A 57,671-nucleotide genomic window follows, 5' to 3' on the forward strand; every position below is an offset into this window, starting at 1 on the left:
GACTGGTCGGAGCCGTTCCCCGACCTGCTGCCCCCTTCGCAGCGCGCGGCGCGCGCCGAGGCGAACTCGGAGGGGGCCGACCTCGGCGGCGGGACGCTCCACGGACGGTTCTTCGCCCGCGCCCAGGCCGAGCCGGATGCCCCGGCGCTGCGGTGGGGAGCCGACGGCGAGGCGACCTACGGGGAGCTTGCCGGCCGCGCCCTGCGCATCGCCGGGGGGCTCGCCGCCGCCGGCGTGGGCGAGGGCGACCGCGTGGCCGTCAGGCTCCCGAAGGGGCCCGGCCAGGTGGCAGCCGTGCTGGGCGTGCTGGCCGCCGGGGCGGCGTACGTCCCCGTCGGCGTCTCCCAGCCCGAGGCCCGCGCGGCGCTCATCCTCGAACAGGCGGGCGCGTCCCTGTGCGTCGACTCCACCGAGCTGGCCCGCCTCGAGGCGGCCGACCCCCTCCCCGCGCCCGCCGGCCCCTCCGAGCGCGCGCTGGCCTACGTGATCTACACGTCCGGCTCCACCGGGGTGCCGAAGGGGGTGGCGGTGAGCCACGCCGCCGCGTGGAACACCATCGCCGATGTCGTGCGCCGATGGGGCATGGGGCCGGGAGATGCGGTCCTGGGCGTGTCGGCCCTTGACTTCGACCTCTCCGTGTTCGACATCTTCGGGGCCCTCTCGTTCGGAGCCGCCGTCGTGCTGCCCGACGAGGAGGAGCGCCGCGACGCATCGGCGTGGCGCGAGCTCGTCTCGTCCCGGGGCGTGACGGTGTGGAACTCGGCCCCCGCCCTGCTGGACGTGATGCTCGACGACGGCCCCGGGGCCGCGGCCGGTCTGCGGTTGGCCCTCGTCTCCGGCGACTGGGTGCCGCTGGGTCTGCGCTCGAAGCTGCCCGAGGGGGTGCTGCTCGTGGCCATGGGCGGCGCGACCGAGGCCGGCATATGGTCGAACTACTTCGAGGTCGGGGAGGTCGATCCGTCGTGGAGCTCGATCCCCTACGGCAGACCCCTCTCCAACCAGTCCTTCCGCGTCGTGGGCGAGGACGGCCTCGACTGCCCCGACTGGGTGCCCGGCGAGCTGTGGATCGGCGGGGGGAGCCTGGCCGACGGGTATCTGGGCGATCCGGGGAAGACGGCCGCCTCCTTCGTCGAGGACGGGGGGCGCTGGTACCGGACGGGGGACATGGGCCGCTACTGGCCCGGAGCCGTCTTGGAGTTCCTCGGTCGCAAGGATTCCCAGCAGCAGGTGAAGATACGCGGCCACAGGGTGGAGCTGGGCGAGGTCGAGGCCGCCGTGGCCGGATGCCCCGGGGTGAAGGGGGCCGTGGCCGTCGTGGCCGGCGAGCGCGAGCGCTCGGTGGTGCATGCGTTCGTGGTCGCCGACGAGGGGGCTGACGTGGATCCGGCCGGGGTGCTGTCCCGCGTGGCCGGGCTCCTTCCCTCCTACTTCGTCCCCCATGACGTGACGGTCCTAGACGAGTGGCCCTTGAGCGCGAACGGGAAGGTCGATCGAAAGGCCTTGGCCGGCATGGCCCCCGAAGCGGCCCCGTCCGCATCCTCCCTGTCCGAACCGGCCACCGAAGCGGAGCGCGCCGTGGCGTCGGTGTGGGAGGAGCTGCTCGATGCGGGGCCCGTCGGAAGGGAGTCGAACTTCTTCGAGCTGGGCGGCGACAGCCTCATGGCCATGAGAATGACGAGCGCTTTGGAAAAGCGTCTTGGATTCAAAATTGGACTTCAAGAATTTATATCCGATCCGACTGTAGCCGGAATCTGCCAAAAGATAGATACGACATGCGGGGACACATATGAGGAGGGAACCCTATGATGGACGAGATCCGATGCCTTCTTGAAGAGATGGCAGATGCGGGAATACGTTTATGGGTCGAGGACGGAAAGCTAAAATTCAGAGCGCCATCTGGAGCCATGACGGTAGAAAGGGCTAACCTGATAAAGAAGAACAGGGATGCTGTAATCGCAGCCCTCAACGAACCTCGCCCGATAAAGCGCGAGCCCGAGAAAAGGTACGATCCTTATCCTCTTACAGACATACAGCAAGCTTATCAGCTTGGCAAGAGCGAAGCTTATCCCTACGGCGGAGTGGGATGCCAAGGGTACATGGAGATTAGCTTGGGAGGCGTTGAATTCGAGCGATTGAACAACGCATGGCGAAAAGTGGTGGCTCGGCATGACGTACTTCACTCGGTCATTTCTGAAGACGGTTATCAGCAGGTGCTGGAAGAATATGATGTGGGATTGATTGAATTCGTCGAAGCCGAATCGCGAAGCTTAGAAGAGGTCGCTTCCGAATGTCGTAGAACCATGGATCACAAGGATTATGCAACCTCGGTCCATCCGTACGAACTGAAAGTGAGTACTGATGGGATTAAGTCAATCCTCCACATATCAGTCAACTTGGCTCTTTGTGACTTTTTGAGCATTACCATAATCCTCAATGATCTGGCTCGGGCATATGACGGCGAGCAACTAGATAGCAGCGACGAGATTTCCTTCAGAGATTTTGTCATGGATGCAAAAACCCGAGGAGTTTCCAGCCCTTCTCTAAAAGCAGATGAGGAATACTGGTCGGCACGCATTGACGAATTGCCTCCCGCCCCTATGCTTCCCATGGGGCCGAATCCTGACGTGCGAACGGGAGTTAGATTCATTAGGCACCAGATGAGCCTTACCGATAACGAATGGGCAGAATTCCGTCGCACAAGCGCAGAGAAAGGGGTTACCCCCACAGCTGCATTGGTCGCTGCATTCTCGGACACTTTGGCGCTGTGGGCGGAATCATCGGATTTCACGATCAATATGACAATGTTGAACAGGGGGGACGACATTCCTGGAATCATGCGTACGGTCGGTGATTTCACAATGTCAAGCCTATTGGGATTGATTCGTGACGAGCGCGCGCCCTTCTTCTCCCGCGCTCGTGCAGCGCAATCACAGCTATGGTCGGAACTTGAACATAGAAGCTTCTCCGGAGTCTCCGTGCTGAGAGAGATCGCGCGACGACGTGGACGTGCGGGCGGTGGGGCGCTCATGCCGTTCGTTTTCACGAGCAGCATCGGCCTACGCGGAGGATCGTCCTTGAGTGAAACAAGCCTCTTTCGTGGCTCTCGAGTCATCGGCGGACTTTCACAAACCCCCCAAGTATGGCTTGACTGCCAAGCGATGGAGTGGAATGGGTCTCTTGTAATCAATTGGGATGAGCGCGCTGGAGTCTTCCCTGACGGTCTGGTTTCAGATGCCTTTTCATCCTTCGAACAGACCCTTAGAAGTCTTGCCTCGAGCAAAGCGACATGGGAAGAGACACGAATAGTCCATTTACCTCAAAAGCAGAAACTTGTTCGTATCGCAGCAAACGACACCGGCAAAGAAATAGTGTCGAGTACCCTCCACTCAGACTTTATGAAGACAGCCCTCTCTCATCCAGAGCTCCCCGCCGTGCGATTGGGAGATGAGTTTGTGACATATGCGGAGCTGAGGGCGCTTTCCCTCAAAGTGGCCCATAAGTTAAAGCGAGGAGTTCGGACTGCGATCATTCTTGAGAAGAGCATTGCACAAGTAGTTGCGGTGATCGGCTGCAGCCTTGCCGGCGCTCCCTTTATTCCTCTATCCCCTGACCATCCTCGATCAAGAGTCGACACCGTTATGGGCAATGCGGAAGTGGGCGCGGTTCTCGCCAAAGCTGAAACCCTCGAAAGGCTTGACTTGGCCGGCAAAGAAGAGGCTATGGATATCGACCTTATCCTAAGCGATGACATTTCCGCTAACTTCGAGGATCGGACTTTGCCATCTGACGAAGCCTACGTGATCTACACGTCCGGCTCCACCGGGGTGCCGAAGGGGGTGGCGGTGAGCCACGCCGCCGCGTGGAACACCATCGCCGACATAAATTCTCGATTCAACGTTAGGCAGAGCGACAAGATCATCGGATTGGCCGAGCTAACCTTCGACCTAGCTATATATGATATATTTGGAATCCTTTCCGTCGGAGGAGAGCTTATCTTCCCCGAACCCTCATCACTTAATGATCCGTCGAGCTGGTGCGACGTAGTTGTTAAACGCAAGGTAACGATATGGAATTCTGTCCCCCAGCAGATGCAAATGCTTTCTTACTACCTTGATACGGCTCCGGATGTCCCCTCTCTTTCCTTGAGGCTCGCTCTCTTGTCTGGCGACTGGATACCCGTCTCTCTACCCAACGATATCGCAGATAAAATCCCTCACTTGAAAATGGTGAGCCTCGGCGGTGCCACCGAGGGAGGAATCTGGTCGATCTTCCACGAAATCAATCCATCGGATTCGGAAAAGGCAAGCATTCCCTACGGAAAGCCTCTTGCCAACCAGGAGTTTGATATCGTAGGACGCGAACTTGAATCGCTGCCTCTTCTCGTTCCGGGTGAAATCATCATTAGCGGAAAGAGCCTTGCTTCGGGCTACCTCAATGACCCTGTTCGAACATCCGAGAGTTTTATAATGCGGGATGGAGTGAAATGCTATCGAACCGGCGACATGGGCAAATACCTGGAAAACGGCGACATCGAGTTTCTCGGGCGTGCAGATCAGCAGATTAAAGTACGGGGTTACCGCGTCGAGCTAGGCGAAGTGGAAGCCGCTTTAGAAAAGGCACCGGGAGTGGACAAGGCTGTCGCATTTGCTGCCGACAACGATAAAACCGACAAGCATCTTCTCGCCGCAGTCATCGCCGAAAAGGTCAATCCCGACAAGGCAGAATCCTTGTTCAAGAGATCTACGGTCGCCATGAAAGAATGTATGAGAGATCGCTTCAGCAAAATGGCTGTCAACGAAGTTGCAGAGTATTGCCGCAAAGTTGACGAGGTCTGCTTGTCGGCCATGATGAATTTGATAGCAGATGCCGTTAGCAAAGATGGCTTCTCAATGGATGACATGATGCATGGACTCAATGCCAAAGAGAGGAACAGAAGGCTCCTAGAGAGATGGGCGAAGTCTCTCGTCGACATGAAAGCGCTCAATGCAAAGGGCGACTCGTTTTGCTTCTCGGACGATTATAAGAGAGGCGACATTGAAGCTTTATGGCAACAGCTCGAATCCTTGGAACTGAAAGTCGAGTACAGCAAAGGGCTTTTGTCGTTTTTGCACACATGCATAGATTCCTTATCCGGCCTCGTGTCGGGGAAAGTGGATCATTTATCCATACTTTTTCCCGAAGGTGGTTTTGATGTAGCCGCTTCAACCTACAGGGACAACCTAGCCTCCAAAACTCTCAACTCCACACTAGTTAGCATGGTTTCGGAATTTGCGCGCATCAAGGGTGGGTTGAGAGTTCTTGAGGTCGGGGCCGGTACGGGAGGCAGCAGCGACTCGCTCATCGATGCGCTTGAGGGAACGGGGAGCACATATCTTTTTACTGACATCTCTGAATTCTTCCTCTCTGAAGCCCGAAATCGCTACGAAGGTAAAAACTGGATTGGCTACGCCATCTACGATGTCAATAAGGATGCCAGAACTCAGGGACTTGCAGACAACTCATTTGATCTCATCGTAGGCGCAAACGTACTCCATAATTGCATCGATGTCCTTGCAGGGCTGGGGCAAATCAAATCCCTTCTTTCTCCGGGAGGCATTTTGGCCTTTATTGAGGCCACGCGCGAGAGCTTTCCCCTTATGGTCAGCATGGATTTCCAAGATGCCCTCGGGATGGAGTACTCGGATTTGCGTGCAGGAACCAGCAAGGTATTCCTTAACCTCGACGAATGGAGCGGAATCCTCGCAAAAGCAGGTTTTGGCTTGACGGACTGCTCTCCTACGAACGAAGAACCGGATCTCTTTGGCCAGCACCTGATAGTCGCACAAGCAAAGGCTGATATAGCCGCGCTTTCGGTCGATGATGTGGTATCAGCCGCACAAGAAACCCTTCCCTCATACATGATTCCTGAAGCCATTGGGATAATCGACACCCTTCCCCTTTCGAGAAACGGAAAGGTTGACAGAGCCGAGCTTAAACGCCTACCACTGCTCGGAAGAACGCAGTCGAAAACTGCGGGCATCGGAGATGAGAGAGACAGCTACCGTAGCGATTTGGAAGCACGCCTAGCTGTAGAGTTTTCTGAAGTACTCGGAGCAGATAGCGTCAGGAGGGATGATGACTTCTTTGAGCTTGGAGGCGATTCGCTTTTGGCCACCAAACTCGCAGCCCAGATAAAGAAGAACGTAGACGAAGCGGCTGAGCTTGAATGGGAGTGGCTTTTGAGAAAGATGATGGAAAGCCCAACGGTCAGCTCACTCGCACTCGCGCTCTCCAGTACAGAAGAAGCAGAAAAGGCCGCGCCCAAAGGGCAGATGGCGCCTGTTGTCGTATTGAAAGACGGAAACGGAGATGGCGTCGTTAACGTATTGGTGCATGACGGAACAGGCACTCTTGACCCATACCGCGACCTTATTAGCGCTTCGGGTGACAAACTCATCATCGGTGTGCAAATGCCCGACATGCAAAAAGCCTTGGATTATGACACCCGATCTCTTATAGAAACCCTCGGAAGAGAGTATGCCGACCGCCTCTCGGAATGGAATGGATGCAGCTTTAGGATAGTGGGATACTGCATGGGAGGTTTGATCGCAACAGAGATTGCAAGAAACCTGATGGAGCAGGGAGAAACCGTTGCCGATCTCTTTGTCATCAGCTCATATGGGTTCCCGTTCAAAATCACCGAAGACGTAATGATTGAGTATGCTTTTGCTCGCGTACTTAATGCCCCAACTGAAGACCTCGGGTATCCGAAAGACGACGAAGCCTTCGCCAACGCAATCGCTGATGCCCAGATCCGACACCCCGGAGTATTGGATCTTCTCGATGGTGAAGGCCCTGTTGTCGAAAAACTGAAGAAGATTGCCTCCCTAGATTCGAACGAGCGCATGCGTAGGATACTTTCAACCGTGACCGCCGATAGCAACGTCGTAGAAAGATTGACCCAAATTTACAGGACGTTCAAACATAATTTGATTGCAGTAATGGAATACGAATCAAAACCCTATCTTGGCCCTATCCACTTTTTGCGAGACAGTGGAAGAATGGGGCTATTCAAGAACATCGGTGGTGATGAAACGGTTTTCTGGAACAGCGTCGCCCTCATGGGGATAGACACCCAAGATATAGAAGGAGATCACTTTACCTGCATATCCGGAGAACACGCAAAAGATGTCGCAAAGAGAGTGGGGCTTCGATGATCGGAGTGCTTGGGTCGAGCGGGCATGTTGGATCACTGCTTGCCGACATGCTGAAAGCTAAGGGGTACGAGCTTCGCCTCGGTTCTCGCTCGGCCGGATTCATCGTCAACATGACAGACCCTAGTTCTTTGTCAAGATTTCTCGATGGATGCGATGCGGTGGTCAACTGCGCTGGCCCCGCGTATCTACTGAGCGAACCAGCAGCAAGAACCGCCATAAGCTCAGGCGTTGCATACTTTGACGTTGCCGGCTGCGAAAACCTGTGCAAAACCCTAGCTGACGAATCGGCGGAAACACCGGTTGTATTTTCTGCAGGAATGGTGCCGGGGCTCTCGGGTCTTCTACTAAAGATGGCTATTTCCGCAAACAAAGGACAGGATATTGTTGGCTTTGCCGGGGGAGTCCAAGATATCTCTCTGGGTGCTGCGGCGGATCTAGTTTTGAGCATGTCCGATACGTCGGGATATGGCAACAATGGCTCCATGTGGCGTAGCGGCGCAGTCCGCGAACTTGACCACGATCCAACCCCCGCCCCCTCTTGCTTTCCCGAAGGGTCGTTTTGCAGAGCCTTTTTGTCAGAAGAGGCGAGAGTCATAGCCGAGAAGGAGGCACTTCCAAGACTTGAATGGTATAACGTATTTGTAGGTGATCTGTTTTGCAAGGCTCTTGTCGACGCACAGTTGTCGAAAACCCAGAGCCTCGAAGAAGCAAGCAAGAAAATCAGCATAGCCGCATCCATCGATGCTATGGGTAGACAGGCATTTTATACGTTGGCTGCAACTTCTGGAGAAATGGCCTACATTGTTAAATCGGCCGACAGCTATGAGCTAACTGCAGCAGTGGCATGCTATGCCATAGAGAGTTTCCTTGCTGGGAGCATCCCCAATGGCGTATACAACTTGCCCGATCTGCTTGATCCAGAACTGGCGATATACGGAATTCTATCTTTGTCTAAGAGTGCTCGAATCGAAATTGCACCGTCAAAGTCTTTGTTTGAAGTCGAGGAAGGCGAGTTATGAAAGCCGTGGTTGTGGGGAGCACGTTCGGAAGCGTATATGCCGAGGGCATTAAGATTGCCGACGATGTAGAGCTGGCTGGTATTGTAGGCAGGGGGAGCAAGAGAAGCGCCGCCTTGGCTGCATCATACGGAGTTCCTCTGTATCAAGGGGCTAATGCCGTTCCGGCAAACATAGATCTTGCTTGTGTCGTGGTAAGATCAGCCATGGTTGGAGGAGATGGAGTTGAAATATCTCGCTCCTTCCTCGAGAAGGGCATTCACGTAATCCAAGAGCAGCCCATGCATAGCAGCGAGGTTCTTGAGCTGACCAGATGCGCTGCAGAACATGATTGCAAATTCATGCTTAACGGTTTCTATCCATATCTCGATTCGGTTAAGCGCTTCATTGATGCCGCAGCTTCCCTTCGCAAGGAACACGAATTGCTAAGCATAGATGTGACTACATGCGTACAAGTAGCATACCCTTTTGTAGAGGTGGTTGGGAAAGTGGCCGGAAGCTTGCATCCTTTCAGATTGGAGAAGATAGCAGATGCCGGTCCTTTTGACATCCTAGTCGGAGAAGTAGGAGGAGTTCCCCTTTCCGTTCGATTCCAAAACGAAATGGATTCCAGTGACCCAGACAATAATGCCATAGCCCTGATGCGGATGGATGTTTGCTCGGATAAAGGCATTCTGTCCCTATGCGACGTTTACGGAGATGTTCTTTGGACGCCACGGTTTCATGTCGGAAAGGCAGCAGCCGACAGCTCGAATCTCTCAACCGTCGAAAGCGCAAGTATTAACGTTCTTCATAGGAGAGCAGAGGCATATAATTCTATCCTCGCTGAACAGTGGCCGAAGGGGATTGCCAATATGCTCTCGGAGAGACTTGGAGAGCGCAACTCCCTTGCCACAACCCAATTCCAGATTTCCGCATGCCTAGCCTGGCAAGAGTTTACTTCGGCCTTAGGTGCCCCAAGCGAATTGAGGCAACGTCGTTAATGGTAGTCGAGCGAACAGCGTCATTTGGAAAGCTTCATTTAAAAGGCATTGTTGCTTCGGTAGGTTTGACCGCTGGGCTTCTCGTTTTGATATTTCCATTGCCGGAGTTGGAAAGCCCAGCACGTATTCAGCTTGCTCTCACTCTCGGTGCTTTATCGTTTTGGGCAAGCGGAGTGATGCCGGCCCCAATTACGGGCATGCTGTATATGGGGCTACTGCTCATCACGAACTCCTCTGATCCGCTAACAGTTTTTTCTGGCTGGACGAACGAAGGAGGCGGTCTATGGCTGGTGCTTTGCGCGTTTCTCATAGCTTCTGGAGTTGAAAGGTCTGGACTTGCTAGAAGAGCAGCTCTGAGTATTTGCGCATCCGGTCAAGTCAAAGGTTTTCAATCGCTCATTGCAGCGATAGCCGTCATAGAGCTGTTGTTCGCACTGATCATTCCAAGCGCCTTTGCAAGAACATTCGTCATATTGGCAGTTGCAAAAGAAGTGTGCAAAGAAAATAGCGTATCTGAGACGGATGCCGCTGTAATCAATTTTGCATGTTTTGCGCTTGCAGTTCCCACGACACTTATCTTTTTGACTTCGGAACCAGCCCTCAATACACTCGTTGTTGAATATTCCGAATTAGGGTTGAGCTGGGTTGGCTGGTTCAGCACTATAGGCATTCCCAACATCATCTACTTATTTTTAGTGACAGTTCTGTTTATAAGAGTGTTTAAGCCGTCTGGAAAGGTCTTTGTAGATGGGGTAAAAAGCCGCGCTTCGTTAGAAGACCTTGGCAGATTGAGCCCTAAAGAAAAGAAGATGGCTTTGTGGCTCTCTCTGATGATTGCATTCTGGTTGCTTTACCCTTTCATGGGAATAGGTATAGCGTGGGGAACTATGCTTCTCACATCGCTTATGTTCCTACCTCGAATCGGAGTACTTGACGCAAAAGCTTTTGCAGACGTTCCCGTGGGAACTCTTGTATTCCTCACCTGTGCGTTGTCGATCGGATCTGTAGGCGAAGCCACAGGTATGAGCCAGTGGATTGCCGATACGGCGCTCCCAGCTTCTTTACCAAGCGATATTCTGTCAACCGTCATTTTTATATCAGCAATATCATTGGCCATCCATACTTTGATAGGATCAGTGTTGGCCACCGCTGTCGTTATTTTTCCCATACTGATATCGTTCGGCGATGTAGCGGGATTGGGCGTAAGCGATGCGGGCGCTGTTCTGATCGCATACCAAATGATTGCCAGCCAGTTTTTTCTTTCGATGCATCAGGCACCGATTGCCTCTGGCATGGAGCTTGCTGGGTACGGCGAAAAGACCGTAATGAAGCTTGGCGCTCCCATGACTTGCCTTGCGCTTGTTCAGCAGGTACTCGTGACTGGCTGGCTTTTTCTTGCAGACGTTTTGTAGGATCGCTCCTAGGAGGACAAGCGTGAACAATTGGATAGTCGATCTCAATCAGAAAGAGCAAGCGAGAGGAACAGCTTTGGTATTTGTGCCCCATGCGGGCGGAGGACCCAATGCATTCAGATCTGTCGCACGCGAGATTCGCAGGAAACTTCCTGTCTACGCTATTTGCTATCCAGGTCATGAAAATAGAATATCGGAGCCTCTCGTAGACGATTTCTCGTTTGTAGCAGAGGGAATCGCCAAAGCAGCGTCCGCATATTTTGAAGATCGACCTTTTGCCTATTTCGGACACAGCATGGGGGCCTCCCTTGCCCATGAAGCAGCTCGAATCGCAGCGCTGGATAAACTGCATGGCCCTTCGCATTTGATAGTATCAAGCCGAGAAGCTCCTTCGAGCATCAGAGAGGCCCACGTCCACCTCTATGACGATGCCGAATTTAGGGAAGAATTGCTTCGCGTAGGCGGAATATCTCCCGAGGTGCTCGAGATAGACGAACTCTGCGATATATTTTTGCCGATCATTCGGAACGACTACAAACTGATAGAAGAGTACGTTCCTACAGAAAATTATGAGATGGGCATCGACTGTCCCGTTACGGCTTTCTTAGGGAAGGACGATCCGGAAGCTCTGGAGAATGAAATGAGGGATTGGGCAAACGTTACGACAGGCTTCTTCGAGATGAGGCATTTCCAAGGAGGGCATTTTTACTTCATGGACGATGTTTCCCAAGTCGCCACTGCTCTAGTCGAAACGCTGCACAACAACAGACAATCCAGCGTCTAGATCGCCACACTAACCCTCGAAAGGCACGGCGATTTCCTCCTCGCAGGTGTAGCGCGCCACTCTTTCCGCATGGGTGACAACGACAAGCGCCAAGCCCTCGTCTCGTTTCAGCTGGTTCAACGTATCGAGGATGTCCTTTTGAGTGGTGGGGTCGAGGGCGGAGGTCGATTCGTCGCAAACAAGCACCTTGGGCTCATGGGCGAGGGCCCGGGCGATGGCAACGCGCTGGGCCTGTCCACCCGAAAGCGAGCGGGGGTGCTGGCGTTTGATCTCGTCGGGCAAACGCACCAAGGCCAAAAGCTCCGAGACCCGCTCCCTCACCTCTTTCCTCGACCAGCGAGGATGCACCCGCCTGACGGCGCGAGAAAGCTGGGTGTCCACGCAAAGCGCGGGATTGAGGCTTGTCGCAGGATCCTGCGGCACCATCTGCACGGCGGCAAGCTCGGTTTGCGACCGATCCTTGAACGAGCGCGCGAGAACATGCATATCCCCATCGCCCAAATCGAGCGCCACAGAACCTCTTTCCGCAGGGCGCTCTCCCGTGATGGCCCTGACAATCGTACTCTTGCCCGACCCCGAAGGCCCGAAAAGGGAAAGCCCCCGGCCATGATTGATCGAAAACGCGGCATTCCTCGTTGCAACCTTGCCGTCGGGCGTCACGACATCGAAGCTTGATGCTGAAAACACAGGGGCACCGGCGGATGAATCCATTTCATCGCCGGGACGCCGTTCAAGCCGCTGGGCGTCAACGAGTTTGCGGGCGTAATCGGTTCCAGGGTTGTTCATCAGCTCGGAATGCGAAACCGTTTCGAGAACGCAGCCCTCTTTGAGGACGGTGACGGATTCGGCGAACTTGCCGGCCACATCAAGGTCGTGGGTGATGGCGACAACGCTCATTCCCGATTCGGCGCAGATTCCCTTGATGGTGGCCACGACCTCATCGGCGGTGGCTCCGTCGAGGCCGGCAGTGGGCTCGTCGAGTATAAGCACGCGAGGTTTCGACGCGATGGCCTTGGCGATGGCCACACGTCGACGCTGCCCTCCGGAAAGCGAGCGCGGCCTCCGGTCGAGCAGCCCTTTGACACCCGAGAGGCCCACCCTGCCAAGCAAGCCGAGCGCGTCCTCGTCGTCCATCGGGACGGATTCTGACAGCAGCGCGCGCACCGTCATGTGGGGCGTGAGCGAGAGAGCGGGATCCTGCGACAGCCACGATACCGTTTCCGCCCGGTAGCGCCTCAGCGATGAGCCTTTGAGAGAAAGCACGTTCGCCCCGTCGACGAAGATCGTTCCGGCCTCGTGGACGAGGCCGCTGCGGATGCGTCCCATGAGCGCGAGGGCGAGCGTGGTTTTGCCCGACCCCGATTCTCCGACGAGAGCGCGGTTTTCTCCGGCCAAAATCTCTATCGACAGATCGTCGATAACGCGTTTACCCCCGAGAGTTGCAATCGAAAGGCCCGCTATCTCGACAATCGCGTCCGATCCGTTCGTCACAGGTTGCTCCTTTTCCCTATTCGATCAAGCAGAAGATTGCCCGATATGGTGATGCAGGCAATCGCGATAGTGGGAGCAAGCGCGGCCCACGGGTTCAGGCTGATGCCCGTGACGCCCGTCTGTATCATGGTTCCCCAGTCGGAGCCCGTTCCGAGGGGGTCGAACCCGAGAAAAGCGGCCGTCGCAACAAGATAGACGGAGTTGATGAACCTCATGCCCACCGTGGTTGCCAAGGGAACCGCCAAGTTCGGAAGCACCTCGCGCACAGCCGTCTTCGCCGCCGAATCGCCGGAAAGGCGCGCCGCCGTCACATAAGGCGATGCGGCCACGGGACGGACGAGCGAGCGCGTGTACCGAGCTATGTAGGGTGCCGACACCGCCGTGGTCACCACGATCATCGTCCCCACTCCCGAACCAAGCCCGAACACAAGAACCATGACTACGAGTATCGAAGGAATGACCAGCAGCAGATCGAGCAGGTACGATAACACATCGGCGAACCTGCCCTTCGCACTCACGGCGAACCCGAGAGCCACGCCCACGGCAGCGGCGACGGCGGTGGAAACAGCGGCAACGGCGATAAGGTGCGCGCCGCCGTGCATGAGGCGCGCCAAAACATCGCGGCCAAGCCCGTCGGTGCCCAAAGGATGCTCGGCGCTCGGAGGCATGAACGCGGCCCCCACGGTGCTTGTCCCGTCTGCCGGGGAAAGCGATCCGGCGAGCGCAAGAGCGAGAAAAGCGATGAAGAAGACGAGAAGCACAAGATCGGGCCAAGAGAGCAGCTTCTCGCTAATGCTACGCTTCGATCTCACGGGACCGCCTCCTTCCCAACCCGTCGGCAATCCAGAAAGCCGCAAGCGACACCGCTATGACAACCGCCGAGCAAGCCATGAGCAAATCGGGCTCGCGGTTGAGCACGGCGTTGACAAGAAGCGTGCCCAAGCCGGGAAAGCTGAAAAGGGATTCAATGATGACCGTGCCGCCAATAAGATAAGGTACGACCGAAGCCGCCGACTGCGCAACGGGGGCGACGATTCCGGGCAAGAGGTTTTTGACGATCACCCTTCTTTCCGGCAGACCAGAAAGTCGGGCCGATTCGACATGAAGCGTTTGGTTCTCCCGCTCGACCACGGCGCGCACCGGGCGCACAAGGGTGCAAGCCCCGATGAGGGATATGGCGACGATGGGAAGCACCATGATGATGGGCTTGTCGAACATCGAGCCACTCCCAACGGGAAGAAGCGATACGGCGGGAAACCACCCGAGCTGCGTCGCGAACACCAAGATGAGAAAGAATCCGACAACGAACTCGGGTGTTCCCACAACAGCAAGCGCAAGCGTACTCACAATCTTGTCTGCCGCCTTGCCGCCATGAAGACCCGCGAAAATGCCACCAGCCGTGCCGACCACAATCACCAAAACAAGCGAGATCGCAAAAATCACTCCAGTTCGCGCAAGAGGGCCGACCATAGCGTCGGCTACGGGTAATCCCGACGCAAGAACGGTTCCGAAGTCGCCCTGCAGCGCATGAGCGCACCAGAGAACGAAACGATAGAGTACCGGCTTGTCGAGGCCGTATTGCTGCGTGAGCTCGGCCACACGCTCGGGAGTCGCCTGTAATCCGAGACGCTGCGTGGCGGCATCGCCGGGCAGAGCCTCAAGGGCGAGGAACACGAGCAGACACGTGAAGATCAGCGAGATCGCGAAGAGGAGAATACGGGAGAGTATCCGCAGTGCGCGGTGCCCTCCCGTACGGTCGGCGTTCGGTGACATGCCCTTCGTCCGATTCGCTAAGCGGAGAGGGTTGCCTTGGCGAACAGAGGCACCGAGAGCGTGATGTCTATGCCGTCGAGGCCATCTACCTGCCCGCTCAGATCGGCGCAGTATCCCCAAACGATATCGCCGCCCTCGGCCCAGAGACGCTCCTGTGCTTGGTTGAGGAGTTCCGCCCGGTCGGCCTCATCCACTGCCGAGGTTGCTTGGGCCAAGAGGGAATCGTACTCGTCATCCTTCCACTGGCTGAAGTTGTACGGCGAGCTGCCACCGGTGTACATGACGGCCGAAGCGATATACGGGCGATTGATGAGATAGGTTGCGAAAATCTGCGCTCCGTAGATGTTGTTCATGTCGGAGAACAGCGTCGTCGGATCGATCTCCTTCACCGACACCGTGATGCCCGCCTTCTCCAGCTGGGCTTTGAGCATCTCTGCAGAATCGTTGACGCCGGTGGTGGTTTCGGCGGTCGTGATCTCGAGCTCGGTCACGCCCTTTTCTTCGAGCACCTTCTTGGCGGTGTCGAAGTCGTAAGCACGCTGCTCGAGGGAATCATTGTAGCCCGGCATACCCTGGCCAAGCACATCATTGCCAACCACACCCGCAGAGCGGAAGATGGTGTCGTTCATGGTCTGGCGGTCGACGATAAGCTTGAGGGCCTCGCGTACCTCGGGATCATCGAAAGGCGCGGCGGACGCGTTGAGGCAGAAGCGGAAAGAACTCGAATTCTCGATGCCGCCGTTCAAAACGTTGAAGCCGGACTGGCCTTCGAGCGTGGCCGCGTTCGTCGTCGAGATTTGGTGGGCGAAGTCGACCTCGCCGCTCGTGAGCGCCGTGTACCTCGTCTCGGGATCGGTGATGGGGACGATCTCAACCGTGTCGATGGCCGGAGCGCCTCCCCAGTAATCGGCGTTCTTCTCAAGCACGGCTCCAGTGTCGGGAGAGAAGGAAACGAGCTTGAAGGGCCCGCTGCCGATGTCGCCAGAGAAATCGTCGCCGGCGCTGCCCGCCGGGAACACGAAGGTGACGGCGGAAACGACCTCGTCCCAGAAGGTGGCTTGCGGCGAGAGAAGCTGGAGCGTGAACGTGCGCTCGTCCACAACCGAGCTGCCCTCCCAATCGACGTTCGCGTAGAACGACGAGTACATGGGTGAGGTGCCGGCGTACTGGAGGCTGTAGAGCGCATCTTCAGCCGTGACGGTCTCGCCGTCATGATACTTCACACCGTCCTTAAGGGTGACGGTCCAAGCGCTCGCATCCTCGTTGGGTTCGATGCTTTCGGCAAGCGAGTTCTCCACCACGCCGTTGCGCAGGAGGATAAGCGAGTCGTACACGTTGAGCGCAATCGCCAACGGAAGAAGCGTGCTGAAGGTGGCTGGATCCAACGTGTCCGTCGAGCTGCCCATCATGGCAACCCGCAACGTCTTGGGCGTCTCATCCGACTGAGAAGCGCCCTCGCCGGAATCACTGGTGCCCGACGAGCAGCCAGCAAGCAGCGACCCCGTGCCCATGGCGATGGCGAAGCCTCCCATCAGCTTCACGCAGTCACGGCGAGAAAGAACCCCTTTCCCCAGCATTGTTTCATCTTGTGACATATCCGCTCCAATCATTTTTTCATATCATCCCGTACATCAGCATCTATTCCTTTATATTTAGATAGACACTGTCCAATTAGAACAAGGACATTATAAAGATAAAAGGTTTCTATGTCTAACTTTTTTGTTGGTGGCTTTCGATTGAAACCTGCACAACCGTTCTTTTAAAGCCGTGTTTTACAAATCAGTTTTAGTTTGATTAACAGAAAAACTGGTTTGATACCCGGCTCGGCAATATGTCGTAAGCGAGTAGTAGAGAAGTGTATTTGAAGCGACGAAGGGGGTCTCCTGATATCCTCAGAATCAAATCGGTCTCTCCAGCCCACTAGCTCCCTGCACGCGCTTTTTTGCTTGCAGGTGGCAAAGATTTTTTAGCCATGTGGTCAGAAAGGCACGCTTTGCAAATAGCTTGCGATTACGCCCTCTTCTTTTTCTGATGGAGACAGTGAAAAGCATGCATCCCGGGAGCAATTCGGTTTGAGAGCAAAACAACGCAGGCGCCAAAAGGAGGTTGGCTTGAGGGAGTTCGACCTTGAAGACTAAATCCCCCAGGGCTTATTGCGCTGGCAGCGCCAACCGAGGTAGGTGCCCAGCCGTGAAGGAGGATGCCATTACTCAAAAAGTAACGGAGTGTTGCTATCGACTAAGAGACCGCCTCTTCAAGAAGACGATGGGGAAAGCTTATGGCACTCCAGCGTCAATCGAACACGATAGCAGCGGGTCAGAAAGAGAGACAGCACCATTTTCTCTGCTTTCTGCGAAGTACGTCTTGAAGCTTGGCATTTCAAAAAGCGAGTTCTGCAGACGTACTTTGCTGTCGGAGAAAACTTACGAGCGAATCAAATATGGTCAACTTGCAGATCGTCCTAAACCAGAAACAGTGATGCAATTTTGCGTAGGCCTCGGACTCTCTTTGGAAGAATCCGAGAATCTTTTCAATGCGGCGGGTTATTACCTTGGAGGGTGTAAGCTTCATGAGGCATACAGAGAGTTGCTGTCCATGAACGACAGCCTAACCATCTACGAGTGCAACGATGTTTTGCGTCATTTGGAGCTGCCTTTATTGGCAAGATGGATAGAGATTTCTTAGAAAGAGCACGCCCCATACCCCATAATGAAAGGGCTTCCGACGCCGTAGGCGCTTCTCCTGCACGCATCGTCCGAATTGCCTTCGATGGTGCGCACGGTGGAGCCGTCGCACGACTCCACGATGCCCACGTGGTCGGAGACGCCGTCTCCGTCCCAGTCGAAGAACACGATGTCCCCAGGCGCCGGCGCGCTGCCTCCCGGCAGCCAGCGGCCTGCGGCCTTGAACCACTGCACGCCCGTGGGGCAGTAGGAGAACTTGGGCACCGCGCCCGAATCGATGTACCCGCACTCGTTCGCACACCAGCTCACGAAGCACGCGCACCATTCCACGCGGCTCTCGAACCCGTACCATGACCAGTACGGCCTGCCGCCCACGTTGCCCAGCTGGCTCGAGGCGATCTCCACGATGTCGGCGGCGCCGCCCGCGATCCCGTGGAGTACGGCCCGCCATGCGGCGTCGTGGCGCTCGTCCAGAAGCTCGCGCAGCGTTTCGAGTTGCCCCGCGTCGAACCCGTAGGCCGACGCCATCTGCTCCGCCGTCTTGGCCGAGAGCGTGACGCGCAGCACCTTGGCGGGCGGGGCGTCTTCGCCGTCGGAATCGCTCGGCTCGGCTTCCTCTATCTCGGTTTCTATGGAGTTCATGTCCCAGAACACGGCGCGCAGCGCGCCCTGCCGCGCGGCGTCGAGCGTCAGAACGTCGAGCGGGTTCTCGGCGTCTGCCGCCAGCTTGACCGCGAACACGGCGAGGGTTTCCTTCCACGGGCTCTTGCCGCCCGAAACCGAAACCTCGTCGCATTCCGCCGACGCCTTGGCCTCCTCCACCTTGGCGGCGTGCTCGGCGTCTATCTCCGCCACCACCTCGCGGAGCGGGGGGTTGCCGTCGCCTATGTCGCCGCCCATGAGGAAGATGCCGAACGCCGAGGTGGCGACGAACGCCGCGAGGCATGTCACCACGACCACTGCGGCAGCGGACGACCCAAGACCGGTGAGCGCCGCAGTTGCCGCCCGCGCCTGGAGCGCGGCCATGCGCGCGAACCGGCCCGCGCTGCTTGCCGCCCGCCGCGCGGCGGCGTTCGCGCCCTTCGCCGTAGCTTTGCGGGATGCCCGGGCCGCGCGTGCGCGCGACGCCGCCTGCGCCCTCGTGCGCATGGCTTCTCGGGCGCGCGCGTTCGCCGGCCGGGGCGCCCTCGGCGAAGGGCTCGATGCTTCGCGGCTTGACCCGCAGGATGCCGCGCAACCCCTCGGCGTGCGACGTTCGCCGCGCTCTGCGGACGGGAAGGTCGTGCGCGCGCGTTCCTTGGGGACATTGCGCCGCCGGATTGCGCGGGCGACCCGCGCACCGTTCGCTGTGGCCGCGAAGCCCTCGTGCGCCGTTCGCTCCGATTCGCCGCGCGCCGCCGCCCAGCCGCCTTCGGCTTCATCGCCCCTTCGTTCGCGTGTGTGTGCGGGGTTTGCCGCCTTCGCCGTTTCGCCGACGCGCAGCGCTGCGGGCCGCGCCGCCTTTTGGAGAAGCGCCGCGCGGTCGAGGGTCTTCACGTTCCTGGCGACGACGCGCTCCTTGATGTCGCTCGGCAAGGCGGCCTCCTTTCTGCTTCGTCACTCCCCGGGCTTAGTGGTCATGAGGCGGTAGAGCTCGGTGTCCCTCGGGAAGCGGTTGGCGAACGGCACGATGGCGCCGCCGTAGCGCAGGAGGCCGCAGCCCGCCTCGGCGTTGGTGATGTAGCCCATCTGCTCTCGGCTGATGTTGAGGAGTTCGCCCAGTTTCCCGCGGTCGGCGGCCGCCTGGTTGAGCATGACGATGAGCTCGGAGTTGGAGAGCATCGTGGAGGCCAAGACCGAATCGAGCAGGTACTCCACGTTCTGCGTGATGGCCGTGGGGTAGGCGTTGCGCTTGCGGAAGCGGCGCCACGCGCTGTTGAAGAACGCGCCGGAGTACTCGTTCTCGAACACCACGTGGAACTCGTCTATGAAGATGTGCGTGCGCCTGCCCGCGCGCCAGTTGTCCGTCACGCGGTTGAGCATCGCGTCGGTGATGACGAGCAGCCCCATGGTCTTGAGCTGGCGGCCCAGGTCCATGATGTCGTAGACGAGGAGCCTGTTGCGGGTGTCCACGTTGGTTGGGTGCGCGAACGCGTCCAGCGTGCCCGAGGTGAACAGCTCCAGCGAAAGCGCCAGGTCACGCGCCTGCGGCTCGGGCTGGGCGAGCAGTTTGTCGCGCAGGTGGGCGAGCGTGGGCGCCTCGCCGCCGCGCAGGTAGTCGGCGTACACCGCCGAGGTGCAGCGGTCCACGACCGACTTGGCCTGCGGCCCCAGTCCCCGGCGGTCGAGCTGCTCGAACAGTGACAGCACGAACTCGCTCTTGTCGGCCACGGGGTTGCCTCCCTCGCCGTAGCCCTCCACCATGTCCATGGCGTTGATGTGGTGGGGGCTGCCCGCCGCGATGCGCACCACCTCGCCGCCCAGTGCCTCGGCGAGCGAGGCGTACTCGCGCTCGGGGTCGCATATCACTATGTCGTCGTCGGTCGAGAGCGCAAGCATAGCTATGAGCTCCTTGGTCGAGAAGCTCTTGCCCGAGCCCGGCACGCCCAGCACGAACGCGTTGGGGTTCAGGAGCCGCGACTTGTCGCACAGGATGAGGTTGCGCGATATGGCGTTCTCGCCGAAGTACATGCCGCCCTCCTCCATGATCTCCTGCACGCGGAACGGCATGAGCACGGCGAGGCTCTCGGTGGTGAGCGTGCGCATCGCCTCGATGCGACGCACGCCTATGGGCAGCGCGGTTGACAGCCCGTCGAGCTGCTGGAAGCGCAGGACCGAGAGGCGGCACAGGTGCTTGCGCGCGCACGAGAGCAGCGCCTCGGTGTCGGCGTCGAGCTCCTCGGGCGTGTCGGCAAAGTGGACGAGCGTCACCGTGGCGAACATCATGCGCTGGTCGCGCGACATGAGGTCGTCCAGGAACTCGCGGCTCTCCTTGCGCTGCTGCTCCATGTCGTAGGGCACGGCCACGTTATAGTTCATGTTGGCGTTCTGCCGGCGCGTCCAGTTGGTGATGTTCGTCTCCACACCGAGCAGTCGCCGCTCCACCTCGCGCACCGCCTCGTCAGTGGGCACGGGGACGACGTCTATGGAAAGCGCCATCGCGCGCCTCGCGTCGGTAAGCTCGGCCAGAAAGCCGTCCTTGATGTAGGACGCGTAGTCGGTCAGGTACAGGGCGCGCGCCCAGCGGCCGCCCACCCGCAGGCGGTCGGCCTCAATGCCCGCGCCCTCGGGCGCAACGGCGTCCTTGAACGAGTGCCCCCGGCGCATCGAGGCGCGCACGTCGATGGGCAGGTCGTCGGCGCCGCCCCGGTAGAAGCCCCTCAGAAGCCGCAGCTTGCCCTCTGCGTCGAGCTCCTCGCAGTGCGCCCCGAGGCGCGCGAGGTGCGCGGCCGTCTCCGCCGACGCGCGGTTGAAGTAGGAGCGGGCCTCCTGGATGCTTCTCCCTCCCACGGCGATGGTAAGGTATATCTCGCGCACCATGGAATTCGCCCCCGTGGCCTTCTCTATGAGCATGGCGTTGTACTCCTCGCGGTAGCGGTCGAGCCCGTCGCCCTTGGGCGGTATGAGGATGCGCCGCCCGAGGGCTTCGGCGTCGAGCCTGCGCACCGCCACGGTGACCTTGGCCCGCGCGTCGGAGTCGAAAGAGTTGAGCAGGTCCGAGTAGCCCAGGAACATGGCCTCCTTATCCTCCTTTGACGCCGCCGCGTAGTTCACGTCGCTCACGCGCCAGGTCTTCGCGTACTCGCCGTCGTCGGTGAGGCACACGCCGTCGGGCCAGATGCGGCGCACGGGCACGGCGTCCTCGGCGGTTTTCGGCGGGACGAACCGCGTGCCGCCTTTGCGCCGCCTAGCTGCGAGTGCGGCCATGATGCCCTCCTTTCTCGCGGCGGATGCCCTTCGCGCGATGCGGCGTGCAGACGGCCTCGTAGTACAGGTTCTGCGGGCGCGCGGGCAGTTCCTTGGGGGTCAAAAGCGCGTATTTGGCCCACGCCCACGCCGCGCGTTCGACCGCCATGCCGTGCCAGGTGACGAACCCCAGCGCGGCGAACGGGGCCGCTCCCGCGATGCACGCCCAGGAGAGCTCGTCCAGTCTCAGGAAGGGCGACAGCCCGAAGTAGAGCCCCACGGCGGCGACGCAGGCGAGCAGCGCGAAGACGCACTGCCGAAGCGACATGCCGAAGAACACCCCCTCGGTATACTCGCGTATCTCTCGGTTGACCTTCACTTCCACTTCTTGCTCCTCTCTGCCTGCGCGGCGAAGCGGGCGCGTAAAGCGCCCCGCGCGCGGCGCGGGCAATGTGTTCGTTCGGTTGTTTCGGGAAAGGGGAGGGGCGTCAAAGCCCCATCATCTCGCGCACCACGCGGTCGGCCATCTTGACCATGCCCGTGAGCACCAGCATGTTGAAGGCAAGCTCTCCCACGTACGACCACACCTGCGTGACCACGGGAGCCTCGGCATCCACCACCGGCGGCGCCGATGCGAACAGCGAGAATATGACGCATGCGAGCAGGATGACCGCACCCTCGAGGCACACGGCCCCGTAGCTTTTGAGGAACGCCTTGCCGACCGACTGACTCGGCTCGCCCGCGAAGGTGGACAGGGGTATGGGCGCGAGCGCGGTGTACATGTATATCTTGAAGAACCTGCCGTACACCGCCAGTATCATGATGAACGAGAGCACCGTGACGAGCAGCCCGCCGAGCAACGTCACCGCCCACAGGGGTATGGCGTCGAGGAAGCCCACGTCCTCGATGGCCTCCACCATCTCGCCAGGCAGCGCGGCGGGCGCGGCCGACGCAAAGCCCGCAGCATCCATCATGTCGCCGATGAGCCCCTGCACCACGTCGAGGAACGCCATCATGAGCTCAAGCCCGTAGACGACGGCGGCGTGCGCCAGCACGAACCGCACGAACAGCTTCAACACCACCTCCGGGCGCTTGGCCTCGGCGAACGAGCCGCAGGTCTTCACGAGGCCCGACAGGAAGAACAGCACGAGGAGCGCGAGCGCCACCGCCTGCACGGCGCCGTGGATGGAGAGCACCGCGTCCCATATCCCGCCGCCCCGGAAGTCGGCGGGCGACGCCGTGAGCAACCCCACGATCTCGCCCATCTTCTCGTTCCACGTGTCGAGCGCTCCCTGGAGGTTGCTGACCACCCAGTTGTCCGAATCCAACGGCCCGCCTCCTTTCGGGGCCCGCGCGACGGGCCTATCCGACGATGATATCCAAGATTTCCTTCGCGAACGTGATGACCACGCCGCCCGCCAGGGTCAGGAAGCCGTTGGCGCGCTGGGACGGGTCGTGGCTCTTGAGCGACATGCCCACCTGCACCACGCCGAAGCCGAGCAGGATGAGCCCGACGCTCCTGATGAGCCCGAAGATGAACGTGGAGAGGTTGTCCACCGCCGCTATCGGGTCGGTCGCCGCGAACGCGGCGGGCGGCTCCAGCGCCAAGGCCGAAGCGGCGCAGACGGCGATTGCCGCCATGAGCCGCGCGCGGGCTGCGGGGCGGGCCTTCTTCCCCTCAGTGGTCTTTCTCATGCGTTGGTTCTCCTTTCCCGCCCGCCGCCTCCGCCGCGAGCGCTGCCTCGGCCTCCTCCCCGTCGAGCACGACGCAGCCCGCAGGCGCGGCCTGCGCGCTCGCGGGGGCAACGCCTTCGTAGGGCGCCACGGCGGCGCTTGCCAGCGGGCAGGCGCCGTGCTCGTAGGGCGGCGCGCCGCCCTCGGGGGTGAGCCGCGCGGCGGGATGCCGCGCTATGTCGAGCTTTAAGTCGATGATGGGGCGCTCGCCGCGCACGAAGAGCAGCGCGCGGGAGTTGTCGAGCATGCGCACCTCGTCGGGCGTCATGAGCTCGCGCCCCGAGATCTGCTGGTTGGTGGACCAGCTGCCGCCCCTCCCGGTGGTCCTGCCGTGCGTGTCGAGGTCGATGGTCTCCTTGCCCAGAAGCTCGCTGACGTACTTGTGGGTGGATTGCTCGTTGCCGCCCAGGTACAGGAACTCGTCGCAGTTGCCGACGATGGACTCCCACTGCTTGTCGAACAGCGCCCGCAGCTGCGCCATGTTCTGGATGATGATCGACGCGGACACCCCGCGCCCGCGCATGGTGGAGAGTATCTTCTCAAAATCATTGGGTAAGCTCACGTTGGCGAACTCATCCATGAGGAAGTGCACGTGCACGGGCAGCTGCCCGCCGTGTTTTCCGTCCGCGAGCGCGAAAAGCTGCTGGAACAGCTGCGTGTAGAGGACGGACACCAGGAAGTTGAAACTGGTGTCGTTGTCGGGTATGACTGCGAACAGGGCCACCTTGCGCTCCCCGAGCGACGGCAGGTCGAGCTCGTCTGTGGCGGTGAGCGACGCCAGGGCGTCGAGGTTGAACTTCTCCAGCCTGGAGGCGAGCGTCACCTGGATGGATTTGAGCGTCTTGGCCGAGCCGGAGCGGTAGCTGCGGTAGTATTTGAGCGCGATGTGGCCAGGGTCCCTCATCTCCAGCCGGTCGAACAGCTCGTCGAGCACCGAGGCGTAATCGTCGTCGTCCTCGCGCACCTCGCCGGCGCGCAGCATCTCCATGAGGGTGGCGTAGTTGCGCTCCTCGGGCGGTGCCTCGTGCACGAGGTAAAGCAGAAGCGCCAGGTGCAGCATCCCGGCGGCCGTGTCCCAGAAAGGATCCTGGCTCTGCGCGCCCTTGGGAGTCGTCGCCTTGAACAGGTTGGTGTTGAGCCGCTGCGCGTCCGCGTCCGACTCGATGTAGGAAAGCGGGTTGTAGCAGTGGGACCTCTCCATGCGCACGAGGTCGAGCACGCGCACCTCGTAGCCCCTCGATTCGAGCAGCCCGCCCACGGCGCGCACGATCTCGCCCTTCGGGTCGAGCACCACCATCGATGTGTTGGCCTGGCAGGCGTTGGGCAGGCTGAACCCGCGCGTTTTGCCTGCGCCCGAGCCGCCCACCACGAGCGTGTTCATCGAGCGCCTGTGGGCGTGGGTGTCGTAGCTCATGCGAAAATTGCGCGTGAGCAGCTTGTCGCCTGCGGGGTCGCGCCCCCGGTAGCGGTGGCAGATGCGGCGGGCGTCACCCCACCGGGCGCTGCCGTGCTCCTCGCCGGGGCGCAGGTTGCGCCGGGTGAGCAGCCACGCCGCCGCGCAGGCGGCATACAGGACCAGGAACAGCAGCGCCCATCGCGCGCCGCCCGCCGTGGGCTTCGTCGAAAAGGGATCCGAGAACGCCGCGATGAGCGAGGCGAGCGACCCCCCGCCGTCCAAGGCGGGGGCGGCGACGAACCCCGCCCACGCCGCCAGCGGCGCGGCGAGCGCGGCGGCTGCCGCCTCGCCAGCCGTCGGGGGCCTCATCTGCCCTCCGACCTGTCGCGCCGCCTTTCGGGCGGGGCCATGCGCTCCGACACGTCGCGCGCGGCCTTGCCGATCTCGCCCAAGGCGTCCCTCACCTCGCGCGCGCTCGCTTCCGGTGGCGCGGGCGCGGCGACGGCTCCCGAACATTCGAGTCCCAGGCGGCGGGCGGCTATGCCCGCCGCGAGGTCGGCCTTCGCGGCGTGCGTCTCCCTGTCGTAGGCATCGAGGCCGAGCGCCATGCTGGCATGCGCCGCCTCGACTATCAGCGCCGAGAGCAGCTGCGGCTCATCGAGCCCTCGCTGCACCCGTATGGCCCCCGAGGCGTGATCGTACTCGGCGGGGACGCCGCCGAGGTCGTCAACCGGCTCTATTCTCGTCGGCGAGCGAGCGACCAGCGCCGCGAGCGCGGCGTGAGGGTCCACTCTGCGCGGCAGGCATGGCCGCGCGGTGGTCTGCGACACGTCGAACACCTTGCGCACGTCGTACAAGACGCCGATGCTGCCGTCGTCGCGCACGTACTCCTTGACGGGTTCGATGATGGGGATCGCCTTCTGCCCGCGCCTCACCGACGCTCCCTGCCTGCGCCAATGCTCAGCCGTGCCGACGCGCGTCGCGTTCGGTATGCGGTCGGCTATGAGCAGGATGTTCGTGGCGGAATGGTGGGGCAGCTGCGCCGCCACCCGCATGTACGTCTCCAGCGCCGCTGGATCCGAATTCGCGCGCAGCGCGGCGGCGTCGGCGCGGTCGAATGCCTCTTGGCGCTCGCTCTGCTTCCGCTCCGCCCACGCTTGCTTGTCGAACTCGCCTTCCGGCGCGAATTCCCGGCTACTGCGTTCTTCCATCATCCGGTAGATATCTTGCATGCTCTACCTTCCTTTCTCCAGGGCGCGCGCCATGGGCTTGCGAGTCGCATGCGCTTCGCCGCTCATTTCGCGTGCCGCCGATATGGCGCGCATCTCCGCGCGCACGGACAGCCTGCCGCAGCGCTTGCGCGCTGCCTCACCATCCTTTTCTGAGAGCCGTTTTCTCGCGGATGTAGGCCCTGACGGACGGCTTTCCGCCGGGGCTTGCGCTAAAGGGGAGGCGTCGCTGTCGCCCGGCGATGCCAGCAAATCATCGAGGAGCGCCGCAGCTTGTTCGGGTGCGCGCGGCGCCTGCGCGGCGTGCGCGCGCCCATCGTGCCGATTCCCCTCGCGCGGCTCGGGCGCTTCGCGGGCGTCGTCTCTCATGCGGCACAGGCCGAGCCTCTCCGCGATGCGGTTCACCTTGCTCGCGTCCTCGGTCCGCACCAGAAGATCGACGGATTCGCCGTCCTTCTGCTTCACGACGGCGTATGCGATGCCGTAGCGTCGGGCCTCCTTCGCGAACCCTTTCAGATCGTCAAAGCGGATGGGGAACACGCGCAGCTCACGGCCCGATTTGAGCATCGCCGAAAGCCGCGCCCTGCCCTTGGTTTTCTCGTTGCTCGCCGCGGCCGCCAGCAGCATGGCGGCCGCGTTCTTCGCGCCGGCGCCCGTGATGCGCAGCGCCACCTCGGTTCCCTCGAGCGTCATCCTCACGATCTGCTCAGCAGCCTCGCTCGATGCGTCCATGACCTTCCACCTGCCTTTCCTCTCTGTTCGCTTCGGCGCCCTCGATCTGCGCGATGCGGGCCGGCAGCTCGGCGCTTCTTGCCCGGATGCGCGCGCAGGCGCGCGCCTCGCGCCTTGCGCCCCGCAGCTCCGACGCTATCTCGGCGATGCGGGGGTTTGGGGGCGCGGGGGATCCCGCCGCCTTGGAGCGCCTCGCCTCGTTGCGCAGCGCGCGGCGTTCGGCCTGCAGCGCCTCGGACTTGTCGGCCAAGGCTCTTTCGTATGCCGCCAGCTGGGATCGCGTCTCTATCCCCTCGCGCGCGAGCAGCGCGAGCTCCCCCGATATGGCTTCGAGTTCGCGCAGATCCTCGCGCAGCAGGAAATGCGCCCGCCCGCCTGGCGCCCTCTGCCTCTTCGCGCCGTTGAGCAGCGCCATGTACCTGCGGTACAGGCTCACGAGCGTGCCCTTCGGCACGGGCGGGCGCTCCTTGGGAGCGGGCCTCGGCCTGCCGAGGGGCAGGCGCTGGCGGCTGTTGGCGAGGATGCGCGCGCCGATGCCCTCCTGCGAGTACGCGTCCCCGAAATTGCGGCGCAGGCGCACGAAACGCTCCTTGCCGGGCGGGCGCACCGATATGTCCTTGCCCACCTTCACGTCGTAGCCCATCGCGCGCAGGTTCGCGTGGAACTGGCGCATGCTCGCCGCACGCCCTACGGCCTCGTCCACGTCGGCCTTCACGAGCGAGCGCCACGTGGGGCGCCCCTCGCGCTCGGCGCGCCATTCGGCGTGGTGGCGCGCGCCGCCGCGCCCGGGGCTCTCCACCACCGAAAGACCATGCTCCCGGCACAGTTCGTCGGACGCTTCGCGCATCGCGCGGTAGCAGGCGGCGTCTCGGTGGAAGCGCCTGCCGTCGGCGAAGGACACAGAGTTGACCACGAAGTGGTTGTGGAGGTGGGCCTTGTCCAGATGGGTGGCCACCACAACCTCGAAGCGGCCGCCCCACAGCTCTTGGGCGAGGGCGACGCCCACCTCGTGGGCCGTGGCGGGGTCGGTCTCGCCGGGCGCGAACGCCTGGTATCCGTGGAAGGCCACGATGCCGCCCGTCTTGCCGTATTGGCGCTTGGTCGCGTTCATCTCTTCCAGCGCCGTGGCGGGCAGGCAGTTGACGCCGGTCACGTACAGCTGCCGCTCAGTCTTGCCGGGGTCGGCGGCGTAGAGGATGGCGGCGCCCACGCCCTGGAGCTCCCACTCGTCGGGCGAGCCTTCGGCCTTGTCCGGGTTCCCGGCGTACCCGAGCACGCGCGCCAGGCGCCCTTCGACCTTCCAAATCGACGTGACGGCCACCTCATCGCCTCCTTCCCGGCTCTTTGACCGCCGCCACGATCTCGCGGAGCGCGGCTTCGAGCCTTCGCGCCTCGGCGTCGTAGCGGGCGGCGTCCACGGTGCCGAGGGCGTGGGCCTTGCGCGCGATCTGGTTGAGGTTGTTCCCGATGGCGTGCAGCTCGCGGGTCATCGCCAGGTAGTCGGGCGGCGGCTTCGGCCTCGGGTCGATGCCCCCTATGAGCGCGCGCAGGTACGCCTCCTGCGACCAGCCCGCCCTGCGCGCCGCCTCTTTGAGCCGCGCCAGCTCTTCCTCCGTGAGCCTCACCGTGGCCTTGCGCGTGCGCCTTTCCATTCGCCGCCTCCCTTCGCGGGGTTGCAGGGGGTGCCCCCTGCGTCTGCCGAGCGCCAGCGCTCGGCGTTGCTTGCTGGTACGCGACGGTTTTCCGCCGCCTCGGCGGCGGACTTCGCAACCCGCCGAAAGAAAGATCACCTTCCCCTGTCGGGCGCTCGGCCTCTGGAGCGGCGGGCCAAGAGGAACTCATTCACGTCCTTACCCTCCGGGGGAGGCTCCATCGACGCCGCCACGCCGCGAGAAGCGGCTGCGCGCGCGATCTCGCGGGCGGCCCGCCTGCCCGCCTCGTCGTTGTCGAGATGCAAGGCCAACGAGGCGATGTATGGGCGGTCGTCAAGATGCTGCGCGAGGGCGAGCGGCAGCTTCGGGGCTCCGTTGCGCGCATGGGGGACCGACACCCCGCCGAGGGACAGCATCCCCAAGCTGGCCGTCTGCTTGCCCTCGTGCTCGAGGATGGTCGCGTAGGAAAGCGCGTCTATGGCGCTCTCGAAAACATGGAGCACGCCGTTGTTTCGGACGCTTTGCAGGGAGAACGCGAAGCGCTTGTCGGATCTGGGAGCCTCGCCCTTGAAGCCTCCCTCGCACGAGCGCAAGGCCGCGTACCTCGGAACGCCCGTGCGGTCCCTGCCGACGAACACCGCGCACGCGACCCCGCCGCGCATGGTGCCGTAGACGTCTCCGGCATCCACGAGGCCCTTCAGCAGGCTGCGCGAGATGCCGCGCGATTCGAGGTACCGCATCGCATCGTCGTCGGCGCACCGGCGTGGGAGGCGAAACGCCGGGCGCGGCGCGCTCGCCGGTGGGGCGGCATGCGCGGGCGGGGATGCTCTCGCAACGGCAGGGCGGTCGGCCCGCAGATGCTCCACGGCGTCGAGGAAGGCCATGTCGCGCACTTTGACGAGGAAGTCGAGCGCGCTCCTGCCGCCGAGATCCCGGCTCCACCAGAACCACTTGCCGTTGGAGATCTTAAGGCTGTCGTGTTCCTTCGTGCAGTAGACGCCGGGCGAAATGCGCACCAGCTCGTCGGGTTCGCGCTCTTGCAGGTAAGTAAGCAGGTCAACCCGCTTCACTTCAGCGATGATTTCAGGGTCGACGTATGGCATGTTTTCGTCCTTTTCTTGTCTTCGGATTTGCCTGTGGCCGCCGGAGCGGCGCGGCGTGCCCCCATTCGCCTTCGCTTCGCCATGCCGATTCGAGATGCGCGGAACGCGGCGTGCCCAAGAGACGCTGAAAGGGGTAGAATGGCGGGCATGGTGAATCCGAGTGAAACATACACTGCATGGAGCATCGGGGAGGGCGCGCACGAGGTGACGGGGCTCAAGCCGATGCTGAACCCGGAGGAGCAGGTTGCGCTTCTGAAGGCGAAAGGCGTCTCGTTCGAGCGATGCGGCGAGGAGCAAGCCGCGGACGCTTTGGCCCGCCGGGGAACCTTCGTGCACCTCGCGTCATGCCGCAGGCTGTTCCAGAAGCACGCGTCCGGCGACGACCGGGGGAAGTACGTGAGGCTTGACTTCGCCGACCTGCTGGCTCTCGATGCGCTCGACGACGAGCTCCGCAAGGCGTTCCTAGCTGTCTCGCAAGACGTGGAGCGGCTGGCCAAGACCTCCATGGTGACGCGCGCCTCCAGGCTCGACGACGAGGACGGCTACGGCATAGTCGCCGATTTCATGAGGGCGCAACAGAGGAGATACCGCAGCTACATCGAGCGGGATCTCTCCTCGCGCATGTCCGCCGGCATCGTCGGCGACGTTTACACCGGGCGCATCATCGGCCATTACCGAGACGCGATGCCCGTATGGGCGTTTTTGGAGGTGGTCACGTTCGGAACGGCGCTGGCCTTCTGCCTGTTCTGCTCCGAGCGATGGGACGACGCCGTCATGCGGGAGGAGCACTACATCCTCAAGGGCGTGAAGGCCGTGAGGAACTGCTGTTCCCACGGCAGCTGCATAGTCAACGGGATGGACGGCTCCAACGAGTGCGATTACGCGCTTTCCAGCCTGGTCTACGATTGGCTCGCCGAGAAAGGCGTCGGCAACAGCAAGACGCGCCGCGCCAAGTTAAGGAACCGTCGTATGCAGCAGCTCCTCGAGACGCTCGTGATGTTCGACCGATTGGGAGGGCCGGCGCTCTGTCCCCGTTCGACGGCGCTGCTGGAAGGGCTGCGCGCGAGTCTTCTCGGCACGTGCGAGAGCTACGGCGTCCAGAACGGGTTCGTGTCGTACCTGAGGTTTCTGGCGAATCTCATTGACAAGGCGCTCGGCTGATGGCACCATAACCTCAGATTCAAAAACCTTCGGGTTTTGTATGGGCCAATCCCGCTGGGATTGGCTCTAGTTTTTTGGGCTTGGTTGGCTCTCACGTCGCTTCAACTGCGTCTTCCGAACCGACGTCCGGCAGATCGCCCTCGTTTGCCCGACGGCGGAGCTCGGTTTGGCGGTGACTTCCATGAACACAAAAGGGCCGAAAAAGAAGAAGCAGCATTACGTTCCGAAGTTCTACTTGCGTGGGTTTTGCGGGAGCGGCGACACGGTGTTCGCGCTAGATAAGGAGTCGGGGGGAATATTTACACCCTCGGTTGGCGATTTCTGTGCGGAGAGGTACCTGTACGAATCCCTATCGAACGACCCCAACTGGTACAAGGGGAAATTCGTCTATCCGAACTACACTGAGGACGGCCTCTGCGAACTGGAGAGCGCTTTTGCCCCCGTCCTGAAAAGGGTGGCGGCCCTGTGCGTGCCGAACGCCCCGTTCACGTGCGTCGGCGATGACGACGCGAGAATCATCGCGTCTTTTGTGGCGAATGCGATTGCTCGCCATCCCAGCGTGTTCAAGCCCCTCCGGAATGAGCTTATGTTGTCGGCTTCGGAAGAAGACCTCTCTCCGTATCGCGACCTTATGAGGGCTCTGGGGCACGAGGGCGCGTTCGAGGGGGTGGCGGCGGAAGGCGTCACGCGCCGCCTGCTGCTAGATACGGGCGACGGGTCCTACCAAGGGCTCATCGTAGGAGAGCTGCTCGAAATGGAGGGGATCGTCCTGCGCGCGCCCGGGTGCGCCTCGTTCGCCACCGCGTCTTTCCCCGTCCTCCCCGTTGTTCGGGAAACAGGGGGGCGGGATCGCCTCTCCTCTCTGTACTGCCCTATCAGCCCGAATGCGGCCGTCATCTACGGCCCCGGCCCCCGTCGGGGGATGGGAGGTTGCGAGCTGCTCGGCGCGCGCGATGTCGTCAGGCTCAACGCCGCCTACTTCGAGGCGGACTTCGTCCGCTTCGTCGTAGCGAAGGACAGGCGGACCCTGGAAGAGGCCCGCTCTTTCGCCGAGGCTAAACGGCCTTCTCCACCCTCTCGCCGATCCATTTGACGACCGGGACGGCCATGGCGTTTCCGAGGGCTTTGTAACGACGGCCGTCCGGAGCCGGCTTGCCGCGGAACTCCACGTTCGTCCAGTTGTCCGGGAAGCCTTGCAGCCTCTCGCACTCCAACGGCGTGAGCCGCCTGACCGCCGGACCCTGCAGGACGTGGCTCGCCTGCTTGACGCCGGGATGCGCGGCGAGCGCGCCCACGTGGCTGCCCGACCCGCCGACGAAGCGCACCTCGTCGCGCGTGTTCTGGGCGAACGCCGCGACGGGGCCCACGCACGACGGGGAGCCGCCCACCTTCAGCGTGCCCGCCAGGTCCACGTCGCACGCCGCGTTGGCCGCGTCCCCCGAAAGGCACGCCATGGGCGGCCCCTTGGCGGCGTTCGCCGTGAGGCACCCGCACAGGCCGTCGCCCACGTGCGCGTTCGCATGGGTGGACGCGAGGCACAGGGCCTCGCGCGGCGGCCCGCCCGCAGGCAGGGCCACGGCGTGGCGGTCGGCGGCGGTGAGGGTGTACATGCCTTTCTCGTCGGGGTCGCAGAAGCCCGCGCCATTGCCCCCGTTTTCAGGCTTTCGGCCTATGGAGTTGCCAACGATGCCGTAGACGGCGGGCGCGTGCCAGTCGGCCGTGAGGGTGGGCGATTGCTCGGCGGCGTGGCCTACCGACCCGCTGGCGGGGGCGGCGGAGTACTTGAAGCCTGCCGTTCGAGCGCCTCCTCCAGCTGCGGCGGCAAGGAGCGCCCTCTTCTCCTTGCCCGGCGGATGATCCCAGCGCATGCAGTGGGGCTCAAATAGTACCTCGCAGGCACGGGCGGCGCTTCCAAGCACTCCGACAAGAAAGACACGCTCGCGTCGCTGGGCCAAGCCGAAGAATTGCGCGTCCAGAATTCTCCATGCCAGACCGTACCCGACCTCATCCATCGCCCGGAGCAGGCATCGGAAAGCCTCCCCGTTCTCGCTCGAGAGCGCTCCCGGGACGTTCTCCCAGACAAAGCATCTCGGCATGACCTCACGTACAGCTCGAATAAATTCGAGCATGAGGCCCGACTCGCCTTTGAGCCCCGTTCTCTTTCCGGCGACGGAAAAGCTCTGGCACGGGCTTCCGCCGATGACAACGTCGATCTCGCCACGCATCTCCTTCCACTCGACCTTCGATATATCTCCCAGGTTGGGCACGCTCGGGAAGCGAGTAGCGAGAACCGCGTTGCAGAACGGGTCGATCTCGCTGAAGGCGACCGCCTCCCAGCCGAGCGGCCCCCACGCGCAGCTCGCCGCCTCTATGCCTGAGAAAAGGCTCACGTACCTCACGAAGCCCCCTTCCCGCCGCGCGCTGCGGCGTTGGCTATTGACGACACCTTGCCGGGGGCGGCGCCCTCCCCGAACACGGCGACCATGCTCGGAAAGGGCGCGGGGCCCTGAGCGACGCCGGCGAGCTCGAACCTGATGCGGCCGCGAACGAGCCTTATCTCTGCATGGCCGAGGATGTAACGGAGGAACCACTCGGTGTCCGTGCGCGCCGCCACCAGCAGCGCGACCGTCGTGCGCGGCTTGGCGCCCTCGATTGCCGCCTTGCGCGCCCATGCCCCGACGCCCCGGCCGTAGGGCGGATTCACCCACACTCTCTCGCCGCCCCAGTCAGCCGCGAGCCCGTCGTCTCGTTTGGTGAGGTGCCTTTCGCATTTGGCGTTGGCGTCCGAGCTCGCCGCGTCAAGGGTGAAGTGGAACTCGGAATCGAGCGCCGAGAACAGCCACGCGGGGGTCTCCCAGTCGTCGCGCGCCGACGAGAAGGCCGCCCCGCCGGCGCCGGTGAAGCCGCCTGGCGGCGCTGCTGCCGCGCTTTTCACCGGCATAGCCCCGCCGCCTTTCGGATGGGCACCTCGCGCTCGCACACGTCAACGATGTGCAGGCACAGCCTCTCGGGGATGCGCCCGCGCTCGCGCGCGTTCGCCAGGCCCTGCGTGCCGGACTTCGACCCGCGCGGCGCCGACTCGTGGCAGGGCGCCCCGTTGCGGCACGGCGGGCAGAATCGCGGGTCGGAGGCGTTCGTGAATATGTCGGTCGGCTTCATGGCCCTCGCGCCGTATTGGCAGTAGGTGACGGTGTGGCGGGGGATGACCGCCATCATGTCCTGCTTGCGCAGGCCCGCGCGCGGGTTCTCTATGAAGTAGAGCGCCGGCCTCAGATCGCGGATGAGGCGGAGCATCGCCAGATCCACCCGGTCGCATTTGAGCGCGTAGTCGCTCACGGGGTCCAGGTTGCCGGTGTTGGCGTTCTTGCGCCTGTGGCGCGATATGCCCGCCATGGAGAACGTGGCGCAGTCCGGCGACGCCCACACCACGTCGGGCCGGCCGAATGCGCGCAGGACGTCCGGCGCTTTCAGGAACTCGATGTCGGCGTGGAGGTCGGCGGGCAGCGATTCGTCCCACTCCACCGAGAACACCTCGTGGCCCCGCTTTTCGAACGCCTCGCCGATGGAGCGCGTTCCGCTGAACAGTTCGAGCACTTTCATAAACATTCCCCCTTCGCGAAAAGGAATGCCCCGGCGTTGCCGCCAAGGCGCTCCATCGACCGATTCCGGTTTGCCGGCGATGAGGCGCATCTCGCGCGGCGCGGTGTGCGCCCTCACCGTTCGAACTCCTTTTTCTTTTCGGCACGTTCCGGCTCATGACCGTCGTCGCACAGCTGCTCGGGGCCGCTTTTTCCCACGTCGAGCAGGGCGTCGAGCTCCGCGAGGCGGGCGGACTTCTCTTTCAGCTCGCCTTCGTGGGGAAAAGGTTTGGTGGCCTCGGTGCGCGCAGCCTCCATCTGCCTGCGGGCTTCTTCGAGGCGCGCGCGGCACTCGTCAGCCTCCGCGCCCATCTTGGCGATGGCGTTGTCCAGCCTCGTCACGGCGCCTGCCGCATCACCGCCCAGCTCGCATTTGTGCTCGGCTTCGCCGACGATGCGCATCTCGAACGCCGCGCTCATGCGGTCGAACGTCAACTCCAGGGAGAACCCCCGGTACGACCCGAGCGGCATGGCCCCCGTCTCGGTCATCTCGCCGCGCGCCGCGAGCACCGCCTCGCCTGCCGCCGCACGCTCCCGGAAGGCGGTGCCGCGCACTTCCATCGAAAATGCCTCCTTCGTCGGCGGCGGGTTCGCCCTTGCCTTCGCGACATCGGCCTCCAGCGATTCGAGGCGCGCCGACAGCGACGCCATGCGCTGCGGGTAGTCCTTGGCGGCCTTGTCCTCCAGCGCGTACTTCTGCGCTAGGTGGTCGGCCTTCAGCATCCGCAGGCGGGACACCTCGACATCGAGGCCCATGCGCTCCTTGACGAGCGGGTTTCCCGTGGCGAGCGCTTTGAGCTCGGCGTAGGAAAGCGCCGCCTCGTCAACGTCGGCGGCTGTGCGAACGGGCGACTTCGAGGTCATGACCTGCGCTATGAATCGCTGCTTTCCCTCTACGAGCTGGTAGAGGTACGCGTCGAAGGTGCCTTCGGTGACGTAGCGGTACGCCTCCACCTCGGCATTCATGTTGCCCTGGCGCTCGATGCGCCCGAGGCGCTGCTGGAGGTCGGCGGGGCGCCACGGGCAGTCGAGGTCGTGGATGGCGGCGAGCCTGCGCTGCACGTTGGTGCCCGCGCCCATCTTCTGCGTGGACCCCATGAGGATGCGCACGGCTCCGGCGTTCACCTTCCCGAAGAGGGCGAGCTTCTTCGCCTCGGTGTCGGTGTCGTGGATGAACGCCACCTCGCCCTCGGGCACGCCGCGCGCCACGAGCTTGCGGCGCAGATCGTCGTACACGTTGAAGGACCCGTCGCCCTTCGGGGTGGAGAGGTCGCAGAACACGAGCTGGGTGAGCCTTTCCTCGGCGCCGTCGCGCCATATGCGTAGCACGTTCTCGCAGCAAGCGTTCACCTTGCTGCCCTCGAAGTCGGGCAGCGCGGGGTCGGCGAGGCGTTGGTCGAGGGCTATCTTGCGGCCGTCGTTGGTGATGAGGAGCATGTTGTCCTTCTCGGCGGGCACACTGCCCGCCCTCACCGCCTCGGCGCGCTCGGCGAGCCCCGCCACCAGCTCGCGCTGGACGGGGGAGGGCTGCACCGCCACGTTGCGCAGATGCACCTTGGGCGTGGGAAGCGCCAGCGTGTCCGCCGTCTGCACGTCGGCGACCTGTTTGAACATGGACATGAGCTCGGGTAGGTTATAGAAGCGCGAGAAGCGCGTTTTCTGCCGATAGCCCGTGCCTTCGGGGGCCAGCTCCAATGCCGTCACTGTCTCGCCGAACGTGGACGCCCAGCAGTCGAAGTGGGAAAACCCCAAGCGCTCCAGCTCGCCGTATTGCAGGTAGCGCTGCATGGTGTAGAGCTCCGCCATCGAGTTGGACACCGGCGTGCCCGTGGCGAACACCGTGCCGCGTCCGCCGGTCTGCTCGTCGAGGATGCGGCACTTCATGAACAGGTCGGAAGACTTCATGGCCTCGCTCTGGGCGATGCCGCTGACGTTTCGCATCTTGGTGTGGAAGAACAGGTTCTTGTAGTAGTGGGCCTCGTCCACGAAGATCCGGTCGACGCCGAGCTCCTCGAACGTGAGCACGTCGTCCTTGTCGGTTTGGTCAGCGAACTTGGCGAGTCTCACGTTCAGGCGCTTCTTCGTGATCTCCATCTGCTTCACGCTGAACCGTTCGCCGTGCTGCGCCTTGATCTCGGCTATGCCGTCGGAGAGCTCGGCGATCTGGCTCTCTATGAACGCTCGCTGACGCTCCACCGATACGGGTATCTTCTCGAACTGGGTGTGCCCCATGATCACGCCGTCCCAGTCCCCCGAGGCGATGCGGGCGCAGAAGCGCCTGCGGTTGCGCCGCTCGAAGTCGCGCTTGGTGGCCACCAGCAAATTGGCGGCGGGGTAGAGCCTCAGCCATTCCGACGCCCACTGCCCCGTGAGGTGGTTCGGCACGACGAACAGGGGCTTGGAGCAAAGCCCTATGCGCCGCAATTCCATGGCGGCCGCCGCCATGGTGAATGTCTTGCCCGCTCCCACCTCGTGGGCGAGAAGCGCGTTTTTCCCGTAGAGGATGCGGGCGACGGCGTTTCTCTGGTGCGGCCTCAGCTCTATCTCGGGGTTCATGCCGGGAAACGCCAGGTGCGAGCCGTCGAACTCGCGCGGGCGGATGGCGTTGAACCGCTCGTTGTAGGCGGCGACCAGCCTCTCCCTGCGCGCCTGGTCTGAGAACACCCACTCCTTGAAGGCCGCCTTGATGGCCTCCTGCTTGGCGAGCGCCACCGCCGTCTCCTTCTTGTTGAGGACGGGTTTCTTCTTGCCGTTTTCGTCCTCGACGTAATCGACCACGCGCGCGTCCTTGAGGTTGAGCGTCTCCTCGATGATGTGGTAGGCGCTCATGCGGCGCGTGCCGTAGGTCGACAGCGCGCGCACGTTCGAGCCGTCGCGGCCCTTGCCCTCGATGCGCCACTGCGCCGTGGCGGCGGAATACCTCACGGCCACCTGTTCGCGGACCCAGTAGGGCGGGTCGAGCAGGTGGAGCACGAACTCACGCACGTCGTCGGCGGGGATCCACGTCGCTCCGAGGCGCACGCTTATCTCGGCCGCCCCCAAATCGGGCGGCTGGGCGCAGCGCAGCGCCTCGATATTGGGAATGTACGAGGGGTCGGACGCGGCCGTCAGCTCGGCGATGCGCAGCTTCGCCCGCACGTTGCCGGAGAGGTATTCGTCGGCGGGCTGCCAGACGGGCTGCTCTCCGGTCGCCGTGGGAACGCGGAATATGGCGCCTTTCAGCGCTTCGGCCAGTTCGTTTTCCCCCATTCCGGTCAACCTCGCCATGTAGGGCAGATCGACCCGTCCGCGTTCAGACAGCGAGGCAGCCAGCGCCGCCTGGGGGTCGTCGGCGTGCGTCACGGGCGCGTTGGGCCGTATCGTGCGCTTGGAGAACATGTCCGCCTTGCGCTCGAAGTTCCCCTCGCCGTCGAGGATCTCCAATGCGCACAGCAGCGGGTAGGAGGAATCCTGCTTGAGCGCGGCGGCGTTCGCGCGCGAGTTCAGGATGCCGTGCTTCGCCGCGTAGGCGTCGTAGAGCGCGTTGAGCCTTGCGCGCTCAGCCTCCACCTCCGCATCGGGCGCGCCGTCCTTTTCGAGCGTTATGAGCCGTCGGGCGCAATCCCGTAGGGGGATCATTCCCCCGATTCGCTCAGCGGCCGCCTTCGAGGGATTCTGCCGGTGCATGAGGGGACCCATGCGGAAGTAGAGGGCGCCGCCAGATTCGGCGTAGGACCAGTCGCGCACGTCCGGGTCTGCGGGGATGGCGTCGCCGGGCTCGCTTTCGGGCGCATCCCATTCGGGGATGCGGGCGGTCATCTTGCCGAGGGCTTCGCGCAGCGCTTCTTCCAAGTCGGTGCCGGGCTTCGGCCTGCATTCGGAGTCCGCCCGCCCGTAGGCGTTCGTCGTCGCGGCGAGCTCGCCGAGCACCATGTCGGGGTGGGATGCGAAGTAGGAGTTCACGTCGATGCCCGCCTCGACGCGCTCGGTGTGCGCCCATTCGGGCTCGCAGACCTCGGCGCGCTCGCGCTTCTGGAGGATGACCACGTCCGCCGTGACTTCGGCATGCGGCGAGAAGGCCGTGTTGGGCAGGCGGACCGCTCCCACGAGCTCGGCGCGCTCGGCGATCCTTCTGCGGGCGGCGGGATTCTTCTTGTCGAGCGTGCCTTTGGACGTGACGAAAGCCACGATGCCTCCCGGCCTCACCAAGTCGAGCGCCCTCGCGAAGAACCAATCGTGCACGAGCAGCCCCTCGTCCCGATGGCGGGGATCGTCGACCTGGTAGCTGCCGAAGGGCACGTTTCCCACCGCGACGTCGAACGATTCGTCGTCGAGGTCTGCGTGCTCGAAGCCGCCGTGGATGATCTCCGCGGACGGATGGAGGGCGCGGGCGATGCGCGCGGTCAGGCCGTCGAGCTCCACGCCGACGAGGCGGCAGCCCGCAAGCGCCTCCGGCATGGCGGCGAAGAACGCGCCCGTGCCGCATGACGGCTCCAGCACCCTGCCGCCCGAAAGCCCCATGCCCCGGATGGCCTCCCATATGGGGCGCGCGATCTCCTGCGGGGTGTAGAACGCCGTGAGCGTGGAGGCGCGCGCCGCCGCGTACTCCCCGTCGGAGAGCAGCTGGCGCAGCCGGGCCTTCTCGTGCGCCCATTTCCCCGATTCCTCGTCGAACGCGTCGGCGAGGCCGCCCCAGCCCACGTAGCGCGCGAGCGCTTCGCGCTCTGCGGCGTCGGGCGGGCGGCCTTCCCCCTCGACGGCGACGAGCGCTTCGATGGCCGCGATGTTGCCGCGCAGCCGCCCGAGCGGGGTGGCGAGCTGTTCGGGATACTCATTTGCCCCATCGTCGAACGAGAAAGCCAGCTGGCCCCGTTCGGGCGGCTTTGCCTCGGAACGGCGGGAGGCGGGCTTGTCGCCCGCCTCCCTTCGGCTTGTCTTGGTTTTCTCTTGGCCGCGCTGCTTTTCTAGGCGTACACGACCTTCATCGCCGCCGCTTCGCGGGCCGCTGCCGCCGCCTCGGCCATCTTCGCCGCCCACGCTGCCGGATCCGCCACCTTCGCCGCTTCGTCCAACCCCCTGCTCTTCGCCACGCGGGCCGCCAGGTCGTCCGCCATCGCCTCCGCGAGGGCTTCCGTCTCGGCCAGGTGCCTCGCCAGCGCCCCCTGCGCCAGCAGGTCCGCCCGCAGCTCGGGCTTGCTCGATCTCAGGTATTCGTCCCTCATCAGCGCGAACGGCCCCAGGTTCGCCGCCGCTTCCTCTTCCGTTGCCAGGGTCGGCAGCAGAAGACCACCGCCCTCCCTGTACGCCATCTCCATCGCCTCTCCTTTCATCGGGCTCTTTTGCCGGATTATGGACGGCGGCGGCCAAGGGCGCAAACGTGCGATGGGATGCTTCCGGGGCTCTTTCCCGCATCGCGGGGGCTATCGTGCGCAGGACGGCTGCGGCGGCGCTTGCCGTGCGGCAGCCGAGCGCGTTCATCGCCCGGACCGTGCCGAACATCGGCAGGGCGTCCGCCGCGCGCGGCGTGATGAGCGCGCCGCCTTCGATGCCGCAGCGCGACGCCGCCTCGTAGGCGGCAGATGCCGCCGCGAGCTCCAGAAGCAGATCCCCGGCCTCGGGGGCTTCGAGGCGTTCCAGGCCGCTTCCGCCGCGCGCTTCCCCGATGGCCGCGACGGCCGATTCCGCGTTTTCGCGTACGGCGGCGCTCGCCGCCTCGGCGATGGCCTCGATGGTGCCTTTCCTGGCATCAGCCCCGAAGGATTCATGGAGGGCGCCGACGATGGCCGCCTCCTGCTCCGGGCCGCCAGCCCAAAGCGGCAGCGGGCGGGCGGCGCGCCCGGGCGCCGTGTCCGACACGTCGAAGTAGTAGCGCAACCGCCCCGTTCCCGGGGCTCCGAACACGGCGATTCCGACTGATCCGCGCTTCACCCGCCGGCCGAACAGGGCATCCCAGCGCTCCAATTCCAACACCGCCTTGGCGTCCGGGCGCTGCGCGTGGACGAGCGCCTGCTCCGGGAAGGGCAGCTTGTAGTTGCGGCCCGCCGATTCGAGGAACGCCTTCCACGCCTCGGGGCTTTCGCTCAAAGCGACGAGGGTCGTTCGGTAGAGTTCTTCAATGGTCCGGTACGTGCTCGCCACGCGTCACCTCCTCGGAAGCTTCGTAGGTTCGCTCGCAGGCGTGATTTCCCGCGGGCCCCTTGGTTAGAATCGGCCAAATCCTCCAATAGACGGGAGTTTTTCATGAGGAAGCTGCTCGCCCTGCTCAGGCTGGTGGCCGCCGTTTTCGCTCTGGCGGCTGCCGCCTACGTTTGCCTCGTCGTTTTCGGCGTTTTCTCGGCTCTCGACAGCGCGACCTCCGGGTATTCCATCTACCGCTAGCCGGCAGGTGGCGAATGGCCCTCGCGGGCCGCCCGCCCGCCGCGCGCGTTCTCATCGGATCTCGGGGATTTCGCGCTCGCCGAGTTCTTCGGCGTCCTTCTCGCGGCACCGCTTCATAGCGACGGCAAGGCATCCGAAGCCGGCCGCCGCGATGGCGGCCGAGACGGCGGCCAAGGGCGCGAGGTTCACGCCGGTCTTGTCGAAGGGCTCGCCCCCTTCGACTGCGGGCGCAGGGGTCGCCTCGTCCTCCATGGTCACTGTCTGAACGTCGCCCGTGGCCTCGACCTCGAATTCAACGTCCTCCGCCAGCTCATAGCCCTCGGGCGCGCTTTCCTCGTGCAAGGTGTACGTTCCCGGCGCGAGCTTCTCTATGCGGTGGGGCTCTTCGGCGGAAACCCACTCCTCCACCACGGCGCCCTCGGCGTCGAGCACCTGCATGGCCGCCCCGGAAAGCGGCGCGCCCGTTTCCGCGTCCACCTTCTCGGCATCGACCTTGGTGAAGTCGTCCTCCATGGTCACCTTCTGGGAAACCTGGCCGGACACCACCTCGAAATCCACGCTGTTTGCGACCAGGTAGCCCTCGGGGGCGATCTCCTCGCGCAGGGTGTAGGAGCCCTCGTCGAGCACGATCTCGTGCGGCTCTTCCCCGGACACCCATTCGTCCACCACGTTGCCTTCGGCGTCGGTCACTTGGAGCGTGGCGCCCGGAAGCTCCTCGCCCGTCACGATGTCGGCTTTGGAGATGGAGACGTGCGGCTTGTCCGAGTTCACCAGCGTCCCGAGGTCGATGGTCGCGCCGTCTCGGTACACGCTCACCTCGAACGCGGGGATGAGTTCCCGGTCGGCGTTCGCCTCGCAGGGCTGCTCTTCCACGATGTAGGCGTCATACGGCAGCGCGCCCAAGGCGTCGTCGGGCTCCCCGCCGCCGAACCACACGCCGGACTCCGCCGTGCCGCCGTTGGTGTCGGCGGTGTGGGGGTTCCACGACGCGGCGGTGGATGCGCAGCCGTTGGCGTCGGTGACGATGGTGTGGCTTTCTCCAGTGGTGGCGCTGGTGACGAGGAACGGCACGCCGGCCATGCGGCCTTGGTCGCCCTCGCCGACCTTCACGAGTTTCAAGTCGCCTCGGATGACCTGCTCAGTGAGCTCGTCGGCCACCTCGTGTTCGAAAACGGGCGATTCGCTGCCCGCCATGTCCGCTGTGACGGTTATCTCGTGGGCCTCGGGGTCGGGCAGGTAGCCGGCGGGCGCTTTCGTCTCCTTGATGGTCACGGTGCCGAGGGGGATGCCCTCGAAAGCCAGCTTCGAGTTCTCCACGACGCCCTTCGCGGTCACGTATTCGCCGCCGTGAAGGTAGGTGGCCTCGTACTCCGCGCCGTCGAGAGATGCGGCTCCCTGTGGCTCGGGCAGCAAGGTTTCGGCGTCTTTCTTGATGAGCGTGAGATTCACCGTGACGGGGGCGTCTTGCGCGTTCACGTGAACGTTGCCGCCGGCGACCGTCACGTGGAACTCCTCCTGGGAAAGCGCGTAGCCCGCTGGCGCGCTGATCTCGCGCACGACGTAGTCGCCGTTGGGCAGCTTCTCGGAGGTCTGCCCGTGGCCGCTCTCGTCGGTGGTGAACTGCGCCACGAGGCTTCCGCCCTGGTAGACGCCGTAGACCGCGCCGGCGAGCGTGTACTCGCCGTTGCCGGCCGTCACCGACGCATCGGCGCTCGTCTTGTCGAGCGTGACGAAGCCGCCCTCGGACAGCCCCCTGTACACGGCGAAGCTGGCGTAGGTCTTGCCGTGCCCGCCGTCGATGCCCCACATGTAGTCGAATCGCACGTTGCAGGTGCCGAAGTGTTCGCTCCATGCGTGATAGACCGTTGCGCCTTCGCCCGCGATGGCGCAGTGCACGGTGGCACCCGACGCGTTGGAGAACACGATGACGTCGCCCGGCTTCACGGTTCCCGCCGCGAACGCGGCGTTGTAGTCATCCGCCGACGAGCCGCGGAACGTCTCGTGCGCGGCGCAGAACGCCGCGATGGCGTCCGTTCCGCAGTTGCCGGGGCTTCCGCCGGGCCAGCTCAGCCCGTAGACGTTGGCGATGACCCAGCCGACGAACCCCGAGCAATCCCAGCCCGAGGTGCCTTTGCCTCCCCAGACGTAGGGCGTGCCCATCAGGTCTTCTATGCCGCCTTTCACTTCCTCCCAAGTGGCGTCGCTGAGCGAGCCGTCTGCCGCGTATGCCGCTTGGCTGCGCGAAGGAAGCCCCGCGAACACCGCCGCCGCGACGAGGAGGGCCGCGAGCATGCAGCGGATTATCTTGCCCGCAGCGCGGCCGTTGGTTGCCTGTGCTTTCATGTTCTTCTCCTTGCGTTGTCGTTTTCTGCGTTTGCGTGCCGGACGTTCGGATCGCCCTTACATTCCGTGCTCCCTTCTCTCGCTTTGAGGCCGTCAGCTTTCCGCGGGCTGCGCGTACACGAGCGTCCTCTCGTTCGCGTAGGTCGTGTACGAGCAGGTCACGAACGTGAACAGCTGCGAAGCGTTTTCGTCGTTCGATATGCGCACGTCGCACTCCTCGAAGCGTTGCGCGTACCAGGCGCGCATCTCGTCGGCGGATGAGAAGTCCGTCCGCTTGGCGTTTTCGCTGCCGTCGATCACGTCCACCGCCGACACGGAAAGCTCCATGGCCCCGTTGGGAGTTTGCAGCTCGATGGTCGGATGCGAGCGCGCGAACGCCTCGTCCGAGTAGCGCGCGAAGTCAGCGAACATCGCCACGAATCCGCCGCCCATGTTGTGACCGAACACCACCGCGCTCATGCCGCCCACGCCGTCGCACGCCGCGTCCACGTAGGGGCATCCGTAGGGGTTCCACGAGCGGTAGATGTCGTGGCTCAGGTAGTAATCGGGGTCGCCGCCCGGCGCCTGCACGACGGCGTAGTCGATGGCGGTGCCATCGACGCTCACCCACGCGACGATCGCGGGGTTCACAACCCGCCAGTAATCCCAATCGACCCCTTCGGCATCTGCCGCGGTGGGCGATTCGTTCGAAGCCATTGCGGAAACCGCTGCCGCTGACAGGCTTCCGAACGGCTGCCCCCTGGGGTTGGGCACCACCGACGCGGCGCTTCCGGCGGTCGATGCCTGGAAGGCGGCCATCGCCCCGCAGAGGGCGAGCAGCAGGATCCCGGCGAGAAGCCAGCCCGCCGCCCTCCGCCTCGGTCGCTTGTGGTCGGCTTCGCTCATTGGCTGCCCCCTTCCAAAACCGAAGGCGGCCCCGCAGAGCCGCCTTCGGTTTTCGTTTCTCTCCGGTATGAGGTTTTATTTCCGGCAAGGTTGGTTGCCATCCCCTTCTTCGGCTGGTAATCCCCGGAAGGGGGTGGGGTGTGGGGAGGGGGAAACCCGGAAAACGCCCTGGTTGCAACATATGCTGGATCAGGGCGCACGTCCCCCTTGGCCTGTCGGTGGGCCTCAGCGCTCGCGGGCGCGCTTCCTCTCGTGGCGCTCTAAGAGCTCGAGCGCCTTGACTATGCGGGCCTCCACGGCCTCCCTGCTCGTGCCGGGCTTGAAGAAACGCTCTATCTTCTCGCGGGGGATGCGGAACTGTTCCACCTGGTTGGGTTTGCGCTCGCCCATGATGGACGCCATGGCTTCTCGCGACAGCGCGCCCTGCTCCGAGAGCCTGCGCATCCTGATCGCCTGGGCGTGGGACGGCGTGCACGCCTCCATCCCCATGGCGTCGAGCAGGTCGTCCTGCTCCCTTTCGGACAGATAGCTGATCTCCACGGCGGGGCGCATGGCCATCGACCCGCCGTCCACCATGTCGAGCAGATCGGGGTTGAGGTGCGTGAGGCGGACGTAGCGCTGTACTTGGCTTTTGCTCTCCCCCGATTGTTCCGCCACAATGTCGCGCGAGCGTGCGTTGGCCAACTTGTGCCCCACTGGGGCACAAGTCAAGTCGGAGCGGTACCCCTGCCGGCTCAGAGCGTCGATTTTCATCTTGTAGGCGAACGCTTTCTCGCTCGGCAACACGTTCTCGCGCTGGATGTTCGCGTCCACCATCGCGATGACCGCCTCGTCGTAGGTCATCTCCCGAACCACGGCGGGAAGGGCCTCCAGCCCCGCCATCTCGGCGGCGCGCTTGCGCCTGTGGCCGCTCACCATCTCGTAGCGCCCGTTCTCCTTCGGCCTCACGAGCGCGGGCACGAGCACGCCGAATCTGGAAACGCTCTCGGCCATGTCGCGCAAGGCGTCGTCATCGACGCGGAAGGGATGGTCCGGGAAGGGATCTATCATGTAGAGGGGGATGACCCCCACTTTCTCGCAGCCCACCTCGTCGCGCTCGGCCTGCGTGGTGAACAGGTCATCGAGCGACGGCAGGTCGATGGGTATCGCGCTTTCTCTGGGCATCTTCGAGCACCTCCTCCGCCAGCTTCGCGTAGGCCGCCGCGACGGGGCTTTTCGCGTCGTGTTGGAAGATGCTCTTTCCGTAGGCGCTCGTCTCCGCAGCCCTCACCGCCAAGGGCACGGTGGCGCCGAACACGCGCAGCGTCTTCCCGTAGCCTTCGCGCAGCGAGGCCTCGATCTGCTTGGCGAGGTTCGTCCTGCCGTCAACGAGCGTCAGCAGCACGCCCTCGATTTCCAAGTGTGGGTTGATCTGCCGCTTCACGCGCCCTATCGTCTTGACGAGCTGGGTCATGCCCTTCGCGGGAAGATACTGCGCCTGCACGGGCACGATGACGGAATCGGCGGCGGCCAACGCGTTGACGGCGAGCATGCCGAGGGACGGCATGCAGTCTATGAGGGCGTAGTCGTAGCCGCGCTTGGCCTCGTCGAGCCATGCTTTGAGCGTTCGCTCGCGGTTCATGGCGGTGACGAGCGCCACCTCTGTGCCCGACAGCTCGATGTTCGCGGGCATCAGGTCAACGCCCTCGGGGTGCTTCAATATCCCGGCATCGGGTTCCAGCGGCTCGTCGCGGGCGACCGCCTCCAAATGGGTCGCCAACGTGGTTTCCAGCTCGTCGGGATTGCGCCAGCCGAGCGATGCGGTGAGGTCGCCCTGCGGGTCGGCATCTATTAGCAGAACGCGCTTCCCGCTCATGGCGAGCGCCACGCCGAGGCTTGCGGCGGTGGTCGTCTTGCCCGTGCCGCCTTTCTGATTTGCTATCGCTACGACTTTGCACCTGCTCATAGGCGGTCTCCAATGGTTCGCAGGGCAGGTAGCGACGATGCGGCCACGAAACGAACACAAACGAAGCCCCTGTTGCATGGTCCGGCGGGGTCGAGAATGCGCACGTTCGTCAAAAGTTCGTCAAAAACGCGCGTTTCTCCTGTTTCCCGAACGGATGGAAAAACAAAGGCGTGTCGAAAAGTACGCCTTTGAACTGGTTTTTTGTGATTGTCTGTTTTGTGAGTTTCCTGAAAAATCGGGCGTGAAATTGATTGGGAAGCTCGGGCCTTACCACTTGGCGACACCCGCGAAACACCGCATGAGCGGCGCCAATCATTATAACCTACGGGGAGGAAAACCGATCGGAAAAGCTGAGGTGATTCAGAATCGCTCCATTTCAAGAGATGTCTTCGCAAGAATGCCCCAGTTCGAAAACTCATTCATCGAACCTGCTCCTTTCCATGGACGGTGGGCATCCAAAGTTCATGGAACGCAATACGGCGAAACTTGTTCAGGAGCATTTTAGGTGGCAACGGATATCTGCGGCCGCAACGAGCTCAGCGATGAAGTGCTCACGAACGCGATGAGGGAGTTGCATAGGAGCTCTTCGGAGGAGAATTGATTACGCTGGTTTGCGAAGACCCTTCGCGTTGCAGTGCGTGAGATTCGTGGCCGTTAGCGGAAGGTGCGCCACCTACAAGGGCGCAATCTTCGCGCCGGTTGCAGATGCGCTGATTACGGGAATATCCGGCATTGCAGATTGGCAGGCTGTCCGCACGGAGATTGGCCCACTGCGACTTTGCATCGGGCAAACGAAAAGAGGGCTTTGGTTGTCAGCTTCGTTATCGCATCCGCTCTTGAGTGATAACCGGGATCGTGGTTTCGAAGCGCTCATCGAGAGTTTTGCGTTTATCGGTGTTTGCTACGCAGGTAGCATGCGATTTTGGGCGGCGATGGATATCCGTTGTTTGTCGTCTCCTCTTTTGACGGTCAAGGTGTTCTTGAGGTTCGCTCCCCTTAACAGGGTATTGGGCGCGCATTTCTGATCGCCAGTGGCAAATCGTTCTCATCATGCGCATGGGACGCAGGCTGTGGCACTGCAGTCGCCCGATCTGCGATACCGAGATGGCATGAGACAAAGCGGGCATCGTGTTCCGTCTTGCCGCCGAGGTCATCCGGCGCCCCTCTTTTTCATTGATATCTATGAGCGCCTCGTCGAGGTGCTGATGAGCGCATCCGTTTCGTCCATTCTTTCCGTCTGCGGTTCCCATGCTTCTCCGAAATCGACTTCTCTGAACAAAGCCGCAATGCCGGTGATTTGCTTGAGACGCAATATCTCGTCGCGCTCCATGCCCAGGTGCTTTGAGATCCATGCATCGGAACGACCGAGCTCATGAAGATCGGCCACGATATTGCTCATGAGATCAACGCTGTGGGAACCGCGTGCCCGGTTGTGACGGATGGTGCTGGCCATTCGACAGTCAATAGGCTTGTCGATCACCGAGACGGGCAGCATCCCTCCCTCTCGCTCGCGAATGTCGGAATGTTCGAGCATGACCCGGTAGCGATGGAATCCGTCCACGATGATGTACTCATCGGACTCCTCGTCGTGATAGCACACGATGGGCATGGTGTACCCGTCTTCCTTGATGCTATCGTAGAGCAGCTCGAGCTCCGGCGGGGCGACCGAGTTCGGATTGTAAGTGTTCGGCTTCACTTTATCGATAGGTACGGCAATGACGCTGTACACAGGGCTTCGAAAGGTCATACGACCGCCTTCCTCTCAACGACTTCGGCGTACTCTCGTTTGAGTGCGTTCACGTGGTGTTGCTGCTCGCGCGTCAGCCCGAAGCCCATGAAGCGGCAGATATGGTCGTTTTTCAAGATGCAGTAGCACATGCGCTTCCAGCTGGGTATATCCTTCGTCGATTTTATGTCGTCAGTGCTGTCTGGCAGTTCGCCCACGAACACGACGCGCGAGCGTTTGTTCAGTGTGTAGTTCGACACGCCGTTGCGGCGTATGCGGTAGCCATGATCGAGCAACTCTTGAATGACCGTCTCGTCTAAGCCGCCGCCCGTTTCATACCAAAATTGGATAGACGTCTTGAACTTGCGCACATAGTTCTCACGCAGTCGCTCTGGCAGGGTCTCCAACAGGAAGAACGTGAACGACTTCCACGTGTGCCCTTCGGGAAGTTCTAAATTTCGATAGCCCATGGCTTTCGTGCGGCTGTAGATGGCGCCGAAATTGGCCCCTTGCACGCGTCCGACGAGTTTGGACCAAATCTCGGGATCTATGACACGGTAGAGATTGAGGCTGTCTTTCGCGGAGTCTCCAAAAGGGGATGCTACGCGCATTTGGTCAGGGGACACTCCGGCTAAATAGTACAAGTCGTACAAGTGGTTGTAGTCGAAGCCGAACTGTGCGTTAGCGTGCCATACATCGCTTACCGTCCAATCGTATAGGGGGCTAGCGCTCCAGACGTTTTTGAATTGCTCGGTGATCCAATACGCTCCTTGGTAGCCGCGCCGCTTGTTTACGATACTGCTGTAGCGGTGCAGCGATTCGTCGGCTCGGATGCCCAGCAAGCACACTGTTTTGCCGCCGCCGTGCGCCTTTCGGTACCATCGTCCAAACTGTCGAGCAAGATCCTCCTGATGCATCTTGTAGCGATACGTGGTTATCGGGTTGTTGGCGAGGTTTATCACGTATGGGCGTTTTGGCATGGAACGCACCCATGCCTCCTGTTTTTCATCATCCCAGGGATACCAGAACATCTCGTAGCTGCTGAGTGCGGTGCGCGTGGCCATAGGCAGGCACACCCAGTACAACTCGACGCCAGGCTCGCGCTCGAGGCGGTCGAAGGTGCGTTCGACATAGGCGGTGGTGGTGCTATATTGGGCCTCGAAATCCTGATGGAACACGCCGATACGCTTCTCGGGGCAGTGATGATTCCGGTAATCAAGAACGAGCTCGAGCAGAAGACCGCTGTCCTTGCCGCCGGAGAACGATACGAACACATTGTCAAACTCGGAGAATGCAAAGCGCAGGCGCTCTTGAAGCGCATCGTATACCGTCTGTCCGGTGTGACGTTTGATCATCTTGCCGCTCCCCGTTGCTGCTCGACTCCGCGCTGAGGCGAACCTTGCTCGGAAGCGATCGTACGCCTGAACTCCGATTCGCGTTTAGGCGCTTGGCATTCCGCGTTTTGCTCTCAGCACTTTGCGTTCGGCAATTTCCTCTTGAATCCGTTGTGGAAATTGTCTGCGAGATGAGCTTCCGCAAGGACGCCACTCAGTATTTACCACAAAGATCATACTTTCGTTAGAAAGATCGTCCACGTCCATTTGGGGTTTCGTCCGCCGCTCAACCGTCGTTGGCAGAGGTCGGATCGGTTCGTTGCGCCATGCTTTGCCAACGCTTCGGGAGCCTCTGCCCGTTCGGCAGGAAAGGGCTAAAGCGTCCGGTTGGAGACACTCTGCTCGAGGTCCGGCGAATGCGAGATTGTGCTCACGACGGTTTGGCGGCGGAGAATCTGGAATGCGCTAGCGAAGGAACGCGGGGGATCATGACGATTGTTGAACGAGAAGGGTCGATTTGACGTAATTCCCGCTTCGGCCTTTTGCCATGATGTTCGTCTTTGCAGCTTTGCCTCAGTTTTTGTTGGCCTCGGTAGCTGTAGGCTGTTGATGGCTTTCAGCGAGGTTCCGCCCTGTCGAGTCCAATGCGCTGCACGCTGAACTCTAGGACTCGCAGAACGGTGCTTCATGCGAAGCGAAAAGATGAAAGGAAGCAAGAGGAAGAAGAACGTGCTAAGCCACCTTGTCTTCATTGAAATCGGCCCTGAATCATTGATGAGGATGAGACAAGGTGCCAACGATCCGCCATCCTCGCATTCCGCTGTCAAACCGAATTCGACATGGGCCGGCGTTCATCGAGCTCCGGATAGGCTTCTTTGCGTCCAAGTCGGGTGGGGAATCTCCCATCTGGCAAGGGTCCGCCCGAACGTGGGAAGAAAAAGAGGGGCGGGGATTTGCGCGGCGGGCTTGTGGGGCATCTGCCGATTTTGGTTTAATGGCGAACCTTACAATGTCGATTGATCAAGAGGAGCGTGCGAAACGCGTTCGCTGCGAGTTTCGCATCGGCCGCATTCCAATGTCGTTAACGATTTGAACTTGCAGTCATCTTGCGCAAACGATCCTCGTCGATAACGGTCTTTCTTCGTTTGCGCCGTATCAGCTCTTGGCATTTCCGTTACTCGGTCTAGTGATGCTTCCCGTCGGTCGCGTTCGCTTTCAGATGCTGTTCGCATCCTTTTTAAGAATGCCTTCCCCCTTCGAATGTTTCACGTGAAACATTCGAAGGGGGAAGGCGAGCACAGTTCTCCTGTTGAAAAGGCGTGGGGAATCATCCTAGGACGGGCACGGCCAGTGAAACCAAAAGTCAACTCGCATTTAGTCAAATTAGCGGGGGGGGGGAAGCTGCAAGAAGCGGAACGCAACAACGTGCAGCATAGGTGAGAAGCATCGAGCATCAATGCGGGCTCGTTCGCATAATGTCAGGTACGGCAACTATGTGAAAAGGCATAGGCGCTGCTTTCGAGCGCATATGTCATGTCGAAAGTAGGCGGATGCCCTGCGCTGCTTCGCGCGAAGCAGCGCAGGGCATCCGCCTCTCGCTAGCATGTTTTGCGAGGGCCGTTCTGCGCATTGCGAGATTCATTGCTTGCTCGTTCGTTTTCCCAGACCATATGGTCGCGTACTGATCTTGTTTGCGTAGTCGCACGTATCCTTCCTTGCGTTGTGCTTGCTCCTTTGTCTTGGCGTAGCGCAATCTCAGCCTTTTTTCGTTTCGACGCAGCGGTTAGCCGCCTTCTTGATCTTCTGCGCAGCCGACTTTTTGACGACGAGGGAGTCCATTATGCGTCGAGGGCCCCTTCGTGAAGGGGCCCTCGACGTTTGCTTTCTCATGCGCATTTGGCTTTTGCGTTCGTTAAAAGAGTGGTGCGACGCCAGCCAAGCACGCTAGGAAAGGTCTGCGCAGGAGCGTAGTCCCGACGTGATGCATCAGGCGCGACGGCTTTTTCTGAAGACATGCAGCATCGTCGCTATCGCAAGTGCAGACACCCCTCCCAAAACAAGTATGCAATACTGTGCAACCCGGTCGCCCGTAGATATAAGCGAGGTGAGTTCTTCGTCGTTGGCCTCCGGAGCTTCAGGCGTGGCATTCGACGACACTTCCTCTTTCTCGGATGGCAAAGGGTTGTCGGGATTTTCGGGATTCTCAGGACTGTTGGGAATCTGAGGATTCTCGGAAACCGGAGGGGCCGAGAAAGCCTCCACGCGCACGGAGACAGCGGGAGAGGCCTCGTTGGTCGCGTCTTCGGCCCAGCGCACTTCATACGTGCCTGCAGCCAAATTCCCGATCTCCCCGGAAGAGGCTTGGGCGGCGGTCACCGTTTGCCATCCGGTTGCGGTGCTCCGTGCGGCGGCAGTAGGGCCAACCGGAGCGATGCGCCATTCCATTCCCTGCATAACACCCTTGATCTTCCCGTCTCGTGTGTTCTCGTTCGAAGGCGAAATACCGACGAGGCCAAGAGGGGCTTCCATACGCGGGAGCTTGGATATGTCGACCGTCGTCTGCACGGGAGCGAGGTCGTACCACTTAGCCCCAGAACCGGTTAGGGACGCTGCTACCTCCACTGGTTTTCCCATGCCAACGCTATCATTGGCCATCGAGCCCGTCTCGGAGGTCTCGAGGAACACGCCGCTCTCGTCAGCGGGCAGCACGCCCGAGATAGAGGCAGATGAGGAATCGATCGCGACTAAGCAGTTCCCCGCTTCGTAAGCTCGGGAGACAGCGCTCACGCCGAGAGCTTCTACCGGACGGGGGAGCACCTCGACATTCATGGGATCGGACGTTGCAAAGGGCGCGCGGGCTGAAAGGGAATCCTGGTCGAAATAAAGCGAGAGCGTCAGTTGGTGCGCGCCAACCGGAAGAATCTTGGAATCCACCTCCATGCTCACCGTATTCTTTCCGTTGGCAACCGATCCATGGACGACAATAGCGCCGTTCTCGTCGACGACCTCGTAAAACGCGCCCTTGTCAGAGGTATGTGCCACTTCGACGTCGATCGCGAAGCTTCCACCGTCGCCATACGTGATCTGGGAATCGGATGTCATGGTAAACTCAGCTTCCGGATCAGGGGCTTCGGGCACCTCCACATTGGCAGCAGGAGATGCCTTGTAGCTGTCGTCTTCGGCCCAGCGGATTTCGTATGTGCCCGCTTCAAGGCCTATGATGCTTCCCGGCGAAGCCTCGTTTTCCGATACGGCTTTCCATTCCTTTCCGGCCTCGCCATCTCCCGAAGGATCGGTTTCGACGACCCTCCATTCCATGCCGGTTTCAACGCCGTTGATCGATCCGTTCGCAGCGCCCTTCCACAAGGGGGCAATCCCCGTCAATCCCTGCGGGGCATCGACGCGGGCTGCTTTTTCGATGCCGCTTGCAACCTCGAACTCGATCTCAGTTGCAGAGAGTCGGTACCATGCATCGAACGTCGTAGGAGCTATCGCGATGTCGGAGCACACCACCGTCTTCTCCCCCGCGTTGCTCGTTGCGAACTTAAAAGGCGAGCACGTTGCGCTCACTGGATCTTCGTTCTTCACGCCGGAAAGTGAGAGCGATAGCGTAGCGTTTTCCGGGACATCGATCTTTCCGTCGAAAGGCTTCGACGCGTCGCCGGAAAGAGAGGGGCTTAACACCGCCTTTTCAAGTTGGAGCGCCGGAACCGATACTTCTCCGAACGCTCCGGTCAAAGTTTCGTCTCCGCTGAACCGAACGACCAGATCGTCCCAAGAGCCAACAGCAAGCTCCTTTGCCGAAGACGGATAACGGACGGAGAAGATAACGCGATCTTCCTCGATTCGGGGCGATCCGTCCACGGATCCCAGCGCCGTTCCTCCCGAATACAAGGTTGGGGACAGATCTGCTCTTTCATCCATGGGGACTGAAACGGAAACCACGATGTCGTCCCCGTACGTATAGAGCCCATCCGTCCGGTCGAGGGTGATGCTCGGTCGCTCGGTCGGTGCCACAATGTCCACCTGCGCGGTTTTAACCACCTGAGGATAGTACATCCCATTCGCTTCTGCTGCGGGAAGCGTTGCCTCCAGCTGGTAACTCCCTATTGCTTGAGGCGCGCTTTCCAACGGTTTCGTTTCTCCGTTGCCTGCAAGGCTGCTCCAAGAAAGGACGACATCCTCCCTTGCATCTGTCTGACCGCGCAAAGCAAAGCTCACCACGTCAGAGGAGGAGAGCGGAGCACCGTCGTAGGGAGTTTCTATGGACTCGTCTACCAGTCCAAGTGATTGGTCTTCAATGCGCAGCACCTTCCAAGGATACGCCGGATCTTCTTCTGCGCAGCCAAACACTCCGAACCCCTCTGCCGCTGTGATTCCGTACACCGATCCGCGATCATCTGAAGAGACGAATGGGATGCCATTGCAATCCTGATGGAACTTGCCGCCGGCAATGCGAACGACTCCGTTGGGGTCGATGTCGGGGTCGCCTATCATCGACACCTTCACGAAGCCGCCGAGAATCTCGACGGGGGTGGTGCCTCCCCCGATGCCGCGATACGACTTAGCGTTGTAAGCGTCTACGAACGCATTGCCGGAGATGACGACCTTTTCACACGTTCCTCCCCAGCCGCCAGCCCCTATGCCCGCTCCACAGGCATTACTGCCGCCAACGCCCGATCCTCCGACAGCTAGAACCCGGGCATTGCCAGAAACGGTTATGCTTCCTGTGGTGTGTCCGATAGAGCCTCCAACGCCCGCGGCGCCTATGGCGGCCGCCTTTCCACTGTAGGCCTCCACTGTGACGTTCCCTGAGATGCTGATGTCTCCGCAATCGCTGCTCGCCCCGCAGCCAATGGCGGCTGAGGCGGATGCCATGCCTCCCCTGCTTCCTCGTGCTTCGACGCTTCCGGTTCCGGTGATGCTGAGGGGCGAATCAACTCCGTTCTCGATTCCCGCTCCTCCGCCGACGCCCTCCAAAACGTTGTCTCCCTCGACCTTCAAGTCGAGGCCGCCGGCAACGGCGTGAAGGGCGGATCCTGAGGAGGGCGAGATGTTGACGTTTTCGATGGTGAGATGGGCGGTAAGAGCCCCGTCGCCATCTCCGTCTGCTTCCACATGGGTTTCAACGCGGTCGGTCGATGCCGCTTCTGGAGTCTGCCCATGAGCCATAGAGAGGGTCATGGGTTTCTCCGACATGATGGTGACCACACCGTTTGAGTATGCGTAGTCTGTGCCTTCTTCGAGAGCGCTTCCATCGTCGCTTTCGAGCGACAGTGCTCCTGTTTCCACTGAAGGAGCTTCTGTCGTGTGAGCATGGGATGTTACCGCATACGCAGGCGCTCCAGCAGGCAACCCGCTAAGCGTCATTGTGGTTGCCAGCAAGCATGCGCATATCGAACGGCGTATAGACATCTTGCCTCCTCAAGAAACCAACACCAGAGTCGCTGACGTTCCTTTTCTCTTCCTGACAATAGCTGTAGGTTTAATCCCATTAAAATATAACAAGAACAAAAAAGATAAGTAATTGTTTGCTCATATCCGGGATGCTTTTTTTCAAGTTGTCGCACTGAAAAGCGCGCTCTTGGGCATTGCGATCAGGCAACTTGCGCTTGCAAAAGAGTGCGATCTCCCGAAGCAATGCGCATCGATTCTTAACGGCAAGGTCTCATTCGACTTCGCTTCTTCTCCAAGCTTTTTGCGGATTCGCGTGCGTTTTCGGTTTCGCTCGCGCGCAGTTTGCAAGCCGCCGTTCCCGCCGCAACGATGCCGGCACCGCCGAATTTTCGGTTTCGTCCGCGCGCAGCTTGCGAAAGGGGGGAGCTGGCGAGCGGCGTGCAACAGCATCATCGCAAAAAGGGACACGGTGAAGAAGAGAAAGAAGGCAGCACGCTTTTGCTCCGACCGGCGGGATTGCGTAGAAGGTGCCGTTGTCCGTCGAAGTTCGAGAAGGGTGTTTCACGTGAAACGCCCTCCTACGGCAGTCTGGGTCTGTTGCGCATGCACCGCTCTTCGGCACGAGTTCAGCTGTTTCGCATCCTGAAAAACCGTGACGAATACGGTGTTTCTTCTCGAGAAATCAGAGAGTTGCTAGGACCGTTCTTTGGGGTTCACTTTCAACATATCGAATAGTTCCTGGCGGGTGTTGATGCCGAGCTTCTCGTAGATGTGGCGTGTGTGGGCTTTGGCCGTCCCTTCGGCTATGAACAAGCTCGAAGCAACTTGGGAAAGCGATTTGCCTTGTGCGAGCAGGGCAATCACCTCCGTTTCGCGTGGGGTGAGGCCGTTTTCGGCAGCCAATTGCTCGCATAATGCTTCCTCGCGTCGCTCCGAAGCCGCGTCGCATTGCGCTTTTCCCAGCAACGTGATGCCCCATCGTGTTCCCACTTCGCGATCATTCACCAGCAGCAAAGGCAAACCGATGACAAGGGCCAGCGCCATGAGCAACGCGATTCCTTGGGTCGGCACTCCCAACACGTCTCCCGACTGGAGCGCCGCTCCCAAAACCGTACCGCCCCATTTGAGGGGAATGAGCGTCTCTTCGATTCCGAACAGGCATAAAGCTGCGATGCCGAGACGCTTGGAGATATCGCAGAGGAACAGGAAGACAACGCAGCTGAACAACGTTGTTCCCATGGAGACGCACAGCGCTCCCGCCACGCCGTTCGACAATCCCAAAAGGGGCAGCGCCACCAGCCCACACGCGACGATGACCACCGGAGCACGATACAGCATCGAAAGAGGAAACCGGTCGGAAAGCCAGAACACCCAGACAAACAACGCGATACCTGCCAGCAAAGTGGCCGCTGTGGAATGGGGTCCAACGAGATTGCCGTAGCTGTCTTTAATATAAGTGGCGCTCAGCCCCGACACCACTTCGTACAGGGCGACGACGGCGATGAACTTCCAAGGCACGAGGGTCCGGTACGAGGAAGCGGGGCGATCTTGAGGAGCCAGGCGGCGGTGGTAGGAGCGGTAGGCGAGTCCCGCGGACATGATGGGCAACGCTGCGAGCGCTCCGTAGAACCACGGGCCTTTGAACCCTTCCAGCACGAACGTTAGGAACACCCCCATGATCAGCGCAAGTGCGTAGTACACTGCGGTGCGCACAGGGCTCAGGCAGCCGTATATCTCGCACCAGAGCAAAATGAGCAGCGCGGAGCCTATGCCCGAAGCTGCTGCGCACAGGGGAGCGAGCGCTGACAATGAGGGAACGAAGATCGCCGCTACGTTCGCAGCTGTCGCTCCCGTCATAAGGGCGCCTGCGAGAAAATAAGGGGATGGCCTTCCGTTCAAAGGGGACAGGCGTTTCGAAAGCAACGCCGCAACCAGGCAGGTGACGGCGAGAACCATGTCGTAGGCAAGCTGTCCTGTCTGTTGCATCAAGGGAAGGGGATATGCGGGGCCTGCCACCGCAAGCGACACCCATGCGCGCCAGAGTGCGAATCCTAGAAACGACAAGGGCATATCGAGCAATTGCCCCAATGCCCGAAAGTCCGATGCGGACGAATCTGCAGATGCTGCCCCTTCCCTGCCCCTCGTCATCCCGCCTCCTTGCCCTCCCCTTGCGTTCGTGCGACGCGCCCGAACGTATCGTGGAAGGCATGTTTATTTCACCTGTTTACGAAAATAAACAACGAATTCTCCATGCGGTCGATGCGAGGGCGAGGCGGTGCGTGCAAAACTGCGCTCTGTCATTAACGTCGACGACCGAGGAGGATCGTATGGATCGCAAAGGCATTTCGAATGGGATCACCCGACGTCAGATGCTCAAGATCGGTGGCTTGGCCGCTGCGGGCGCCGCAGGCGCGTCGGTTCTCGGAGGCTGCGCGCCAAAGTCCGCGGCGAACGAAACGGACGGCGCCTTTTCGGGTGGGGCGGGTGTGGACGGAGCGAGCGCGACTCCGAGCTTCCTTGCAAAGCCAGAACCCATCGCCGAGTTCGCTGAAACAAAGGAGTACGAAGTAGTGGTTGTGGGCTGCGGCGCAGCGGGCATGTCGGCGGCCCTCTCGGCCGCCGAAGCCGGGGCGCGCATCGCATGCGTGCAGAAAGAGTCCATTCCCTCGTCGCAGGGAAACATGGCCGCCGCCGTCGACCTCGGACGAACGAGCGAAGCCGGCAAGCAGGCGCTCATCAGCTATTTGACGGTGCTCAGCCAGCATCGCAGCGACCGCTCGCTGCTGGAGGCGTGGGCCGACAACAGCTTCGAAGCCATCTCATGGTTCAAGGAACGCGCGTCGCAGTCGGGTATGGAGGTCAACGAGAACGAACCACAGGCCGACCGGGTTCTGAGCATCCATGGGTACGACGTGTATCTGCATGCGAACACCTATTTCGGCACGGGCCACGGCGAGGTCGTGAAGGCCATGGCTCCTCTTGCCGAAGAGTCTGGCGTCGAGTTCTTCTTCGAAACGCCTGCGGTGCAGCTCGCTCTCGACGACGGTCGCGTTACCGGGGTCGTCTGCGAACAAGATGGGAAGCACATTCTGTTCAACGCCTCCAAAGGGGTCATTCTCGCAACCGGCGATTATCAAAACGATGAGGAGATGATCGCCTACTACTGCCCCGACCTCAAAGAATTTCCCCCCAACCAAATGAACCGCACTGGAGACGGACACAAGATGGGGGTGTGGGCCGGCGGCGAGATCGAGCCGCCCGTCCACACCAAGATGATTCACGACGCGCGTGTCGGGCGCGTCGACACGCCCCATATGGTAGTGAACTATCGGGGAGAGCGCTTCATGTGCGAAGGCCCTATGCAAGGGTATCTCAACAATTACGTTCGCGAGTACATTCACCGAGAAGGGACGTCGCAGGCGGGCAACGTCTATACCGTGTGCGATGCGAAATGGCAGGACCAGATTGCCGAATGGAAGGCCATCGATCCCGAGATCGACGCGTCGAACTGCGCGTGGTACTACGAGGGCGCCACCGTTGAGGAGGCATGCCGGGCGATGGCGGACGACGAACAGAACGGTTATGAAGTCGATGCGCAGGCGGTGGCCGCGGCGGTTCGGCGATACAACGAGCTGTGCGCCGCCGGGGCTGATGAAGACTTCGGAAAGGACCCTGTTTTCATGCGGGCGATCGACACGCCGCCGTTCATCATCGTGCCGCACGAGTACGGTCTGGGGCTTTCCGCCGTCATCGGCGGTCTTCTGGTGAACGCTGACAACCAGGTGCTCAAGGCGGACGAGCACACCCCCATCGAG

41 protein-coding genes (1 of these 41 running past the window's edge) are annotated in these 57,671 nt (G+C 61.7%); 13 read left to right on the top strand and 28 right to left on the bottom strand.

Features of this window, described 5'->3' with window-relative positions; all coding sequences use genetic code 11:
• The 6 genes from B5F40_RS06160 to B5F40_RS06185 form a co-directional block, all read left to right on the top strand.
• A partial coding sequence (locus tag B5F40_RS06160; protein ID WP_140396435.1) for a non-ribosomal peptide synthetase occupies nt 1–1,806 on the top strand: 1,806 nt, incomplete at its 5' end.
• Nucleotides 1,803–7,196 carry a non-ribosomal peptide synthetase gene (locus tag B5F40_RS06165; protein WP_087193508.1) on the top strand — a complete coding sequence of 1,798 codons (5,394 nt, stop codon included), beginning with the start codon at nt 1,803–1,805 and terminating at the stop codon, nt 7,194–7,196. The genes B5F40_RS06160 and B5F40_RS06165, both read left to right, overlap by 4 nt.
• Nucleotides 7,193–8,215: an NAD-dependent epimerase/dehydratase family protein gene (locus B5F40_RS06170; RefSeq protein WP_009608947.1), complete on the top strand. Its 1,023-nt coding sequence runs from the start codon at nt 7,193–7,195 to the stop codon at nt 8,213–8,215. Before B5F40_RS06165 ends, B5F40_RS06170 begins: the two co-directional genes overlap by 4 nt.
• Nucleotides 8,212–9,195: a Gfo/Idh/MocA family oxidoreductase gene (locus B5F40_RS06175; protein ID WP_009305512.1), complete on the top strand. Its 984-nt coding sequence runs from the start codon at nt 8,212–8,214 to the stop codon at nt 9,193–9,195. Before B5F40_RS06170 ends, B5F40_RS06175 begins: the two co-directional genes overlap by 4 nt.
• A complete protein-coding gene (locus B5F40_RS06180) occupies nt 9,195–10,607 on the top strand; it encodes an SLC13 family permease (RefSeq protein WP_158295201.1) in 1,413 nt (470 codons plus the stop codon). The genes B5F40_RS06175 and B5F40_RS06180 overlap by 1 nt, the downstream gene beginning before the upstream one ends.
• A gap of 22 nt (nt 10,608–10,629) precedes the next feature.
• Nucleotides 10,630–11,391 carry a thioesterase II family protein gene (locus B5F40_RS06185; protein WP_013981123.1) on the top strand — a complete coding sequence of 254 codons (762 nt, stop codon included), beginning with the start codon at nt 10,630–10,632 and terminating at the stop codon, nt 11,389–11,391.
• A gap of 9 nt (nt 11,392–11,400) precedes the next feature.
• Here B5F40_RS06185 and B5F40_RS06190 read toward each other — a convergent pair whose 3' ends face one another.
• From B5F40_RS06190 to B5F40_RS06205, 4 genes are read right to left on the bottom strand one after another with little or no spacing between them, the layout of a single operon-like run.
• A complete protein-coding gene (locus B5F40_RS06190; RefSeq protein WP_009305516.1) occupies nt 11,401–12,882 on the bottom strand; it encodes an ABC transporter ATP-binding protein in 1,482 nt (493 codons plus the stop codon).
• Nucleotides 12,879–13,694 (bottom strand): ABC transporter permease, encoded by an 816-nt coding sequence (locus B5F40_RS06195; RefSeq protein WP_009305517.1) that lies wholly within the window; start codon nt 13,692–13,694, stop codon nt 12,879–12,881. The genes B5F40_RS06190 and B5F40_RS06195 overlap by 4 nt, the downstream gene beginning before the upstream one ends.
• Nucleotides 13,678–14,655 (bottom strand): ABC transporter permease, encoded by a 978-nt coding sequence (locus B5F40_RS06200; RefSeq protein WP_009305518.1) that lies wholly within the window; start codon nt 14,653–14,655, stop codon nt 13,678–13,680. The genes B5F40_RS06195 and B5F40_RS06200 overlap by 17 nt, the downstream gene beginning before the upstream one ends.
• A 17-nt stretch (nt 14,656–14,672) precedes the next feature.
• Nucleotides 14,673–16,250: an ABC transporter substrate-binding protein gene (locus tag B5F40_RS06205; RefSeq protein ID WP_009608954.1), complete on the bottom strand. Its 1,578-nt coding sequence runs from the start codon at nt 16,248–16,250 to the stop codon at nt 14,673–14,675.
• A 595-nt stretch (nt 16,251–16,845) separates the two neighbouring features.
• On the opposite strand from B5F40_RS06205, the gene B5F40_RS06210 reads away from it, so the two are divergent.
• On the top strand, nt 16,846–17,340 hold the full coding sequence (locus B5F40_RS06210; protein WP_175282520.1) for a helix-turn-helix domain-containing protein: 495 nt from the start codon (nt 16,846–16,848) through the stop codon (nt 17,338–17,340).
• Here the strand turns inward: B5F40_RS06210 and B5F40_RS06215 are convergent.
• The 11 genes from B5F40_RS06215 to B5F40_RS06265 form a co-directional block, all read right to left on the bottom strand.
• Nucleotides 17,337–18,488, bottom strand: a complete 1,152-nt coding sequence (locus B5F40_RS06215) for a C40 family peptidase (protein ID WP_022738130.1) — start codon at nt 18,486–18,488, stop codon at nt 17,337–17,339. The genes B5F40_RS06210 and B5F40_RS06215 overlap by 4 nt on opposite strands.
• Nucleotides 18,489–18,935: 447 nt before the next feature.
• Nucleotides 18,936–21,245 carry a VirB4-like conjugal transfer ATPase, CD1110 family gene (locus B5F40_RS06220; protein WP_009305522.1) on the bottom strand — a complete coding sequence of 770 codons (2,310 nt, stop codon included), beginning with the start codon at nt 21,243–21,245 and terminating at the stop codon, nt 18,936–18,938.
• Nucleotides 21,226–21,609, bottom strand: a complete 384-nt coding sequence (locus B5F40_RS06225; RefSeq protein ID WP_009305523.1) for a PrgI family protein — start codon at nt 21,607–21,609, stop codon at nt 21,226–21,228. Before B5F40_RS06225 ends, B5F40_RS06220 begins: the two co-directional genes overlap by 20 nt.
• A 103-nt stretch (nt 21,610–21,712) precedes the next feature.
• Nucleotides 21,713–22,552, bottom strand: a complete 840-nt coding sequence (locus B5F40_RS06230) for a hypothetical protein (protein ID WP_009305524.1) — start codon at nt 22,550–22,552, stop codon at nt 21,713–21,715.
• Nucleotides 22,553–22,586: 34 nt separating this feature from the next.
• Nucleotides 22,587–22,919, bottom strand: a complete 333-nt coding sequence (locus tag B5F40_RS06235) for a hypothetical protein (RefSeq protein WP_009305525.1) — start codon at nt 22,917–22,919, stop codon at nt 22,587–22,589.
• Nucleotides 22,903–24,723, bottom strand: coding sequence for a VirD4-like conjugal transfer protein, CD1115 family (locus B5F40_RS06240; RefSeq protein WP_009608917.1), 1,821 nt, complete (start codon nt 24,721–24,723; stop codon nt 22,903–22,905). The genes B5F40_RS06235 and B5F40_RS06240 overlap by 17 nt, the downstream gene beginning before the upstream one ends.
• Entirely contained in the window at nt 24,720–25,586 is an 867-nt protein-coding gene (locus B5F40_RS06245) for an ArdC-like ssDNA-binding domain-containing protein (protein WP_009305526.1), read from the bottom strand. The genes B5F40_RS06240 and B5F40_RS06245 overlap by 4 nt, the downstream gene beginning before the upstream one ends.
• A 3-nt stretch (nt 25,587–25,589) precedes the next feature.
• Nucleotides 25,590–26,315, bottom strand: a complete 726-nt coding sequence (locus tag B5F40_RS06250) for a PcfB family protein (RefSeq protein WP_009305527.1) — start codon at nt 26,313–26,315, stop codon at nt 25,590–25,592.
• A complete protein-coding gene (locus B5F40_RS06255) occupies nt 26,290–27,636 on the bottom strand; it encodes a relaxase/mobilization nuclease domain-containing protein (RefSeq protein ID WP_009305528.1) in 1,347 nt (448 codons plus the stop codon). The genes B5F40_RS06250 and B5F40_RS06255 overlap by 26 nt, the downstream gene beginning before the upstream one ends.
• Before the next feature lies 1 nt (nt 27,637).
• Complete coding sequence (locus tag B5F40_RS06260; RefSeq protein ID WP_009305529.1) at nt 27,638–27,967, bottom strand: MobC family plasmid mobilization relaxosome protein; 330 nt, start codon at nt 27,965–27,967, stop codon at nt 27,638–27,640.
• A gap of 134 nt (nt 27,968–28,101) precedes the next feature.
• Nucleotides 28,102–29,070: a toprim domain-containing protein gene (locus tag B5F40_RS06265; RefSeq protein ID WP_009305530.1), complete on the bottom strand. Its 969-nt coding sequence runs from the start codon at nt 29,068–29,070 to the stop codon at nt 28,102–28,104.
• Between the two features lie 138 nt (nt 29,071–29,208).
• Between B5F40_RS06265 and B5F40_RS06270 the strand changes: the two genes are divergently transcribed.
• Both B5F40_RS06270 and B5F40_RS06275 read left to right on the top strand, forming a co-directional pair.
• Nucleotides 29,209–30,231, top strand: a complete 1,023-nt coding sequence (locus B5F40_RS06270) for an Abi family protein (RefSeq protein ID WP_009305531.1) — start codon at nt 29,209–29,211, stop codon at nt 30,229–30,231.
• A 181-nt stretch (nt 30,232–30,412) separates the two neighbouring features.
• Complete coding sequence (locus B5F40_RS06275; protein ID WP_013981126.1) at nt 30,413–31,324, top strand: DUF4238 domain-containing protein; 912 nt, start codon at nt 30,413–30,415, stop codon at nt 31,322–31,324.
• Here the strand turns inward: B5F40_RS06275 and B5F40_RS06280 are convergent.
• The 5 genes from B5F40_RS06280 to B5F40_RS16940 all read right to left on the bottom strand — a co-directional run bounded on the left by B5F40_RS06280 (nt 31,287) and on the right by B5F40_RS16940 (nt 39,178).
• Nucleotides 31,287–32,630, bottom strand: coding sequence for a DNA cytosine methyltransferase (locus B5F40_RS06280; RefSeq protein ID WP_009305533.1), 1,344 nt, complete (start codon nt 32,628–32,630; stop codon nt 31,287–31,289). The two genes, B5F40_RS06275 and B5F40_RS06280, sit on opposite strands and share 38 nt — an antisense overlap.
• Nucleotides 32,627–33,172, bottom strand: a complete 546-nt coding sequence (locus B5F40_RS06285; RefSeq protein ID WP_009305534.1) for a DNA N-6-adenine-methyltransferase — start codon at nt 33,170–33,172, stop codon at nt 32,627–32,629. Before B5F40_RS06285 ends, B5F40_RS06280 begins: the two co-directional genes overlap by 4 nt.
• Entirely contained in the window at nt 33,163–33,831 is a 669-nt protein-coding gene (locus tag B5F40_RS06290; RefSeq protein WP_173011775.1) for a DNA cytosine methyltransferase, read from the bottom strand. The genes B5F40_RS06285 and B5F40_RS06290 overlap by 10 nt, the downstream gene beginning before the upstream one ends.
• A gap of 113 nt (nt 33,832–33,944) precedes the next feature.
• The gene (locus tag B5F40_RS06295) at nt 33,945–38,885 is read right to left on the bottom strand and encodes an N-6 DNA methylase (RefSeq protein ID WP_224768026.1); all 4,941 of its coding nucleotides are present in this window, start codon (nt 38,883–38,885) and stop codon (nt 33,945–33,947) included.
• The gene (locus tag B5F40_RS16940) at nt 38,813–39,178 is read right to left on the bottom strand and encodes a TnpV protein (RefSeq protein ID WP_139912926.1); all 366 of its coding nucleotides are present in this window, start codon (nt 39,176–39,178) and stop codon (nt 38,813–38,815) included. Before B5F40_RS16940 ends, B5F40_RS06295 begins: the two co-directional genes overlap by 73 nt.
• A 47-nt stretch (nt 39,179–39,225) precedes the next feature.
• Between B5F40_RS16940 and B5F40_RS16945 the strand changes: the two genes are divergently transcribed.
• Both B5F40_RS16945 and B5F40_RS16400 read left to right on the top strand, forming a co-directional pair.
• A complete protein-coding gene (locus tag B5F40_RS16945; RefSeq protein ID WP_013981129.1) occupies nt 39,226–39,420 on the top strand; it encodes a hypothetical protein in 195 nt (64 codons plus the stop codon).
• 668 nt (nt 39,421–40,088) lie between these two features.
• On the top strand, nt 40,089–40,226 hold the full coding sequence (locus tag B5F40_RS16400) for a hypothetical protein (protein WP_009608915.1): 138 nt from the start codon (nt 40,089–40,091) through the stop codon (nt 40,224–40,226).
• Between the two features lie 51 nt (nt 40,227–40,277).
• Here B5F40_RS16400 and B5F40_RS06300 read toward each other — a convergent pair whose 3' ends face one another.
• From B5F40_RS06300 to B5F40_RS06315, 4 genes are all read right to left on the bottom strand, one after another.
• A complete protein-coding gene (locus B5F40_RS06300; RefSeq protein ID WP_009305537.1) occupies nt 40,278–42,569 on the bottom strand; it encodes a SpaA isopeptide-forming pilin-related protein in 2,292 nt (763 codons plus the stop codon).
• Nucleotides 42,570–42,662: 93 nt separating this feature from the next.
• Nucleotides 42,663–43,454, bottom strand: a complete 792-nt coding sequence (locus tag B5F40_RS06305) for a class B sortase (RefSeq protein ID WP_009305538.1) — start codon at nt 43,452–43,454, stop codon at nt 42,663–42,665.
• Nucleotides 43,455–43,679: 225 nt separating this feature from the next.
• Nucleotides 43,680–44,618 (bottom strand): ParB/RepB/Spo0J family partition protein, encoded by a 939-nt coding sequence (locus tag B5F40_RS06310; RefSeq protein WP_009305539.1) that lies wholly within the window; start codon nt 44,616–44,618, stop codon nt 43,680–43,682.
• Nucleotides 44,572–45,399: a ParA family protein gene (locus B5F40_RS06315; protein WP_009305540.1), complete on the bottom strand. Its 828-nt coding sequence runs from the start codon at nt 45,397–45,399 to the stop codon at nt 44,572–44,574. The genes B5F40_RS06310 and B5F40_RS06315 overlap by 47 nt, the downstream gene beginning before the upstream one ends.
• Nucleotides 45,400–45,475: 76 nt before the next feature.
• On the opposite strand from B5F40_RS06315, the gene B5F40_RS16215 reads away from it, so the two are divergent.
• A complete protein-coding gene (locus tag B5F40_RS16215) occupies nt 45,476–45,904 on the top strand; it encodes a hypothetical protein (protein ID WP_162610911.1) in 429 nt (142 codons plus the stop codon).
• Nucleotides 45,905–46,579: 675 nt separating this feature from the next.
• On the opposite strand, the gene B5F40_RS06320 is transcribed toward B5F40_RS16215, so the two are convergent.
• From B5F40_RS06320 to B5F40_RS06335, 4 genes are all read right to left on the bottom strand, one after another.
• Complete coding sequence (locus tag B5F40_RS06320; RefSeq protein WP_087193509.1) at nt 46,580–47,146, bottom strand: IbrB-like domain-containing protein; 567 nt, start codon at nt 47,144–47,146, stop codon at nt 46,580–46,582.
• Entirely contained in the window at nt 47,143–48,480 is a 1,338-nt protein-coding gene (locus tag B5F40_RS06325) for a phosphoadenosine phosphosulfate reductase (RefSeq protein WP_087193510.1), read from the bottom strand. The genes B5F40_RS06320 and B5F40_RS06325 overlap by 4 nt, the downstream gene beginning before the upstream one ends.
• A gap of 1,965 nt (nt 48,481–50,445) precedes the next feature.
• Nucleotides 50,446–53,751 carry a hypothetical protein gene (locus B5F40_RS06330; protein WP_087193511.1) on the bottom strand — a complete coding sequence of 1,102 codons (3,306 nt, stop codon included), beginning with the start codon at nt 53,749–53,751 and terminating at the stop codon, nt 50,446–50,448.
• Between the two features lie 798 nt (nt 53,752–54,549).
• A complete protein-coding gene (locus tag B5F40_RS06335) occupies nt 54,550–56,004 on the bottom strand; it encodes a helix-turn-helix transcriptional regulator (protein WP_087193562.1) in 1,455 nt (484 codons plus the stop codon).
• A gap of 179 nt (nt 56,005–56,183) precedes the next feature.
• Here B5F40_RS06335 and B5F40_RS06340 point away from each other — a divergent pair, with 179 nt between their 5' ends.
• Nucleotides 56,184–57,671 carry the 5' portion of an FAD-dependent oxidoreductase gene (locus tag B5F40_RS06340; RefSeq protein WP_162610912.1) on the top strand. It continues 135 nt past the right edge of the window, so the window shows 1,488 of its 1,623 coding nt (coding positions 1–1,488); it begins with the start codon at nt 56,184–56,186; its stop codon lies beyond the right edge, outside the window.

Source organism: Gordonibacter sp. An230, assembly GCF_002159915.1.
GTDB lineage: Bacteria > Actinomycetota > Coriobacteriia > Coriobacteriales > Eggerthellaceae > Rubneribacter.

What these genes read in the sequence shown, in the direction of transcription:
- B5F40_RS06285 (WP_009305534.1), bottom strand. Translation starts at nt 33,172, where the DNA reads ATGCCGGTGAAAAGCGCGGCAGCAGCGCCGCCAGGCGGCTTCACCGGC.
- B5F40_RS06270 (WP_009305531.1), top strand. Translation starts at nt 29,209, where the DNA reads ATGGCGGGCATGGTGAATCCGAGTGAAACATACACTGCATGGAGCATC.
- B5F40_RS06315 (WP_009305540.1), bottom strand. Translation starts at nt 45,399, where the DNA reads ATGAGCAGGTGCAAAGTCGTAGCGATAGCAAATCAGAAAGGCGGCACG.
- B5F40_RS06245 (WP_009305526.1), bottom strand. Translation starts at nt 25,586, where the DNA reads ATGCAAGATATCTACCGGATGATGGAAGAACGCAGTAGCCGGGAATTC.
- B5F40_RS06220 (WP_009305522.1), bottom strand. Translation starts at nt 21,245, where the DNA reads ATGGCCGCACTCGCAGCTAGGCGGCGCAAAGGCGGCACGCGGTTCGTC.
- B5F40_RS06180 (WP_158295201.1), top strand. Translation starts at nt 9,195, where the DNA reads ATGGTAGTCGAGCGAACAGCGTCATTTGGAAAGCTTCATTTAAAAGGC.
- B5F40_RS06290 (WP_173011775.1), bottom strand. Translation starts at nt 33,831, where the DNA reads ATGAAAGTGCTCGAACTGTTCAGCGGAACGCGCTCCATCGGCGAGGCG.
- B5F40_RS16940 (WP_139912926.1), bottom strand. Translation starts at nt 39,178, where the DNA reads ATGAAAGGAGAGGCGATGGAGATGGCGTACAGGGAGGGCGGTGGTCTT.
- B5F40_RS06200 (WP_009305518.1), bottom strand. Translation starts at nt 14,655, where the DNA reads ATGTCACCGAACGCCGACCGTACGGGAGGGCACCGCGCACTGCGGATA.
- B5F40_RS06260 (WP_009305529.1), bottom strand. Translation starts at nt 27,967, where the DNA reads ATGGAAAGGCGCACGCGCAAGGCCACGGTGAGGCTCACGGAGGAAGAG.
- B5F40_RS06250 (WP_009305527.1), bottom strand. Translation starts at nt 26,315, where the DNA reads ATGGACGCATCGAGCGAGGCTGCTGAGCAGATCGTGAGGATGACGCTC.
- B5F40_RS06325 (WP_087193510.1), bottom strand. Translation starts at nt 48,480, where the DNA reads ATGATCAAACGTCACACCGGACAGACGGTATACGATGCGCTTCAAGAG.
- B5F40_RS06265 (WP_009305530.1), bottom strand. Translation starts at nt 29,070, where the DNA reads ATGCCATACGTCGACCCTGAAATCATCGCTGAAGTGAAGCGGGTTGAC.
- B5F40_RS06320 (WP_087193509.1), bottom strand. Translation starts at nt 47,146, where the DNA reads ATGACCTTTCGAAGCCCTGTGTACAGCGTCATTGCCGTACCTATCGAT.
- B5F40_RS06175 (WP_009305512.1), top strand. Translation starts at nt 8,212, where the DNA reads ATGAAAGCCGTGGTTGTGGGGAGCACGTTCGGAAGCGTATATGCCGAG.
- B5F40_RS06240 (WP_009608917.1), bottom strand. Translation starts at nt 24,723, where the DNA reads ATGAGGCCCCCGACGGCTGGCGAGGCGGCAGCCGCCGCGCTCGCCGCG.
- B5F40_RS06165 (WP_087193508.1), top strand. Translation starts at nt 1,803, where the DNA reads ATGATGGACGAGATCCGATGCCTTCTTGAAGAGATGGCAGATGCGGGA.
- B5F40_RS06335 (WP_087193562.1), bottom strand. Translation starts at nt 56,004, where the DNA reads ATGACGAGGGGCAGGGAAGGGGCAGCATCTGCAGATTCGTCCGCATCG.
- B5F40_RS06305 (WP_009305538.1), bottom strand. Translation starts at nt 43,454, where the DNA reads ATGAGCGAAGCCGACCACAAGCGACCGAGGCGGAGGGCGGCGGGCTGG.
- B5F40_RS06310 (WP_009305539.1), bottom strand. Translation starts at nt 44,618, where the DNA reads ATGCCCAGAGAAAGCGCGATACCCATCGACCTGCCGTCGCTCGATGAC.
- B5F40_RS06215 (WP_022738130.1), bottom strand. Translation starts at nt 18,488, where the DNA reads ATGCGCACGAGGGCGCAGGCGGCGTCGCGCGCACGCGCGGCCCGGGCA.
- B5F40_RS06300 (WP_009305537.1), bottom strand. Translation starts at nt 42,569, where the DNA reads ATGAAAGCACAGGCAACCAACGGCCGCGCTGCGGGCAAGATAATCCGC.
- B5F40_RS06205 (WP_009608954.1), bottom strand. Translation starts at nt 16,250, where the DNA reads ATGTCACAAGATGAAACAATGCTGGGGAAAGGGGTTCTTTCTCGCCGT.
- B5F40_RS06275 (WP_013981126.1), top strand. Translation starts at nt 30,413, where the DNA reads ATGAACACAAAAGGGCCGAAAAAGAAGAAGCAGCATTACGTTCCGAAG.
- B5F40_RS16215 (WP_162610911.1), top strand. Translation starts at nt 45,476, where the DNA reads ATGGTCCGGCGGGGTCGAGAATGCGCACGTTCGTCAAAAGTTCGTCAA.
- B5F40_RS16400 (WP_009608915.1), top strand. Translation starts at nt 40,089, where the DNA reads ATGAGGAAGCTGCTCGCCCTGCTCAGGCTGGTGGCCGCCGTTTTCGCT.
- B5F40_RS06235 (WP_009305525.1), bottom strand. Translation starts at nt 22,919, where the DNA reads ATGAGAAAGACCACTGAGGGGAAGAAGGCCCGCCCCGCAGCCCGCGCG.
- B5F40_RS06170 (WP_009608947.1), top strand. Translation starts at nt 7,193, where the DNA reads ATGATCGGAGTGCTTGGGTCGAGCGGGCATGTTGGATCACTGCTTGCC.